This window comes from Roseofilum sp. Guam, assembly GCF_017746735.1.
GTDB lineage: Bacteria > Cyanobacteriota > Cyanobacteriia > Cyanobacteriales > Desertifilaceae > Roseofilum > Roseofilum reptotaenium.
Genome location: NZ_JAGHZN010000025.1, coordinates 1 through 57,671 on the forward strand (window position 1 = coordinate 1; position 57,671 = coordinate 57,671).

The 57,671-nt window shown below is 45.1% G+C and carries 21 protein-coding genes (1 of these 21 running past the window's edge); 7 read left to right on the plus strand and 14 right to left on the minus strand.

Translation table 11 applies throughout. The features are described from left to right. Window positions 1-484 precede the first annotated feature (484 nt). Both J7529_RS11265 and J7529_RS24690 read left to right on the plus strand, forming a co-directional pair. Window positions 485-883, plus strand: a complete 399-nt coding sequence (locus tag J7529_RS11265; RefSeq protein WP_318729037.1) for a transposase — start codon at window positions 485-487, stop codon at window positions 881-883. 53 nt (window positions 884-936) lie between these two features. Further along, window positions 937-1,179 carry a transposase gene (locus J7529_RS24690; RefSeq protein ID WP_413038870.1) on the plus strand — a complete coding sequence of 81 codons (243 nt, stop codon included), beginning with the start codon at window positions 937-939 and terminating at the stop codon, window positions 1,177-1,179. Window positions 1,180-1,579: 400 nt separating this feature from the next. Here J7529_RS24690 and J7529_RS11275 read toward each other — a convergent pair whose 3' ends face one another. Then, window positions 1,580-3,730, minus strand: a complete 2,151-nt coding sequence (locus tag J7529_RS11275) for a S8 family serine peptidase (RefSeq protein ID WP_318729038.1) — start codon at window positions 3,728-3,730, stop codon at window positions 1,580-1,582. 127 nt (window positions 3,731-3,857) lie between these two features. On the opposite strand from J7529_RS11275, the gene J7529_RS11280 reads away from it, so the two are divergent. From J7529_RS11280 to grxD, 3 genes are all read left to right on the plus strand, one after another. Continuing rightward, complete coding sequence (locus J7529_RS11280; RefSeq protein ID WP_271945094.1) at window positions 3,858-4,460, plus strand: hypothetical protein; 603 nt, start codon at window positions 3,858-3,860, stop codon at window positions 4,458-4,460. A 106-nt stretch (window positions 4,461-4,566) separates the two neighbouring features. Then, window positions 4,567-4,818: a BolA family protein gene (locus J7529_RS11285; RefSeq protein WP_318729039.1), complete on the plus strand. Its 252-nt coding sequence runs from the start codon at window positions 4,567-4,569 to the stop codon at window positions 4,816-4,818. 77 nt (window positions 4,819-4,895) lie between these two features. Beyond that, entirely contained in the window at window positions 4,896-5,219 is a 324-nt protein-coding gene (grxD, locus tag J7529_RS11290) for a Grx4 family monothiol glutaredoxin (RefSeq protein ID WP_271945087.1), read from the plus strand. A gap of 127 nt (window positions 5,220-5,346) precedes the next feature. Here grxD and J7529_RS11295 read toward each other — a convergent pair whose 3' ends face one another. Further along, entirely contained in the window at window positions 5,347-5,595 is a 249-nt protein-coding gene (locus tag J7529_RS11295) for a DUF6761 family protein (protein WP_413038871.1), read from the minus strand. Window positions 5,596-5,941: 346 nt separating this feature from the next. Between J7529_RS11295 and J7529_RS11300 the strand changes: the two genes are divergently transcribed. Next, complete coding sequence (locus tag J7529_RS11300; RefSeq protein ID WP_271945084.1) at window positions 5,942-6,709, plus strand: response regulator transcription factor; 768 nt, start codon at window positions 5,942-5,944, stop codon at window positions 6,707-6,709. 32 nt (window positions 6,710-6,741) lie between these two features. Here J7529_RS11300 and J7529_RS11305 read toward each other — a convergent pair whose 3' ends face one another. The 3 genes from J7529_RS11305 to J7529_RS11315 all read right to left on the minus strand — a co-directional run bounded on the left by J7529_RS11305 (window position 6,742) and on the right by J7529_RS11315 (window position 8,244). After that, a complete protein-coding gene (locus J7529_RS11305; RefSeq protein ID WP_318729041.1) occupies window positions 6,742-7,299 on the minus strand; it encodes a hypothetical protein in 558 nt (185 codons plus the stop codon). A gap of 16 nt (window positions 7,300-7,315) precedes the next feature. Then, window positions 7,316-7,753: a DUF4079 domain-containing protein gene (locus tag J7529_RS11310; protein WP_271945078.1), complete on the minus strand. Its 438-nt coding sequence runs from the start codon at window positions 7,751-7,753 to the stop codon at window positions 7,316-7,318. A gap of 128 nt (window positions 7,754-7,881) precedes the next feature. After that, window positions 7,882-8,244 carry a DUF1830 domain-containing protein gene (locus J7529_RS11315; RefSeq protein ID WP_271945075.1) on the minus strand — a complete coding sequence of 121 codons (363 nt, stop codon included), beginning with the start codon at window positions 8,242-8,244 and terminating at the stop codon, window positions 7,882-7,884. 322 nt (window positions 8,245-8,566) lie between these two features. On the opposite strand from J7529_RS11315, the gene J7529_RS11320 reads away from it, so the two are divergent. Next, window positions 8,567-10,168, plus strand: a complete 1,602-nt coding sequence (locus J7529_RS11320; RefSeq protein ID WP_318729042.1) for a photosystem II high light acclimation radical SAM protein — start codon at window positions 8,567-8,569, stop codon at window positions 10,166-10,168. On the opposite strand, the gene J7529_RS11325 is transcribed toward J7529_RS11320, so the two are convergent. The 9 genes in view from J7529_RS11325 to J7529_RS11365 are tightly spaced (at most 56 nt apart) and all read right to left on the minus strand, a layout consistent with a single transcriptional unit that may run on beyond the window. Further along, window positions 10,165-17,478, minus strand: a complete 7,314-nt coding sequence (locus tag J7529_RS11325) for a non-ribosomal peptide synthetase (protein ID WP_318729043.1) — start codon at window positions 17,476-17,478, stop codon at window positions 10,165-10,167. The genes J7529_RS11320 and J7529_RS11325 overlap by 4 nt on opposite strands. 56 nt (window positions 17,479-17,534) lie before the next feature. Then, window positions 17,535-18,428, minus strand: coding sequence for a phytanoyl-CoA dioxygenase family protein (locus J7529_RS11330; protein WP_318729044.1), 894 nt, complete (start codon window positions 18,426-18,428; stop codon window positions 17,535-17,537). Between the two features lie 45 nt (window positions 18,429-18,473). Next, window positions 18,474-24,413 (minus strand): SDR family NAD(P)-dependent oxidoreductase, encoded by a 5,940-nt coding sequence (locus tag J7529_RS11335; protein ID WP_318729045.1) that lies wholly within the window; start codon window positions 24,411-24,413, stop codon window positions 18,474-18,476. Next, window positions 24,410-30,133: a type I polyketide synthase gene (locus J7529_RS11340; protein ID WP_318729046.1), complete on the minus strand. Its 5,724-nt coding sequence runs from the start codon at window positions 30,131-30,133 to the stop codon at window positions 24,410-24,412. Before J7529_RS11340 ends, J7529_RS11335 begins: the two co-directional genes overlap by 4 nt. A 4-nt stretch (window positions 30,134-30,137) precedes the next feature. Beyond that, complete coding sequence (locus tag J7529_RS11345) at window positions 30,138-36,167, minus strand: type I polyketide synthase (RefSeq protein WP_318729047.1); 6,030 nt, start codon at window positions 36,165-36,167, stop codon at window positions 30,138-30,140. Between the two features lie 2 nt (window positions 36,168-36,169). After that, window positions 36,170-39,121, minus strand: a complete 2,952-nt coding sequence (locus J7529_RS11350) for an SDR family NAD(P)-dependent oxidoreductase (protein WP_318729048.1) — start codon at window positions 39,119-39,121, stop codon at window positions 36,170-36,172. Between the two features lie 54 nt (window positions 39,122-39,175). Beyond that, window positions 39,176-42,175, minus strand: a complete 3,000-nt coding sequence (locus tag J7529_RS11355; RefSeq protein ID WP_318729049.1) for a type I polyketide synthase — start codon at window positions 42,173-42,175, stop codon at window positions 39,176-39,178. After that, complete coding sequence (locus tag J7529_RS11360; RefSeq protein WP_318729050.1) at window positions 42,168-52,439, minus strand: SDR family NAD(P)-dependent oxidoreductase; 10,272 nt, start codon at window positions 52,437-52,439, stop codon at window positions 42,168-42,170. The genes J7529_RS11355 and J7529_RS11360 overlap by 8 nt, the downstream gene beginning before the upstream one ends. A gap of 14 nt (window positions 52,440-52,453) precedes the next feature. Then, on the minus strand, window positions 52,454-57,671 hold the 3' portion of the coding sequence (locus J7529_RS11365; protein ID WP_318729051.1) for a type I polyketide synthase. 743 nt of this gene lie beyond the right edge of the window; the window shows 5,218 of its 5,961 coding nt (coding positions 744-5,961); its start codon lies beyond the right edge, outside the window; its stop codon occupies window positions 52,454-52,456.

Genomic DNA, 57,671 nt, shown 5'->3' on the forward strand with positions numbered 1-57,671 from the left:
AGGGGAGTTTTAATAAAAAGTGATTGGTCTATGATGAACTGTCTACTTCTTAGATGAAATTTCATCTTTTGGGAAAAAGACTGTACGCTTCCCTCGGGTTTCACTCCCTTTAGGGTAATCTTCTTTCCCCCAATTGTCTTGAGTCCTAAACGAGTCTCCTCTCCAGCCAAGTATCTACACTTTTCTCCTTTTCCCAATAGCTTATACAATATACTTAAGGCTGGTTTGATTTTTTTTAAACGTTTCTTCTGCTTCCTTATGCTGATTTACGCTTCTCGGACGAGGTGTTTTTAATTTCCCTCCTCATTTATATCTCACCGTTTTATGAACCGTTTTATACTTAACTATCTCCCCGTGTTTTTCCGGCAACCCTTCCTGAATTTCTCCATAACTATTCAATCCTTTCGCCTCCTTTAGTCTCTCAGATACAGCGCTTTGCGCTGTAATGGTGTACAGTACGGGAATAGGTGTTATGGAGTAGGTGATGAAAGCATATAGCGTAGACTTACGAGAAAAAATCGTTAAAGCGCATCTAGTAGAAAACCACTCAATTAGACAAGTAGCCGCGAGATTGTCAGTGAGTAAAAATTTAGTTCACAAGTTGGTCAAACAACAAAAAACGGAAGGAAATGTAGATCTAAAACGCCTAGGCAAGCCCCAGTTTAGTTATCTTACAAGTGTTGAAGCTCAAGAACAAGTGAAAACCTTAGTAGAAAAAAATATAGATGCCACTCTAGGGGAACTGTGTGAATTATTTGCCGAATTGACCGGTAATTGGATAAGTCCGACAGCCATGTGTCGCTGTTTACAGAAATTAGGGTTATCTCGTAAAAAAAAACGAGGCGTAGCAGTCAAGCGGCAACACAAAGAGTACAAAAACTAAGAGTAGAATATTGGGAAAAAATCAAAGAAATAGAGCCAGAGAACCTTGTATTTATAGATGAATCTGGGATTCTCCTAGGAGGAAGCCGTGCTTATGGTCGTTCAGAAAAAGGGACAAGAGTCAGAGAACTTAAACCTTATTATCGAGAAGCGAAAATCACTCTTGTAGGAGCCATTAGTCAGCAGGAAGTTTTAGTATTAATGACTCTTAATGGCTCATTAGATGGAGAGGCATTTAAGGTTTTTATTAATGATTGTCTCCTGCCTTGCCTTATGGCCAGGTGCAGGGGTTGTTAGTGTTGAATGTTAGCTTAATGCCGAAAAAAAAGAGGATAAAACATGCTATTCTATCCTCAAATATTCAAATAATATTCTCGCCTATGGTAACTTCCTTTACCAATTTTGTCAAACCCATTCTCAAGTCATTGTCTCCTCATGATTACCCAGTTCTCAACTCTCGCCTCTTCTTTGAAATCTGGTTAAACTTCATATTTGATAGTAGTTTGACTAGCATGAGAGACTTATTCTACCGATTGAATTATACGGGTATTCAGGTGGACATATCTACCTTCTCTAAAGCCTGTAAATCGAGAGAATGCCACAAGTTCTATCGCATCAGAGGGAACTCTAGAAATTAAAATAAAAATCCCCCATAAAGATCCTCTGGTTCTTATTAGCTAGACCGTTCGAGAATAGTTCAAATCCCTAAGGTCAGTACCCAACCTCTTAATGTGCCGGTGTTGCCTAAAGCATAATCAATCACTTGTAATTTCCAAACTCCTTTAACGGAGAGATTAACTAAATCTTGCAATAAGGGACGCTCAGAAGAGGTATAAGTATGTTGAAGCCGGGTTTGTTGGCCTAATGTCCGGTTTTGGAGCAAAATGGTTTTGTTATTGGGGGCAATTAACCTAACTTGAATATCGCCTAAAAAACTGTGATCGATGTCTACAGTCACTTGGATATCTCGTAATGAATTGCTTTCCGAAATATAGATCGAGCTACTAATGCCGCGACTATCGTAATCTCGAATGGTGACGCTGGCATAATTTTGCCGTTGAATCCAGCGGCTAACCCTGGGAGGAGTAGGGCGCGATCGCACAGCAGCCGCAACAGCCTTATAGGCATTCACTTTACCATAGCCAAACCACTCGGAGTGGCCTCGACTATCATAAGAGCCTTTGCGAAAGCCAAACTGAGGATCGGGGTCTGAGTCCACAATCTTATCCGTATTCGAGATTAAAATTTGCTTCACCTGAGCCGCCGTTAAATCGGGATTCGCTGATAAGACTAAGGCTGCCACTCCAGCGACAATCGGACAAGCACTGGAAGTCCCGCCAAAAGTACCCGTAAAATCCCCTGTACCATATCCTGCTCCCCCTACCCGGTCAGTCGTAAATACACCTAATCCTGGAGTAGCTCTGGTAACCGCAGGAGGAGTTTGGATAAATCCGGTTTGCTGTAACCAAATCCCTGGAGGGGCATTATTAGAGGGCGCGCAAACGGCGATTTCTTTCCCCCAGTTACTGTAGATAGCTTTTTTGCTCAGACTCGAACAAGCAGAAACCGCAATCACATCGGGATGAACCGGAAAACCGGCTAACCATCGGGTATTTCCAGAAATGACATTGCTCGGCCATCCTTGTTCATTAACGGTATCGTTAATGGGGCGGTTGGCATTCCCAGAAGCAAAGACAATCACACAGCCTTTCCCCTGACGGCCTTGGGTGGCAGCTTTGGTCAGGGCAGCGTTTTGGCGTAGGGAGAGGGGGAAATTAACGGCGGCTGGCCCCCAACTACAGGAAATCACAGCAGCTCCACGACTGGCACACCAATCAAAGAGTTGTTCCATGGAATTATCATCTAAGAAGCCGGTGGTACGAACGGGCATTAGGGAGCATCCAGGCGCTACACCAACGATACCGGAGCCGTTTTCTTCGGCAATGGCAACTCCGGCACAGGAGGTACCATGGTTTTCCACCAGTCCTCCGGGTTGGGGGATAAAGTCTCGGTCTTTGAAGTCTTTGGGGGCAACAATTTTACCTAATCCTTGGAAGTCAGGATGGTTGAGGTCGATCGCATCATCGGCAACGGCGACGACAATGGAGCGATCGCCCCTGGTCAGATCCCAAGCACGTTCTGCATCAATATGCGACCCAGTCGCGAGATAGTTTCCCCCATTATGATTCAGATACCATTGTTGTCGATAAGACCCATCGGTGGGGCGATACATGGGTTGGCTGGGAATAATGAGATTGGGTTCAGCCGTAAGGACTACTGGAGAAGCAATTAAGCGGTTGGCAATTTTAATCGGATTTTCTGTGGATTTTTCCGTCAGTTGATAAACCCAGGTATTGGGGAGTGTTTCCACCGGTTTGACTTCCCGCAGGCCATACTTTTGAATCGGGCCCCTGCGAGTTTGGGCATTGCTCGTTGGCGACCATTGAATGGTAATCTCGTTGGACAAATAGGTGTAGGTTCCCGGTGAATTTTTGATCTGATAGACATGACTGGCAAAGGCTACATCTTGGGAATTGCGAGCTGAAGTAATTGCCGTTTCTAAGCTTTGGGGATCGACCGTTAATTCTGAGAGTTTTGGAGCAATAGGACGAGTCGCTAAGGAAGGGAGATCCTTGGCCCAGTCTGAAGACATATTCGACTTCGGGGAAACCGTCAGCCGGTCTGAAGCCTTTTCTAAAACCAATTCTTGGCCGCCCCGTTGCAGTACTAACCCGATTTCTGACTCTGGGATACCCGACTTGGCCTGAACGGGATCGGAGGACCGATCCGGGGGAGAACTCAGTTGACTCCCAAGAAAGCGCCACAACTGCTCAAAAACTTTGACCATCTTCACTACTCTATTGCGATCGTTTATCTCTTGCTTTTGATTGGAACAGATAAAAAGGGGAACTGTCTGCTAAATTATGTTTAGATTTGTTTTATATTGTTAGTCTTCACCCTAGCTCTTACAACTCATGGTATCTTTAAAACCCTCTCAACTCCTGCAAGCGACGACCCTAGCTATTTGTACTTCTGCGATCGCCTTCACAAACGTAGCCTTTGGGCAATCGACTCACCAGAACTTAGCGGCTCAAGACGCTCAACCGAATGCCGATGAATTTCGACCCCTGAATCAGGAAAACAGCCTACTGAGTAGGATTGGCGGCGATCGCCTGATGGCTGAAGCGGCTCAAGCCGTGGGCAATGAAAATTATGCCCTAGCGCAGCAAAAACTCCAAGATGCTCGTCAAGTGTTTAACCAATTATCGAATTTTTATCAGGAACTGGCAGCGAGTTTCTCTGGTATTGATAATCGTATTGCGAATAGCCAACGGGATTTAGCTGTGGAAACGGCGCAAAAACGGGATGAAGCAACCTATCAGCTTGCCCTCGTCCATCGCGCTCAAAACGAAGCTGATTTAGCGGTTCCCCTGCTGGTACAGGTGATTCGCTCTCAAAACCCCACCACCGAAATGGGTAAAAAGGCATACCAACAATTATTTGAATTAGGCTTTGTAGATTCTCCCTATCCCAAAAGGGATGAGGATAGTGAAGCTACGTCTGCGGTTCCCCAATAGAATCCATAAGAGTATCAGCGGGGTCATTCCCTTGAGTCTCTAACGGGCGATCGCTACAATAAAGAGTTGAGAACGATTATCGTAAGTAATCATTAAGGAGTCTTGTATGATTCGTCCAGCCGAAGTAGAAGCGATGATTAAAGCCAAGCTTCCTGATGCCCAAATTCAACTGAAGGATATGACGGGAGGAGGGGATCATTACGAAGCGATCGTGGTCTCCCGTGAGTTTGAAGGCAAAAGACCGGTACAACAACATCAGTTGGTTTATGCAGCCGTTCAGGAGGCCATGGCCAGTAATGCTATTCATGCCTTGGGTTTAAAGACATACACCCCAGAAGAATTTCAAGCGGTTCAGTAAAATTCTTAAAAATCAGTTAAGATCGAGACTCTGAAACCGATTTAAGGTTGCCGTTCTACTTTCCTCACTTGATAACTATGACTCCAGACTTGAAAGAACACATTGACAATACAATTAAAGCACACAAAATTCTTTTGTTTATGAAGGGGAATAAACTGATGCCCCAATGTGGATTTTCCAATAATGTGGTGCAGATGCTCAATCAGCTTGCAGTCCCCTATGAAACAATAGATGTGTTGCAAAATGATGCGATTCGCCAAGGAATTAAAGAGTATTCTAATTGGCCAACCATTCCCCAGCTTTATATTAATGGCGAGTTTGTTGGCGGCTCTGACATTGTTTTTGGGTTATACCAAAGTGGAGAACTCGCCCAGATGGTGGAAGTGGCTTTAGCGTCCTAGAATAACCTCTCTATTGATCGATAATCCCCCGGTGGTTATTTAGGGATAAAGTCTATCTGAAAACTACCAGGGGATATTTTTTGGGGTTGAAACAACCTAGAAACCAGCGATCGCCCATGACTCTGGGCTAGTAATATTTGGCTTCGGGTTCAGGTAGGGGTATTTCAAAATTAGATCGGTCGCGTAAATATCGATAGGCTTCTTCTTCTAGCCGATGGACTAAATAGGTTTCAATACAATTAGAATGTCTTAATGCCGCCAGATAGCCTTCGAGATACATACGCAAGTCGTCATAGCGGTATCCCCGGTTCCAGAGGTCTACAAGAGAATCAGTAATTTTTTGGTAAAAGCGGATGGTTTGAGTATCCTGAAGCATCATAAGAGTTGTCTCCTGATCGTCAACTGAACTTCACTTTGTTGGGTATCTTAAGGGTCGATCCTTTGGTCTGTTCGCTTCCCAATAGGCAAAATCCGGATCGGTCAATCACAGAATGGCCTAGGACCACTGATAGCTTTATTTTAACGAATCTCCAGACAGAATTGAGATAGGCAATTTGCTAGAGTTTCTTAAACTTAGCATACCCAAAGAAACAAATTCTGTACCGATCCCTAAAAAGCCCAAACCAGAATACTCGGTATCGACAACTACAAAAAAGTAAGTTAAACCTTGTTAAGGTGAACGAGTTATATGCTGCATAGTGTGGTAGGGAAATTAAACCGAAGTGGTCTTGATTGGTATTCAGATTATTGAAAGCAACCCTCATCTGCGATCGCTTCTCGGTTGGCACTTACAGCAGGCTGGCTATGGGATTTACCAATCTGCCGATAGTGCCAGCGCTCGTCATGTTTATATGGTGCGGGAACCGACTTTAGTGGTTTTAGATGGTAGTATTTCTGGAGGACAAGGTTTAGAACTTTGTCAGTGGATTTACAATCAACAAAAATCTTTGATTTTAATGCTTTCTGCTCGTAATGCAGAAACTGATGTGGTCGCTGGACTGCAAGCCGGTGCAGATGATTATCTCACCAAACCGTTTGGAATGCAGGAGTTTATGGCACGGGTACAAGCTCTGATCCGACGGCAAAACAAACTTACCCCTCCTGCCCATCTTAACTATGGTGAACTGAAGATCGATCTGGTGCAACGACAGGTCTCTCTTAAGGGAGAGGCGATTGATTTAACACCCCAAGAATTTAGCTTGCTTTATGCCCTGGCTCAAGTAGGAGGAGAACCCTTAAGTCGGTCTCAGTTACTACAACGGGCTTGGCCAGATGAGATTGATAATCCTCGTACTGTGGATACCCATGTTCTTTCTTTACGCAAGAAAATTGAGAGAGATCCTCGCCAACCCCATGTCATTCAAACGGTACGCAAGGTTGGTTATCGGTTTAATCAGGATGGACTAGCCCAGCAGAGGAGATCGCCTTCTCCTTTTCCCACCCGTTCACCTTCCCTGTCTGCCCAGCATACGTTTCCCATGAAACAATAGAAATCAGGAGAGGGAATAGGGAAAACCGAGTTTTACAAAACTTGGTTTAGGGCAGTGGAAATAGTCCAAGCATCTACACCTAGGAGCATCAGACTAAAGCCGAATAACAGGGCATACATCCAAGGTTGGGCTAGAGGTTTCACCTTGCTGGTATCAATTTGGGTTTTCTCTTGAACTTTTAGCACCAGTTGGGAAAATCCGGCAATCCGCATGGGAAGTAAGTAGGCATCTCCAGATTTAGCCAAAAAATAATAAACCAATCCTCCTTGTCCTGTTGTTCTGGGTTTTAAGGCTTGGATTTCTGACCAAGGCAAAGACCAATGACGGTGTTTTGCCCAAAAGACCCAGGAGGGATAGTTGACTTGAATCTGTTCCTCATCCAGGGTAACTCGTTCACTGAGCGCTCCCCAGAGAATCACTGCTCCTAGGGCAACAGCGACCCACAGGAGCAGTGGAGAAACTCCAGATGGGGTTACCCTCGCTAAAATCGGTAAAGGGACGGTGAGGGCACTATAGAGGGTTAATAGGGGGATACGGATAAGGGGGGAAATTTTAAACAGTGATGAGTCTTGCTGGGGGCGATCGCGCATAATCCGGTTGATCCGTCTAAGGTAGATATTTTTGTACCACACTCCATCCAGTAAGGGAAACCCAACTGAAGCCCATAAATAGGAGGGTGTTGGTGAGCAGATGTAGAGGTCTAGCCCAAGGTCTTTGGGGACTGATCTGAGTCGCACTGGTGGCAGAAATCAGGACTAAAGCAACCACCAATAGTCCCGCAAATAGGTGAGAGGAATGCCCTAAGCTGCCATAATGTCCCAGGGTTCCGACGATACCGATCGCCAGCAGCAAAAGAACCAGAAAGACTAAAATAGAACCGAGAATATAATGGAGCGATCGCCACCATCGAGGTAAGGGTTGGCGGTTTTGCCGACTCCACCAAACTCCAGTTCCTGTCATCGCTAATAAGACATAGGAAAATAGGGCCAAGCCCATTGACCAGGCCGCTATTTTCCAGAGCCATAAAAATGAAGGAAGATCCACAAATTAAAACCAGATTTATTAAACGTAACCGTCTAAAGCTAAAATTTCAATCTAGATTCAGATAAAGAAGTTTAGCCCGTCGTCTTTTACTTCCCCATCTTTCTCCTAACCAGAGATTAAAGGTTTTCTTAATCAATCGCCGTTAACGTTGGGGCTTTAAAGTTGGTTAAGGTATTAATCACTTTGGGTAAAGAGTTAGATTCCTTGAGCATTTGCCCTTCCCCTTCTATACCTAATTCTTGTAGTTTTAAGCGATCGCAAGGAATTTTATCCGATAAAATCGCACTGGCCATCATGCCACAGTGAATTTCCAATAGGGCTTCCGGAACAGATTCAAAGACTAAACGCTGTCCGGGAAACACCACCCGTTCAAAGTACCAATTTTGAATATTACAGATCCGAGCAACTTGCACTTTACTGGTCGCATTTACATAGCAGCAAAGAATGCGATAGGACTGCTCTGGTGGAAGGGGATCAAGAATTTGTGCCATATTCTTATGAAAAGATCAAAAATAACGCATATTAGCCTACATTGGCCACTCTAACACTTCTGATCCCAACGGGTTGTAAAGGCGACTACCATTAATCCTTTTTTAACCTCTTTTCTAGGCAGTCAATTGCAGTCCTAGAGACTTTTATAAGGATTTTCTCTGCACTTATCGATGATCATCTCTAATCTTGATGATTAGTAAATCTAATCTAAGTCCCAACTCCCTGGACCCAAAATTTCCTCCAACAGATCCCAAAACCAATGTTATCGTAAAGTTATGTGAAAAACTCTCATAAATCCAGGTTTAGAACAGGAAACGCCCTATGCACGCTACCTCCGTTACTGGCGATCGCCTTCTTTACGTCCGCCTTCCCTGTAACCCCATCTTTCCCATCGGTGTGGTCTATCTTGCCGATCACATCCACAAGTGTTTCCCCTCTGTGGAACAACAGATCTTCGACCTGGGAACAATTCCCCCCCTCGATTATAAACAAGCTCTAGACGAGGCGATCGATCAGTTTCGCCCCAACTTACTGATCTTCTCCTGGCGAGACATTCAAATCTATGCCCCCGTAGGCGGAAGAAGCGGCAACCCCCTACAAAACGCCTTTGAATTTTACTATAGCTTTAATCCCTTCATTAAGCTGCGAGGCGCTCTGGGCGGTTTGCGATTAGCCACTGCCTACTATGGGGAACTTTGGCGGAATATGAGCCTGATTAAGCGAGGCTTAAAGCGTGCCCAAAAATATAACCCCAACACCCGCTTAGTGGTGGGAGGCGGTGCGGTGAGCGTCTTTTATAAACAACTTGGTCGCTCCCTTCCCCCAGGAACCGTTATTTCCGTGGGTGAAGGAGAAAGCCTCTTAGAAAAACTCTTAAAGGATCAAGATATCAGTGGCGAGCGCTGTTATGTTGTCGGTCAAACAGTGGCCCGCGATCGCCTCATCCACGAACCCCCCACTCCCCTCGAAAAAACGGCCTGCAACTATACCTATATCGAAGAAATTTGGCCAGCCTTTAACTACTACCTGCAAGATCCCGACTTTTACTTAGGCGTACAAACCAAACGTGGCTGCCCCCATAATTGCTGCTACTGCATTTATACAGTCGTCGAAGGTAAAAAAGTTCGCATCAACCCCGCCGATGAAGTCGTCGAAGAAATGCGTCAACTCTATGACCGGGGGGTACGGAACTTCTGGTTTACCGATGCCCAATTTATTCCAGCACGGAAATTCATTCCCGATGCGATCGAATTGCTCCACAAAATCCTGGAAGCGGGTTTAACTGATATTCACTGGGCCTCCTATATCCGGGCGGATAATCTCACTCCTGAACTGTGCGATCTGATGGTCAAAACAGGAATGAATTACTTTGAAATCGGCATTACCAGTGGCTCCCAAGAATTAGTCCGTAAAATGCGAATGGGCTATAATCTGCGCGTAGTTTTAGAAAACTGTCGGGACTTAAAAGCAGCCGGTTTTAACGATCTCGTATCCGTCAATTATTCCTTCAACGTAATTGACGAAACCTATGACACCATTCGCCAAACCATCGCCTATCATCGGGCCTTAGAAGAAATCTTTGGAGTCGATAAAGTCGAACCCGCCATTTTCTTTATCGGTTTACAACCCCATACTCACCTCGAACAATATGCCTTTGACCAAGGCATTCTTAAACCCGACTACGATCCCATGAGTATGATGCCCTGGACAGCTCGCAAATTACTCTGGAATCCAGAACCATTAGGCTCATTTTTTGGCCAAGTCTGTTTAGCTGCATGGCAGCGCAATAGTAATGACTTTGGTCGGGAAGTCATGCAAGTTTTAGAAGAACGGCTCGGTCGAGCCAGTCTTGATGAAGCCCTCAGCGCTCCCCTTACCCCGAAAGCAGAAAGCAGCAAGCAGTTGACCCGCGTTGGTTTTTAAAAACAATTTCGCAAGGTTTCTGCTAAGACTTGGACATGAGGGGGTTTTAACATAGTTAAGTGTGTACCTGGTACAGTATAAAGTGCTACGGGTTCAGAGGAGAAACGACCCCAACCCCAGAGGCGATCGCTGGCAATCTCTGCTTTGAGAGTATGGCCAAAGCCTTTTTCTGCCATATCTTCAGAGACCGTATCTCTTGCCTTCAATAACACGATCGGAATGTGATAATTGCTTTGCGGGTAATAAGAATAGCTTGCGTCATAATCACTCATTAACACCTTCACAAACCCTCGAATCTGTTGAACCCCTGCTCCTTCGGGGAAAAAGCCCACGGTTTGTAGCTGTTCATAGATATATTGCCATTGTTCTTCTGCTTCGAGGGATTCCAAAACTTCCGCAGATACTCCGATTTCCGTGCCAAAAAACTGTTCAATTAATGCCACCACTAAAATCAGTTTCCGGGAAAGAGACCAATCGCGATCGATATTCGGTTTATTTTCTAGTGCATCTGGAACTGGACTATCCAGAATCACCAGTCGAGCCACTCTATCTCCTTGCGCTTCTAGTTGCTGACTCATCTCAAAAGCCACTAAAGCACCGAAAGAATGACCCCCTAAATAGTAAGGGCCTTCTGGTTGTACCGCTTTAATATATCCAATATAATCCCTCGCCATAGCTTCGACTGTAGTGTAGGGTTCTGATGCTCCATCCAAACCTCTGGATTGAAACCCATAGAAAGGTCGCTCTTCTCCTAAATAACAAGCCAAATTAGACAAATAAATCACATTTCCACCCGCTCCTGGAACACAAAAGAAAGGAGGTTGATTTCCTTGAGTTTGAATCGGGACTAAGGCTGACCAAGAATTAAAATCTGTTGATTCTTGCAAGCATATCGCCAGTTTTTCAATAGTCTGAGCTTGAAAGAGAGTGGATAGGGAAAGATGCCGATCAAACTCCTGCTCAATTTTAGCCATCAATTTTAGTGCTAAAAGCGAATGTCCACCCAGATTGAAAAAGCCATCTCTAATTCCTATGGGTTCAATTTGAAGAATATCTGACCAAATTTTTGCCAGCTTTCGCTCGGTAGAATTTCGCGGTAAAAGGAAGGATTCTTGACTATCCTGACTCGTAATTTCCTTGGATAAGTGATCCGGATTAACCTGTGGAACTTGATCGTCTGAAATCGCATTAGCGATCTCTGCTAAAGTTATTTCAGGATTTTTAATAATCAAATCGAAAATCATGAGAAAATGATCGAGTATTTTTTTAATTTCCGACCCCTTGAATTTAGAATGACTATAAACAGCATTAATTTTGAAATTGGAGCCAGGAATCGCAAGAATAGTTAAACTAGACTGAGTTTGTGCTCCTAGAGAATGATTTTGATTAAGGCTAATCTTAAACCCGGAAAAATCTTGGATTGAGGCATCAACTGGATAATTTTCAAAGACTAGGATACTGTCATACAACCGTGATGACATGGAGATCTCACTCCAGGAATGAATTTGGCCTTGAGAACAATATTCATAGGATTTTTGTTGAAATTGTTGTTGTTGATGTTCTTGTAACCAAGACCACAGAGGAAGATCGGGAATAACAGTACACCGAATGGGAACAGTATTAATCAATAAGCCAACCATAGACTCAATTCCAGAAATTTCTGGAGAACGACCCGAAACAGAAGCCCCAAAAACGACATCTAATTGATGACTATAGCGACTTAACAATAATCCCCAAATTCCTTGAATCAGAATATTGAAAGTAACTCGATTTTTCTTGACGAGAAGATTCAGAGCTTCTGTAGAGGACTCAGATAAACTAATGGCTCGACGACCATACGGTTGTTCTGGAAGCGCAAAGTCATCCGATGAAACTTCTTTTCCTAACGGAGTAGGTTGGGTGAATCCTCGTAATTTTTCTTGCCAAAATTCCTGAGCTTCAGTCAAATCTTGACTGTATAACCACGTGATATAGTTTCGATAGGGATAGGTAGAGGATAAGGAAAAATGAGAATCCTGAGTCAATCCTTGATAGAGTGTCAATAGGTCTTGGAATATGACTCCTAAAGACCATCCATCTACCAAAACATGGTGTACTGTGAAAACAAAATAATAGGCTTTATCTTCCCATCGAAATAGAGATAAATCCAGAAGAGGAACTTGGGTTAAGTTAAAGCCTTTCTCTTGCTTGATCCGAATATGTCGAGCTAACTTTTCTTGAACATCTTTTTCTGCTCTCCAATCCTCAACTTGTAACTCATAAGGTACACTTTGCAAAACAAACTGAGCCAGCTTATCATAATCTTTCCATAGAAAACCAGTCCTTAAAATTTCATGTCTATCTATCAAACTTTTCCAAGCTTTCTGCCACGCTTTTACATCTAAATCCCCTTCTAAATTTAGAACAATCTGTTCAATATGAACCCCAGATTCTGAAGCGGATAAGGACTCAAACAGCATTCCTTGTTGTGAGGGAGAAAGGGGATAAATTGCAGTTATCTTGGCTGGGTCGTGATTTTCTTGTTGAATATCTGAGATAATGGTATCTAACTGGATCTGTGTGAACTGAACAGCCGGAAAATCTGAAGGGGTATATCCACCAGTTTCTGGAGATTGGCAGTGATGAATGAGTGCTTTTAAGGTATTGATATAATTTTCTGCTAAAGTTTCGATGGTTGATCGTTGATGCAGATAATTACAGTACGTCCAATCAATTTGCAATTTATCCTTCAAGACAATTCCTGTAATATCTAATATATGGGGACGCTTGCCATGAGGGCTTTGAACTAAACCCATGGCTTCTGAAGCGACTTGCCAAGAATTCTTTTGAGATTCATTCGGATTAAATTGACCTAAATAGTTAAAGCTTATTTCAGGTTGTGGGAGAGCTGAAAGTCCAGACTTAATTTCTAGATCTGAGCTGAGATAACGTAAAATACCGTAGCCAATCCCACGATGGGGTATTGCTCGTAGTTGTTCTTTAATCGATTTAATATTTTCCCCTATATTATCTTCCACAGGTTGTTGGAGTATAATGGGAAAGACACTGGTAAACCAACCCACGGTTCGAGATAAATCGATGTCAGCAAACAATTCTTCGCGTCCATGTCCTTCTAAGTCTAGAAATAGAGTTGATTGTCCGCTCCAATTTTTGAACGTTTGTACTAAGGCAGTGAGTAAGATATCATTAATTTGGGTATTATAAGCGGAGGGGACTTCTTGTAAGAGAGCTTGAGTTTCTTCTGAAGTTAGCTGTACGGAAATATTATCCGTATTCCCAACTGTATTGTGAGTGGTGTTTTCTGGATAATCGATAGGTAGTTTATAGTCTTGAGATTGAGTCAACCAATAGTTTAGTTGCGATTGAAGATGGGGAGATTTGCTGTATTCTAAAAGATGAATTGACCAATCTTGAAATGCTGTGGTTTTTGGAGGAAGTTGTAGGGGTTCACCCTTCTCTAGTTGTTGGTAAACGGCTGATAAATCTTCTAATACAATACGCCAAGAAACTCCATCGATAACTAGGTGATGGGCAACAATCAGTAAACGTCCTTCTGTCTGTTTTCCAACTTGATAGAGGATACTTCTAATAAGAGGGCCTTCAGCCAGATTTAAGGTCGTCTGTTGGTGAGCAATATTGTCTTCTAAAACACGGGTTTGTTCAGAGGGAGGTACTGAGGATAAATCAACTCTCTCAAATGGAATAATTTCTTCTACGTTCTTATTGATTTGTTTCCAGCTTGTTTCATTCTTAAAAAATCGCAAACGTAGAGCATCATGGTGGTTTACAATTTTTTCTATGGCTTTGGATAGAAACTGGGGGTTAATATCAGCAGGGACTTTGAGGAGAAAAGATTGGTTAAAGTGGTGAGGTTCAGCAAGATTTTGCTCAAAGAACCAATGCTGGATGGGAGTAAGCGGAACTTCACCCGTCACACGGTTTTGTTGAGCAGAGGATGGTTGTAGTGTACTGGCAACGGTTGCGAGTTGTGCAATAGTTTGATGTTGAAACAGTTGCTTGGCAGTCAAGCCAATGCCTGCTTGTTGAGCGCGAGAAACAATTTGAATGCTGATAATTGAATCTCCCCCAATTTCAAAAAAGTTATCCTTCACGCTTACTCGCTGTAATCCTAAAACGTCTTGCCAAATTTCAGCTAAGGTCTGTTCTATTTTGTTTTGGGGAGCAATGAATTCTTCTGTTCTGGTTAATTCGATATCTGGAGCGGGTAAGGCTTTTCTATCTACTTTCCCATTGGGGGTAATGGGGAGTTTTTCGAGTATAACAAATGCAGAAGGCATCATATACTCTGGTAGTTTATCTTGCACGAATTGCCGTAGATCTAGAGGAGTAAGATCGGGATTTTCGCTCACAACATAGGCAACTAAGCGTTTGCTATTGGGTGTATCTTCTCGTGGGATGACAATACCATGCTCGACGTGGGAATGAGTGGATAAAATGGCTTCAATTTCTCCCAGTTCGATGCGAAATCCGCGAATTTTCACTTGAGTGTCTATTCTTCCGAGGAATTCAATGTTGCCATCGGGTAGATAGCGAACTAAATCGCCAGTTTTATACAGTTTACTGGTCTGGTTTCCAGAATCAAAAGGGTTGTTGATAAATTTCTCTGCTGTTAATTCAGGTCGATTGAGGTAACCTCTCGCTAAACCATCACCTCCAACATATAGTTCTCCTGGTACTCCAATAGGAACAGGAGTTAAATTAGAGTCAAGAACATAGAATTGAGTATTTGATAAGGGAGAACCAATTGGTAAATTAGTAGCATCGTCTGGAACGTTGTCCACTAAATACCAACTGGAAAATGTTGTATTTTCTGTGGGGCCATATACATGAAGTAACCGTTCTGGTCTACCCTTGTCTAAAATTTGTTTGACCCAAGTTGGATCGACAGCTTCACCACCAAACAGTAAACTCTTTAAAAATTTAAAGAGGGTGGGTACTTGTCTTGCAATTTGATTGAATAAGGCAGTTGTAATAAAAAGATGATCAATGGAGACTTCCCATAGACAAGCAGCCAATTTTTCCGGAGTCATGAGCGTGTCTTTGGGGATAATAATCAAAGTCGATCTATTTAAGAGTGCCCCCCAAATTTCAAACGTTGCGGCATCAAAAGAGGGATTAGAGGCGTGAGCGACCCGATCGCCCCCCTTCAGTTGTAAATAATTTGTCTTCATTACTAAGCGTACAACAGCTTGATGAGGAATCATTACCCCTTTAGGTTTGCCTGTGGAACCGGAGGTATAGATAATATACGCTAGAGATTGGATATTGATTTTATTGAGTAAATTTTCTTGGTTTTGTGTAGCGATCGCCTCCCAATCCCTATCTAAACACACCACTTGCGCTTGAGGTTCGGGTAACCTCTCTAAGCCATCCTGAGTGGTGACTAAGACCGGAACGTTGGCATCCGCTATCATATAACTCAAACGCTCTGCTGGATAATTGGGGTCTAGAGGTACATACGCTCCTCCCGCTTTGAGGATGGCTAAGATGCCCACAATCAGCTCTAGGGAACGTTCAACACAAATTCCCACCAGTGCTTCAGGTTGTACTCCTAAACTTTGCAGATAGCGAGCTAATTGATTAGCTTTCTGATTTAATGCTCGGTAGGTTAACTGCTCTTGTCCAAAGATAATCGCGATCGCATCAGGAGTCCGTTCAGCTTGTTCTTCAAATAACTGATGAATACACTTATCCCTAGGATAATCGGTAGCCGTATTATTCCACTCGATCAGTAACTGATGGCATTCTGCTTCTGTGAGTAGGGGGAGTTCGCCGATCTTCTGTTGGGGGTTAGCGGCGATCGCCTCTAATAGTACCTGCAAGTGACCTGCCATGCGGGCAATAGTCGCAGCATCAAACAAATCGGTAGCATACTCCCAATAGCCTAAAATTCCTTTATCGGTTTCCTCCATGGAGAGGGTGAGGTCAAATCGAGAGGTGGCGATCTGGGAGCTTAACCGTTCAAAACTCACTCCTGGTAACTCACAGGATAAGGCTCCAGCATTCTGCAATACAAACATCACTTGAAATAGGGGGGAATGGCTCAAATTACGTTCCGGTTGCAGCGCATCCACTACCTGTTCAAATGGCACATTTTGGTGAGTATAGGCTTCTAAAGTGACTTCCCGGACTTGAGTAAGCAATTGCTCAAAGGTTATATCGTCTGGAAACTGGGTTCGCAAGACTAAGGTATTGACAAAACACCCCATCAGAGGTTCAACTTCCTGGCGATCGCGATTGGCGATCGGCGAACCGATTAAAATATCATCTTGGCTACTATATCGATACAGCAGTGTGGAAAACGCTGCCAATAGGGTCATAAATAATGTTGCACCTGCCTTTTGACTGAGCTGTTGCAAGGGTTCCGTCAGATGGGGAGGCAAGGTAAATACTTGGTGTTCGCCCCGATAACTTTGCACTGCCGGTCGAGGTCTATCCGTTGGCAACTGTAATAAACCGGGAGCATCAGCCAGTTTTTGTTGCCAATATCCCAATTGAGTCTCCAGAACTTCCCCACTTAACCAAGTGCGCTGCCATTGGCTATAGTCAGCATATTGAATCGGCAGTTCAGGCAAAGGAGAGGGTTCTCCCTGAAGATACGCTTGATAGAGTGTGGATAACTCTTGGAACAAGACACCCACTGACCAACCATCACAGATAATATGGTGCAAATTAGCCAGCAACACCGACTCTGTTCTTGAAAGTCGAACTAAACTCACGCGCAATAAAGGCCCAGTTGCTAAATCAAAGGGAGCTTGAGCTTCACGGCGAATTTCTCGGTTTAACTGCTCCTGTTGTTGGGTTAGGGGGAGATGTTGCCAATCTTGGATCGAAAGTTCAAACTCAACTGGGGGGTCAATAACCTGTACTGGAGTGCCATTTAGCGATTCAAAGCGAGTCCGTAGAACTTCATGGCGGCGAATGATTTCCGCCAAAGCTGATTCTAGGATAGGAACCTGAAGATCTCCCGTAATTCGGAAGGCTCCAGGCACATTGTAGACAGAACTCTTCCCTTCCAGTTGGTCAAGAATCCAGAGTCTTTCTTGGGCCCAAGAAAGGGGGAGAGGACTGCCATCATGAGGGATGGGAGAAATGGCGGGTAGAGTCTGAACCGGAGTTAAGCTTTGATTGAGAAACCGGATAATCTCTCCTTTGCGCTCTGACAAAGTGCCTCGCATACTTGGGGTTAACACGCCTTCTGGAGCGCGACAGCGCAGTTTCTCGCCTTCAACCCACACTTTAACGCCCAATTCACGCAGTTCTGACAGAAATTGATCGATAGGTTTCATCGTAGACACTCCCTAGAATATGACTCATTGATCCAACCCTGATTCAGTTCAGGGAATTACCGATGCATCTCTCGGATAACGGGAGTGCCAACCTCTTGAATCGTGCCATCTTTCCCATTCCCTGCCATACCAAGGGGGCCCCACATTTTTAAGCCTAAAAGTTCCTTTAATTCGGGAGCATAACCCTTGACTTCTTCCCAGTCCAGAGTCAGCCAGAAATGTTCTTGCTGACGCATAAAGGGACGACAATAATAAGCCAAAATCCCATAGCGGGGTTCATCGGTTTTGTTGACTCCCGTGCCATGCCACAGTCGGCCATCAAATACCATCGCTGTCCCCGCAGGAGCAACAGCAGGGATCGGTTCGGGAGCGTCTTCTGGTACAGGAATGGCTTGTCCTTTCATCACTTGCTGAGGTTTGAGTTTATGGGAACCCGGAACCATTAGGGTGGCTCCATTCTCTTCGGTGAAGTCCGAGAGCATCCACATCATGTTAATCACCATGGGATAGGGCGTGACCGGTAAATAGCCCTGATCGAAATGTAAGGGCATGGCGGAGCCTCCTTTACAGGCAATATTGGCACTCAAGGAAGATAACAGAGCTTCACCCGCAAAGGGTTCTGGCATGGGGCCATCATTGGTAGCGGCAAATCTATCTCGAATCAGATTTAAAGGGGCCTCTTTGATGGCAATTCGGCGAAAAATTTCGCCTTTGGTAATTAAGCTCCAGACGCGTTGATTGGGGCCATTGGGGTTAAATGTTGCGCCACTATCCATCATGGCAACACCGGCTTTTCGTTCAGCTTCGGCTTGTTCAATCAGACGTTCTTTGGCTTCTTTGACTTCATCCGGGGAAAGGGCGTTAGCAATTAAGGCAAAGCCAAATTCTTCAAAGTGTTTGCGGGCTTCTTCTAGGCTGTTAGATAAGGGAGGTAAGCTCAGAGTTTTCATGGTTATTTCTCCAAAATTGAACAAGAGTTTATCATTTCAATGGGGTTATAATTCAATTTCTTCTTCACCGGGTTGTAAATCTTCAGTGGGATTGACTTGGGCATCGACGAGTAACGTGCAAATGCCATCAATTCGTTCAGCGAGTTCCAGAAGAGTGGAGCTTTGAAAGACTAGGGTTAAAGGAATATCAATTTCAAAGGTTTGGCAGATACGGGAGACTAACTGAGTTGCCAGTAGGGAATGGCCGCCTAATTCAAAGAAGTTGTCATAAATTCCGACTGGAGAAACCTTGAGGACGGCTTCAAAGATTTGCACCAGTTGATGTTCTGTGGGGGTGCGCGGTTGTTGATTTTGGGGGTCTTTGGAATTCAAGTTGCTCCCCAGCAGTTGCCGGAGATCGATATCACCGGTTTCTGTTAAGGGCATTTCTTCGAGTTGCACGCCTTCACAGTGGGTAAGGGTTCCTAGGAGATCGCGCACTTGTAGATCTTGCCATGGATTGACGGCCCATTTTTTCCCGGACGTAAAATAGGCGGTTAACTGTTGTAAATTCTGGCAGTTAGAGAGCAAATACTGGATATAGGGTTTGGTGGAGTCGAGTCCAATGAACCAATAGCCGGGAGGTTGAGATAGGGTGGCGAGCAGGGAGGTCAGTCCTTGAGAAGGGGCGATCGCACAATATCCTTTTGCCTGACTCAGCTCTTTCATCTGGTAGCCTTGACTCATACCGATTTCATCCCACATACTCCAGGCCAAGCCATAACTTTGCACGGGAGTTTGGGCATTTTGGTACTCGCTAAATGCCCCTTGAAAACTATTTGCGGCAGCATAAGCGCCTACCGTCGATCCCCCTAAAAATCCATTCACCGAAGCAAAGTGAATAAATATACTCTTTGGATGATCTTTAACCAATTGATGTAACACCCACGTTCCTAAAACTTTGGGACGCAACACCTCAGCCACACTCGCTTGAGTCTCGGATAAGACAGGCTTTTCCTGTAGGTTTCCTGCCAGATGAATTACGCCATCGAGTGGACTTCCCCATAGAGCGATCGCCGAATGAACCGCTTGGTGTACCTGTTGCTCATGAGCAATATCAACCGCCTGATAAATGACTTCTCCTGGCAAAGTTTGTAACTGTTGATAAGTGTCCTGTTTTTCCGAGGTTAGTAATGGTAAAGGGGTGCGCCCCACCAATAAGAGTCGAGCGTGATAGGTCCGTAAAAGATACTGAGCCACTTTTACCCCGATGCCACCTAATCCACCACTGAGGAGATAAGTGCCTCCAGGTTTAAAGGGCAGTTGAGGTTTATCTTCCCAGTCCCAAGGGACAACTTGCAAACCGGAAGTATATCGTTTGCCATGGCGATACGCAATTTCCACATCTGGACAAACTGTACAGAGTTCTTGCCACAAATCGGTTTTCTGCTCCTCTTCAGTGTCGGTTACCGATAGATCGATATGGCGACTAGCGAATCCAGGGATTTCTTGAGGTAGAGTTTTCAGCAACCCTAAAATGGTTGCCTTTTCAGGAGCAATGCGATCGCTCGGCTCTACCCTTTGAGTAAAACTTGTGACCCAAAACAACCGTAGGGGCTGGTCTAGATTTCCATTTTTTTCCAGAGCTTGAGAGAGAAACAAGAGGCTATATAATCCTTGCTCTTGTGCTGCTTCCAATTGCTCCGTGCTGCTAATCTCTTGGGTTTGAGTGTGATATTGCCCTAGGTGAATGATTTGAGCAATCGGACAATCCTGAACAGATACAGACTCCAGAAGTTGCTGATAATGCTCTGGGCGATCTGGAGCAATAGAATAGCACTGTTCATCGATTTGAGTAAACTCAGAACCGGCAATGACTTGGATATAGGATTGATGATGTTTCGTCAATTGCTCTGCTAACCCACGAGCTAATCCTTCACCCTCAAAAAAGATGAGTGTTAAACCCTTGTGGGGCTGAAGATGAACCCCTTCTACTGCTTTGGGTTGCCAAGTTTGCCGATAAAACCAATTGGGTAGTGTGTTCTGATTTTCAAGCAGCAAATCCACCTGTTTTAAGATCGGCTTAAACTCTCCCACTTCAAAACGCTGTTTTAACTGCGATCGCTGAATTTTACCAATAGCCGTCTTCGGAATCGTTTCTGAATGAACCGGAATCAAAAAATCTGGATTAATTCCCATCGATTGGATCACTTGAGTCCGAATTTTTTTCAGCAGTTGTATTTGCTCTAAAGCGCTCAGGTACTTAGGGCTAAAAAACACAGCCAACCGATCGGTATCATCTTGGCGTTGACGAACTCCACAAGCGGCGGTATAGGAAACTTCTACCTCTTCCAACTCTTCAACAACTGCTTCAATTTCATGACTATAATAGTTAATCCCATTAATAATAATCACATCTTTCTGTCTTCCCGTAATCGTTAACCGACCCTCTTGAAGAAAACCCAAATCTCCCGTTTTAAACCAACCGTCTGGAGTAAATGCTTCTTTTTGTTTCTCTGGATTGTTATAATACCCTTGAGTGACGGTCACCCCTTGAATTTGAATCTGACCAATTTCCCCTTCTTCAAGAAGTTTGTTCTGCTCATTGACAATTCTTAGAGAGACTCCAGAAATAGGAAGCCCTAGATCGACAAAAGGCACATCTTCTCGTTCTCCGTCCCAAGTATAATCCTTAGAAAACACGATTCCTGAACTGGTTTCTGACATTCCCCAAGCTGGTTTCATTGCTGTTTTTATCAATTGGTGTGGAGTCAGTAATTGCATAAACTGTCGTGCAGTCTTATCAACGATCGCTTCCCCCCCATTAATCATATGGCGCACAGAAGATAAATCCCAATGACCTTGCTCAATTGCTTCAGATTGTGCATTAATCAAACCATAAGCAAAATTTGGGGCCCAAGTTACGGTAACTTGATATTTCTCTAACCAATCTATCCAGGTAACAGGATGATTGAGAACCACGTTAATCTGGGCTTGAATTTGCTGACAACCGAGATATACATCTCGGATATGGAACATGACTAAACCGACCACATGATCTAAAGGAAACCAATTGAGAGAAACATCTTTTGAACTATACTCATGGCAACGTTTGGCTCCTTCACTGCGGCTCAGAATATTTCCATGGGTGAGCATAACGCCCTTGGGTTTTCCGGTGCTGCCTGATGTGAGAATGAGTAAGGCTAATTCATCGAGTTGACTGGAATAATAGTCAGTTTCGGCCTTACAAGTTCGTAGATCCTCCAAGGTGGCGACTTGAACGTTAGACAATTTTAACTCTTGCGCCCACTTTTCTAAAGTTCTGCCATGGTTTCGAGTGGTTAAGACTAAAGGGAATTCTAATAATTCCAAAGTATTTTGTAATTTACTCCAGTCAGAATTCACTGGAAATGATAAGGGAGCAGGAATAAATCCCCCTAACACACATCCCCAAAATGCTGGAATAAAGTCTTGAGCGTTTTCGAGCTGAAAAATAACTTTGTCTTGAGGCTTCAAACTCCGTTGTCTCAAGCCGGCTAAAATGCATTGTGCCTGGTGCAGCAACTGAGTATAAGATTGTCTTTCTTCCGAGCCATCCGCATTCAGGTAAATGAGTCCTGTCTCCGAAGGATTTTGTGCAGCTTGAATCAAGGCTTCAGATAAGTTTTGAGGAGCTTTTTCTGGAAACTGTAATTCTCCACCCTCACTCATTGCCGGGATATTAAGGCGGGAATGACTGTTTTTAGATGACGATACCCGATCGCTCGCAGAAGATGCGTCGGGTTCAGAAATGGATAAGTTATCTTCCGGTAGAAGATCCCATAAATGGAGGGGAGATGGAGGCGCAAATTTTTTCGGTTCTATGACAACAGCAACTTGTTCGATACTCGAAATTTTCTCTAGTTGTTCTTGCCACTGTTCAACCAACTCAGAATCGATCGCTTCTAACTGCGCTAAACGATCTGCGTCAATCTTACCCTGCTGAGTGTAAGGTAAGGCTACCACAGGAATACAGACCGAGGGTTGAAGTTCTACAGGTAGCTCAGACTTGATCTGTAACTCAATGGATGATAGGGATAGGGGATTAGAGGGCACGATATAAGCCACTAACTCTCCTTGGCGATCGCCGCACACAGAACACTGCTGAATCTCCGCGAGGGAGCGTAGGGCTGCTTCTACAGCTTGCAGGTTTACTCTTCGTCCTTTAACCGAGACGATCCGTTTCACCTCTCCCAGTCGTTCTAGAGTCCCATTCCCCGAGCGTTTTCCCCATTCTCCAGTTGAGTATAAACGACCCAATTCTGGATGGTCGAAAGACTTGGACTCCTCAGAACTCAAAGAGCGATCGCTGGTATAAAGCTCTCCTTCTATTCCTAGGGGAACTCGTTGACCAAAAGGATCTAAAATATGAATCGGGGATGAATCAAAACCTTCATTTTTAGCGGGATCGTGATTGATGTTGATCAGGTCTTGTTTTTCAGTTTCTGTAAGTAGAGGTAACTGAGACAGTTTACAATCTGGGTTCGTGATAATTCCTGCTAACAACACCTGGAAATGACCCACCATCCGCACAATAGTTTCTGGATCGAATAAATCTGTATTATATTTTTGGATGCCGATCAAAGAGGATTCTGTTTTTGTGATTTCTAAGGTTAAATCAAATTGCCCCTCAGCCATAGGAATATCAAAGGGCTTAACGGCTAATCCTCCCCAATTGTTCAAGGTTTTATCTTCTCCCAACATCAAGTTTTGAAAGGATTGAGACTGCTGAAGCTTATGTAAGGCGAACATGGTTTGAAAAATGGGAGGACGACTCGGATCGCGGGAGTCTTGTAATCGTTCGACGAGCAAAGAAAAAGGAAAATTTTGATGAGCTAGTGCTTCTAAAACCGTCTGTTTAACTTGCGCTAGAAATTGTCGAAAAGACAAATGTCCAGCACAATTTGCTTTCATCACGACTGGATTGGTAAAATAGCCAAATATGGGGGCAAATTCGGGTTGGGTTCTACCGGATGTTAGCGATCCAACTAAAATCTCATCTTGTTGGGTGTAACGATAGAGTAAGACCTGATAAGCCGCCAGCAAAACCATGTATAAGGTAGAACTTTCTTGTTGAGCGAGTTCCTGAAGTTTTGCGCTTAGGTCTTCGGAAAGGGTAAACAGATGGTATGTTCCATTGTAGGTTTGTTGAAGCGGTCGAGGCCGATCGCAAGGCAGAGGGAGTATACCGTTTGCACCGGCTAGTTTCTGATGCCAGTAGTTCCACAGTTTTTCGCCGCGATCGCTGGCTAAGAGGTTGCGTTGCCAACGTACATAATCCAAATACGAGTATTGAATCTGAGGCAGGGTTTCCTGGACTCCTTCTTGTATACTTTGATAGATTTGTGGCAATTCTTGCAGCAAAATATCAATCGACCAAATATCATTCGCAATGTGGTGAGTTGTAACTAAGAGGACATGATCGTTTTCCGCACGAGTAAATAATCGAACTCGAACAATGGGCCCTTGTTGGAGATCGAATGCTTCTTGATGGGCGGCAATGACTTGAGCTTTAAGCTGCTCTTCAGTTAACGTTGAACTCTTAATGGGTTGAAAATCGATACGCCGATCCTCTAAGACCTGTTGAATCGGTTCTTGACCTCGCTGAGGAAAAATGGTGCGCCATATCGGGTAGCGTTCAAGTAAGGTTTGAAAGGTCTGATGTAAGGCAACAACATCCACCATTGAACAGATCCGCAGGGCTAAGGATGAATTAAAGGCATGACTCTCCGGAGCTAATTGCCATAAAAACCACATGGCTTGTTGGCTGTAGGACAGGGGATAAACCTGCAAAATGCCTGGATTTTCCTGGAGTAAGCCTAGAATTTCCCCTTTGTGTTCTTTGAGTTGAGCTAATACAGCATCAATGGAGCGATCGCCAGGAGCATCATAGGACAATCCTCCATTGTCTGACCAAAGTTTCCAACCTTGAATTGAGAGATCTTGAAGAAATTCAACTAAGTTCATAGGGTTCCTTGTATACGATTAACAGAGTTATCCGCGATCGGATCGGAGAAGGGGCGATCGCCCAAGTCAGCTTCCGCAAAAATTTGCTCCTCGATCTCAACCGATAAAGTAGCAATAGTTACCCCTTCGATAAACCGAGTAATGGGGACATCAACTTTTAATTGAGTATTAAATCGATTCCGTAATTCAACTGCCATCAAAGAATCAACCCCCATCATCGTTAGAGATTGATGGATATCCATTTGAGTCACTGGCATTTCTAGAACGCGTGCCACTTGATGCTGTAGATAATCAATGAGGAGCGTTTTTTGTTCTGGTGCTGATGCAGATTTCAAGGACTCCAATAAAGAAAGTTCGGGTTCTAGAGTTGAACGTCCTGACTCAAAGTTCTGTAAGACCGGCAGGTTTACCCCAGACGGAAGGTTAGCAAAAATCTCAGACCAGTTAACAGAAAATACGGCAACTTGTCCGCTGGCTTCTGACCATAACTCAGACAGCACCTGCAAGCTTTTTTCGGGTAGCATCACGCCCATTCCGCTCATCTTAATTCGCTCTTGCTGTTCCTGGGATAAACGAGCCGCCATTCCGGATTGGCCCCATACTCCCCAATTAATACTTAATCCAGGTAATCCTAACCCTCGCCGATAGTGAGCCAATCCATCCATAAATGCATTGGCTGCTGCATAGTTACCTTGACCCAATGACCCGAATAAAGAAGCAATTGAAGAAAAGCAAATCCAGAAATCTAAGGTCATCTTTTGCGTGAGTTCATGTAAATACCAACTGCCTTGTACTTTAGGAGCCATGACTTTCGTCAATTGTGCTTTACTCATATTTTGCATGACCCCATCTTCGAGGACTCCTGCTGCATGGACAAGCCCTTTTAATGGAGGAAGAGAAGACTCGATTTGAGCCAAAATCAGAGCAATATCTTCCCGTCGGGAAATATCTCCCTGTATCACTGAAACTTGCGCTCCATTTTCTTTGAGTTGAGTGATGATTTCTTTGGCTTGAGCAGAGGGAAGATTACGCCCAGTGAGAACGAGAGATTTAGCTCCTTGTTTGACCATAGATTGAGCTACATTTAACCCTAATCCTCCCAATCCTCCCGTGATTAAATAAGTGGCATCCGAGCGTAAAGTAAGGGAGGTTTGAGCCTCAGATTCAGAGTGCTTGCGTCGGTGGACTAACCTCGGAACATAGCGGACACGGTTGCGAAAGGCAATTTGGTTTTCCTCATCTGGATGACACAATTCTGTGGCTAGAAAAGGTAAGGATTGTGATACATCTATTTTGGGGTCTAAATCAATACATTGACACTGAAGTTCTGGATGTTCCAAGGCGATCGCCTTCCCTAACCCCCAAAGGGATGCTTGTTGGGGGTTTTGCACCCAAGAGTCACGATCTACAGCTTGAGCGCCTTGGGTTACCAGGAGTAATCTTCCAGACCATTGCGTTTGGGAAACTAAGGCTTGAACCAGATAGAGAGTACTCAGACAACTGAGTTCTTGAGATGCGTCTAGCTCATCAATTGAAGTTTGCACACTCCAAAGATGAATGACTCCTTGCAGAGGAGATTCGGGTCTATTAACTGCCTTGAGTAACTGATGAAAATGATCGGGTTCTTGGGGATTAATTTGGTAATCTCGATCCTCTAATTGCTGATACGTCAGACCAGGAGAGACCCAAATACAGTTATCGCTTAAAAAGGGAGCTGATGGTTGCCTGATTTCCGGTTTATTGGCCAAGATCAACCACTTTCCTACAGGCTCTCGTTCTCCATCCCTTGGAGTAATTTCATCACGCTCCCAACTTAACCCATACACCCATTCCTCCGGTTCAACTTCCGAATAAACTACCGGATGGTTAAACGCGTCTTGGTTCAATAACCGTAATTCTTCTAGCGATCGCGTTTCACACTTTCTCGCAGTTAATAACACATAACTTCCCAACTTTCTCTCGAGTAACTTACCCAATTGATTATAAGATTGGAACGCTGCTCTGACATTATTATCTGGATTTTCTGCATAAAGTTCATTCAGGATTTCTTCAAAATCTGGAGCATAGAGAAAATTGGCAATTTCCCGACTCACATCAATAAACCCGGTAAGCTGGAGTTGATGTTGGGACAGTTCCTCAACCCAATGGTGTTTGGTAATAAAATAAGAAGAGGTTTCTTCATGATCGATATCGACTTCTCCATGGGCGATAAAATCGGCCAGGACTAACCAGCCATTTTCACACATATGCCGGCTGATATTGGAGAATAAATTGGATTTTTCTTTAATATGATGGGCGACTTCAAATCCAAAGACAAGATCGTAGTGATTGGGAAACTCGTCTTTACTGCTATCTCGATTAAAGACTTTGATTTGCTTCTCTAAACCATAGCCCTTCACTTGTTGGGTAGCAAATTTGGCTTGCTCGCTCGAAATCGTATAGCCATTTAATTGGAGATGAGGATGTTTTTGTCCCAGACTAATGATATCTGAACCATAGCCACAGCCAAAATCTAAAACGGTTTGACAGGCAGAAAAATCAACTTGGGAAAAACAGAGTTCTCTGAGTTTCTCTTGAGCCTTGAGTGCCATCGGGTACAATGGATCGCGCTCCAGATCTGGAGTAACGCAGAGCTTAACCCATGAAAAATCGGGTACAACTTCTGGGAAAATACCAAACGTCAGAAACTGTAGCGATCGCTGCTGCACTGCTCCTGTATCTCTTGCCTCTTGAGTCAGGGCGATCGCGGAATTATAATAATCATGAACAATATTTCCTTTGAACTGAAGATGGTTCTGATGCCTATCAATCAAGAGACTTAACACTTTCGGTAGAACTTCCGCTTCTTCTGCACTAAAAATAGCGGCTAAATTAAGTTCCTCGATTAAGTCTTGCACCTTCCCTCGATCGATCAGATTCAAAATGGGACTTGAAGCTAGATTGGAGCGATCGCGCTTTTCTTCTTTTACCTCAATCCAATAATTTTTTCGTTCAAAGGGATAAGTCGGCAGTGCTACTTTTTGGTGTGCAGAGTCTCGATGAACCCCCAACCAATCCACCTCTATGCCTCGGATATACAACTGAGCTAAACTGGAGAGCATTTGTTGCCCATCTTCTACTCCAGGACGTAAAGAAGGGAGCCAAATTCCCCAGTCTGGGGGCAAACATTGCCGTCCCATACCTAACAATATGGGTTTCGGGCCAATTTCGAGAAAAAGCTCATACTCTTCTTGATATAAAGTCTGCATACTGTCAGCAAATCGTACTGGTTGCCGCACGTGGTTGACCCAATATTCAGGGGTGGTTATACTAAGATCTGCCCGTTTTCCTGTGACATTGGAAATGAGAGGCAGTTGTGGTTTTTTGTACTGAATCTGACGGGCAATTCCGGCAAATTCATTTAACATTGGCTCCATCAATGGGGAATGGAAGGCATGGGAGACAACTAACGGCTTTGTTTTTATTCCCTCTGATTCTAGAGTGGTGGCGATCGCCTGTAACACTTCATTCTCACCCGAAATGACCACACTTTCCGGGCCATTAATTGCCGCAATTGCTACCTGTTCCGCATAAGGGGAAATGACCTCTCGTACCTTAGACTCCGATGTCATCACAGAAATCATACCCCCACCAGACGGTAACTGTTGCATCAACCGTCCTCGCGCAGCAATCAGCTTCAAACCCTCTGCTAAACTCAGCACTCCAGCAATCGTTGCCGCCACGTATTCGCCCACACTATGACCCATCACCCCTTGAGGTTGAACTCCCCATGACTGCCATAATTGGCACAGCGCATATTCAATGACAAATAAAGCCGGTTGAGTATAAGCCGTTTGATTTAATAATGAATCCTCCGTACCCTGGCTTGATTTTCCAGAGATGACATCCAGAATCGAATATTCCAACTCATCTCGCAGAATTTGGTCGCATTCCTCACAAGCTTGGCGAAATACGGGCTGAGTTTCATACAAGGATTGGCCCATATGCAGAGATTGAGAACCTTGACCGGTAAATAGGAAGGCAATTTTAGGTGAATTTCCCTGACTCGCACCTTCTCCGACAAACATTCCTATCCCTTCTGCATTGGGGAATTGCCGCAATTGTTCGCTTAATTCTGAGCGATTAGACGCGATCAAACTCAAACGATAATTCAAATGACTGCGACCAATATTGGTTGTATAGGCAATATCAGATAGTTCTAATTCAGGATGAGTTTCTAGATAGCTTTGATAACACCGAACCAGGTTATGAAGAGCAGGTTTAGTCTTCGCTGATAAGGTCAATAAATAATGAGGAGATTTAGCTTCTTCTTTCTGAGTATCGGTCAAGGAAACTGGCGCTTCTTCTACCACGAGATGAGCATTCGTGCCACTAAAGCCAAAGGAACTTACTCCAGCCAGACGACGCTGTTTATCCCCAACACTCCAAGGCGTGAGTTGCATCGGAACTTGCAGGGGAAAATGCTGCCAATCGATCTTAGAACTGGGTTGATGACAGTGTAAATGAGGCACAATTGTTCGGTGTTGCAGTTGTAAAACAACTTTTATTAATCCAGCAATTCCAGCGGCTGCTTCTGCGTGACCAAAATTCGTTTTTACTGAGCCAATGCGTAAGGGATTTTCTGGAGAATGGCTTGAGCCAAAAACCGCTCCTAATGCCCCTGCTTCAATCGGATCGCCTAGGGACGTTCCCGTACCATGAGTTTCGATATAACTTACTTCAGATGGATCGATCCGACCATTTTCTAACGCTTTACGAATAACGGCTTGCTGAGAGGGACCATTGGGTACCGTTAACCCACTGGTACGACCATCTTGATTGAGGGCTGTACCTCGAATAACTGCTAAAACATTATCGCGATCGCGCACGGCATCTGACAACCGCTTTAGTACCACCATTCCGCATCCCTCAGAGCGTACAAATCCATCTGCACTATCGTCAAATGCTTTGCATCGACCATCGGCAGAAAGCATCCGCGCTCTGGAGTGATTAATATGAGTTAAAGGAGAAATCAACCGGTTGACTCCTCCAGCCAGAGCTAAATTACACTCTTGATTTCTCAAGCTCATACAAGCCAAGTGAACCGTGACCAAAGAAGAAGAACATGCCGTATCCACGGCCACATTCGGCCCCGTTAATCCTAAAATATAAGATAGCCGTCCCGATGCACTACTATGGGCATTTCCACTAGCCAGATAGGGATTAATCTCTTCAATATTCGATCCAGCAATTTGGGTATAGTCATTACCAGAAATGCCCACAAACACTCCAGTTAAACTTTTTTCTAGATGTTCCGGATTAATGGCTGCCTGTTCTAACGATTCCCAAGCCACTTCTAAGAGCAATCTTTGCTGAGGGTCAAGGAACGTTGCTTCCTTACCCGATATGCCAAAAAAGCCTGGATCGAATCCCTTTAATTCCTCGATAAATCCACCATAGCGAGTGTACATTTTTCCTGGAGCTTCCGGGTCAGGATCGTAATACTCGTCGATATTCCATCGGTCTTGGGGAATCTCAGTAATGGCATCTGTTCCTTCTGATAACAGATGCCAGAATGTTTCCGGACTAGAGACCCCTCCAGGAAAACGGCAACCCATCCCAATAATCGCGATCGCCTCTCGACGAGCATAATCCATTGCTTCTAACTTCGACTGCATATCTTCCACAGCTCGAAGCGCTCGTTTTAAGGCAGATTCGCTTTTTCCTGAATTGATACTCATCGTTCTAATACCCCAATTTATCTAATTTATTTAGTAAAGAAAGTTCAACATCTTCATCAGAATATTCCTCTAAATCTGGATCGCCTCGATTCCCTGTTTCACCCCAAGGCGGTGCAAATTTATCCGTCGTCGGGACTTCATCGCGATCGCCCTCTGAGTCTAGAACGTGCCCTGCCAAGTAATTCACCAACTCAGATACCGTTGGATAATCAAACATCAAAGAAGAAGGTAGGGAACAGCCCAAACTGGTTTGTAATTTATTCTTCAATTCCACAGAGGTGAGCGAATCCATGCCCAAATCAAAAAAGCCTTCCTTCAAACTAATGGACTCAACCTTCTCAATCCCTAAAACTTGGGCAACTTGATGGCGAATATGGGCGATTAAGAGATCTGGTCGCTCACTAGGCAATGCCATTTCCAACTGTTGTAGAATGCTAGCTTTTGAAGGCGTAGAAATTAAAGAGTCAGTCTTTTGCCAATCGGATAAAAAGGGCCAAGTTCTCACCTGCTCTTCCCAAGTTGCCCACTCCATGGAAACGACTCCCACCTCCGCTTGTGCAGAACCCATCCAATGCTCTAGCGCTTTTAGCACTTCATCTGGACTCAGAGCCTCCATACCTTTCTGTTTGACGCGCACATCTGCACCTCGCTCTGCGGCTTCTCCTACTTGAGAAACTGCTCCCCAATGGATACTCAATCCAGGTAATCCTATCCCTTGTCGATAATGGGCTAAAGCATCTAGAAAGGCATTGGCAGCCGAATGGTTACCTTGTCCAGGGGAACCAAATAAAGAACCAACTGAGGAAAATAGGACCAAAAAGTCGAGGGATTGATGTTGGGTGAGTTGATGTAAGATCCAAGCCCCTTGAACTTTAGGAGCCATAACAGCTTCAAAACTAGACCAGGTTTGGTTTTTGAGTACGCCATCCGAGAGCATTCCTGCTGCATGAATAATGCCAGCAAGGGGATAGGATGATTCAGTAATTGTATTGAAGACTGCTTGGATGGCCTCGAAGTTGGCCACATCAGCAATTTCGACACGGATAGAGCATCCTTTTTGCTCAAGTTGGGTTAATTTAGCTTGTGTTGCGGGATCGGCAGGACGGCGAGTGACCAACACTAAGTGTTGAGCACCTCTTTCAATCATCCAGTCGGCTACGAGCAAGCCTAATCCTCCTAAGCCTCCGGTAATCAGATACGTGGCATCCGATCGCAGTTTTACCCGTCCAGATGTGGACTCACTCGAGGTTTTCACTAACCGAGGGACATAGCGTAGTTGTTCTCGCCACACCACTTGGTCTTCTGAGTCAGATGAGCCAAGTTCTTGCAGGAGGCTTGTCGCTTGCTCTTCTAGGGAAGTTTGAGGGTCTAGATCCAAAACCCGACAGGAGAGTTCGGGATGTTCTAAGCGGATGGCTTTAGCCATACCCCAAACGGAGGATTGGGCAATTCCAGGAGGTTGTCCCCCATAGTGCAATACAGATTGAGAGCCTTGGGTGACGATCTGTAATTGGGGTGAAAATCGTTCTTGCTCGATGATGGCTTGTACTAAGGACAAGGTTGTACCACAGCCCAGCTCGGATAAGCGGTTTAAATCTTCAAGGCTGAGGTTGGAGTTGGTGGGGAGTTCTAATGTCCAACATTGGATAATGCCTGATAATTGTGGAAATTCGATCGCCACTTCTGCCATCAGTTTCCTAAAGTCTTGGGGGTTATGGGGATTTATCTGCCATTGTTTGGGGGCAATCTGTTGATAGTCTTCTCCCATCCCCACTAAGATACAGGTAGCGGCGATCTCTTCTAACTGAGCTGCTAGGCTTTGCGCCACTCCAGCGCGATCGGCAAATATCAACCAACTCTGGGATGTTGCGTTTGGTTTTCTCGACTCAGAGTCAGCTTGGGCGAGGATGAGAGCTTGTTTAGATAAAACCTCATCAACCTTTGCTGCTTCGGGAATGGAGGAAACCGGAGTAAAGCCCGTTTCTTGTAGCAGGTGTTGCCACTGATTTCTGTTCAACAGGGGATGATCTCGTCGGTATTCCGTATCGCTAAATTTCCACCATCCCTCTAATAACCCAAAGATCAGATCCACCCACTGTTGAGGTTCGGTTGCTTCGAGTAACAGGAGGAGTCCACCGGGGGCTAAGAGTTGGCGCACATGGGTGAGAGTGTGACGAATATTTGAGGTGGCATGGAGAACGTTGGCAGCGATAATCAGGTCATAGTGATGATTGGGGAATCCTTGGGATGCTGGGTTTTGTTCAATATCAAGGGTTTGATAGGTAATGAAGGGATAGTCGGAAAATTTTTCTTTGGCTTTGGTGAGAAATAGGGGGCCTAAATCTGTAAAGGTATATTGGATTTGGCTGGGAGGGAGAGTGGGGAGAATGGCGCTGGTTGTGCCTCCAGTTCCCGCACCGATTTCTAGGATGCGTATGCCTTGACTGGGAGGGAGGGTTTCCAGGATGTTGGCGATCGCCTGTTGCACTAAGCTATTCATCGCCTGAGATACGGGAGAGTTTTGGTACAGTTGGGTTGCAGGGGTCAGATCTCCCTCTGGAAACACCAGTTGTACGGGGTCTTGAGTCCCTTGTAAAACGGAGCTGAGTTGGGAGGCACAGCGATGGAGTAAAGTTAATTCAGCGACGGCTTGAGGATAGCGATCACGCAACGTTTGATAGGTTGAGCTAGGATTAACGGGTGGCAAGGATTGCTGAGTTTCCCATTCTTCTGCTTTTTTATGCAGGATTTTGGCTTCTTCTAACGACACCAACAAGCGCTTAACCAGTCGATGATGTGCTGGGATAATCCCCAACTGTGCCGTGAGCTGTTCTAGAGAGAACGATTCTCCTGATTTATAACACCAGCCTAGGGTTTGCAAAGCCTGAATAATATACTCCCTAGATAAGAGTTCTAACTGCACGGGAATTTCGTCATAACCTTGTAAAGCTGGGCGATTTGCCAGTTCAGAAAGCTGAGGAACTAACTGGGCTTGTAGGGTTGGGGGAGACTGGAGACTTTCCCCAGAAAATCGGGAGCCAAAGCACGCCCTAGAGCGCCATTGCACACCATAACATTCTTCTAAAATGGGGTCTTGATGGCTGGTTTCGTTTGCCTCTTGCGCCAGAAGTTCTAGCAGTTTGGGAATCAGTTTCGACTCACTTTCGGAAAGAGACCCCCTTTTCTGCAATCGTTCGGTCAAGGCAGAAATTTCTTGGGGGGAACCCAGAGATCCCCAAGAGGGCTTGTGAGTAGCTGGTTTCGGCTTTTCTAACCAATAGCGCTGTCTCTGAAAGGGATAGGTGGGTAAGAACACTTTGTGGCGTTTCTGTTGGCGGTGAAACCCCGACCAGTCGATCTCGACTCCTTGGGTGTACAGTTGCCCTAAACTGGATAACATTTGTTGCCAGTCCCCTATCCCCGGACGCAGGGAGAGCAACCAAATTCCTCGATCGTCAGACACACACGATCGCCCCATTCCTAAGAGGATGGGTTTGGGCCCAAGTTCTAGGAAGATGGGATAATCTTGTACTGCGGTCATGGCGGATGCAAACTTCACGGGTTGGCGCAGATGATCGACCCAGTAGTTGGCTGTGGCGATCGCCTCTCCGGCTTGTTCTCCAGTCATATTAGATACGATTGGAATTTGGGGCGGATGGTATGTGATGTGTTGGGCAACTGCTCTAAACTCAGCCAAAATGGGTTCTATAAGAGGAGAATGGAAGGCATGGGAGATGGGCAAAGTTTGGGTCTTTATACCTTCAGATTCCAGTTTCTCCACGATGTCTTGTAAGACGGTTTTTTCCCCAGAAATAACCACACTTTCTGGACCATTAATGGCGGCAATGGCTGCTTGTTTCTCGTAAGGAAGTAGTCGAGGACGCAGGTCAGATTCAGAGGCTTTAACCGCCACCATTGAGCCATTTTGCGGTAAGTTTTGAATCAATCGACCCCGGGCAGCCATTAACCTTAAGCCGTCTTCTAAACTGAAGACTCCAGCAACACAAGCGGCGACGTATTCTCCCACACTGTGACCCATGACAACCCTGGGCTGAATTCCCCAGGATTGCCACAGTTTAAATAGAGCGTATTCTAGAGCAAAGAGGGCGGGTTGAGTATAGGCGGTTTGATCAAGGAGTCGGGAGGAGTCTGCCTCTGAATCTGGATAAAGGATTTCCAGGAGAGAGCGGTCTAATTCATGACTGAGTATGGTATTGCAGTGGGCGATCGCCTCCCGAAAAACGGGCGAACTCTCGTACAATTCCCGACCCATGTTGACATATTGGGAACCTTGACCCGTAAATAAAAAGGCGATTTCAGGGGGTTCTGTGCTGGTTGATACCTCTGCACCATAGACCGCGATCGCTTCTGCCGGGTCTAAGAGATAGCTGTGCAATTGCTGCTGCAAGGCTGAATGACTTGATGTAATCAGCGCTAATCGATGATTAAAATGACTTCTACCTAAATGAGTGGTATAAGCCAAATTTGCCAGATCGAGTTCTGGATAAGTGGACAGATAATCTTGATAAGAATGGACTAATTCACCCAGTGCCTTTGGTGTTTTTGCTGAAAGAGTTAAGAGCTGAACAGGCGGTTCTGAACTATCTTCAGCTTCCGATTTTTCCGGCTTTTTAACGGGCGCTTCTTCTACGAGAATATGGGCATTTGTACCACTCGCTCCAAAGGAACTAATGCCTGCAATTCGCGGTTCACTTTCAGTTTCCCAATCCAGAAGAGACTGGGGAATTTTCAACGGTAAACGATCCCAATCTAGATGAGGATTAGGTTTTTGGACATGGAGGTGAGGTGGAATTTGGCGGTGCTGAAGAGATAAAATAACCTTAATTAATGCAGCAACTCCGGCGGCAGCTTCTAAATGGCCAAAATTAGTTTTCACTGAACCGATCATCAAGGGGTTTTCTTGAGGGCGATTTTTACCATAAATCGCCGATAACGCTTCAATTTCAATCGGGTCGCCCAAGGAAGTTCCCGTACCATGGGTTTCTACATAACTGACTTGATGGGGGTTTAATTTTGCGCTCTTGAGAGCTTCTTGAATGACTTTCTTTTGCGCCATACGACTGGGAACCGTCATCCCGCTACTCGGACCATCATGATTAATGGCCGAGCCTCGAATTAACCCCCAGATAAAGTCTCCATCAGCGAGGGCATCTGAGAGCCGTTTTAAGACGACCACTCCACAGCCTTCGCCCTGTCCATAGCCATCGGCAGACGCATCAAAGGTTTTGCAGCGTCCGTCGCGAGAGAGCATGTTCAGTTGGCAGCGACCTATGGTACTGGTGGGAGATAAAATGAGGTTGACCCCACCGGCTAAGGCTAAATTCGATTCTCGCGATCGCAAACTTTGGCACGCTAGATGAATGGCAACTAAAGAGGTAGAACAGGCCGTATCGAGTTGGATATTGGGCCCTTGCAGCCCTAAAAAATGGGAAATTCGCCCCACTCCAATACTGCGTCCCATCCCCAAACCCGATGATTCATCGGTGCCTCCTTGCTCTTGGTATTGAATTCTCAAGCTGGCATAATCATCGGTGCAGATGCCCATGTACACACCCGTTTGGCTATGTCGCAGGTGTTCTAGGGTCACTCCAGCATTTTCTAGGCTCTCCCAGGTCACTTCTAAAAGGATGCGTTGCTGAGGGTCTAAGCCCACCGCGTCTCTAGGGGAAATACGGAAAAAGTGGGGATCAAATTGATCGACATTTTCAATAAACCCGCCCTCTTTCGTGTAGGTTTTTCCTGGTTTACCGCCCTCTGGATCGTAGTAATTTTCAAAGTTCCAGCGATCGCCGGGCACTTCGGAAATGGCATCAATTCCTTGTTCCAAAAGATGCCAATAGGTGGCACTATCCTTGGCTCCTCCCGGAAACCGACAACCGAGACCAATAATAGCAATGGGTTCCGTTTGCGCCTGAGTTAATGCTTCAAGTTTGCCCCGCATTTGCTTGAGCGCTTGCAGCATCTTCCGAGAAGAATCAGTTGTCGGTTGAGAGGAAGGTGAGGTCTGATTCATGATTACTCTCCTTCGGCTAACAAGGTTTCAATCCCTTCGAGTTCTTGGGAAATTTCATCTTCTAACTGCTCATCCGATAAGTCACCGAGTTCTGCACTCCATGGAGTCGAGGGGGTTGGATTTTGCTCCCCAGAAGCGGGTTCAGTAAAGAACTCCGTGAGGATAAATTCGGCTAAATCCCGGATATTCGAGCAATCAAATAAAGTGGCAGCACTCAGGGCACAGGATAAGCCGGAACTGAGTTCATTTCTTAGCTCAACGGCGGTGAGGGAATCGATACCCATCTCAAAGAATCCTAGCTGTAAATCGGGAAGTTGGTTGGCTGGATATTTGAGCAGTTTACCGATTTCTTGTTGGATATATTGAGTTAAGCGTTTTTTACGCTCTGGCAAAGATGCTCTTTGCAGTTGGGTAAGCATTTCAGATTGGGGTGCTGTGGAGGGCGTTTCGTCTTCTTCGGGCGATCGCAATCCCATGTGTTCTAAGAATAGGCGATCCTTACCCACGGTGTAAATCTCTTTGAACCGACTCCAATTGACCTCAGCCACAGTAGTTTGCACCTGGGTGCTATTCCAAAGTTGCTCTAAGGCTCCCATCCCTTGGGCTGGAGAAATGGAGTACACGCCTCGCTTACTCAGCTCTTCTAAATCTTCTGCATTGGCCATACCACCTCCAGACCAAGCCCCCCAATTAATACTCACCCCTGGTAAGCCCAGAGAGCACCGATAATGGACTAAGCTATCAAGAAAGGCATTGGCTCCGCCGTAGTGAGATTGGCCAAAAGAACCCCAAACTGCAGCAATGGACGAAAAGCACACAAAACACTCTAGGTCTAGAGTTTGAGTCAGTTGATGGAGATTCCATCCTCCCATCACTTTGGCCGCGAGAACGGACTCCAAGTCTGCATGGGTAATGTTTTCTACCGGTTCAATCCCTCCAGAAACCCCAGCTAGATGAATCACGCCTTTGAGAGGGGGCATGGAGTTGGGGATTTTCTCTATTACAGATTCTAAGGCTTGGCGATCGCACACATCGACTTGTACCGCCCTCACCTTAGCGCCTTGTTCCTGCAAACGAGCAATTTGATTCTGTTTCTCTGGAGACGGTTGACTTCGACTGATTAAAATCAGAGATTTTGCTCCTTTCTCAATCATCCATTCAGCCGTTCGCAAACCCAGCGCTCCCAGTCCCCCAGTAATCAAATACGTGCCTTCTTCTGTAAAGGATACCGCTTCCGACTCAGCCACTAGGGTTTTGGCTAAACGGGCAACATAGGCTTGTCCAGAACGAAACGCAATTCGGTCTTCAGCCGTGGGATTCAGCAGTTCGGCGAGCAATAATTCCATCCTATCTGTTTCTGGGTCTAAGTCCACTAAAGCTCCCCATAAGTGAGGATGTTCTAAAGACACCACCTGTCCAAATCCCCATAAACTCGATTGAGCAACGGCTAAGTTTTTGGGATTTTCCCCTACGGGTTGACTCCCTTGAGTCACGAGCCAAAGTTTCGGCCAGTTCCTCTTTAAGCCCGATTTGAGCAGACCTTGCAGGAGATGCAGGGCACTGCCACAGCCCAAGTTTTGGGCATTTCTTAACTGCTCTTCACTTAAGTTTTCTGGAGTAGGACTCTCCAAACTCCAGAGATGAATCATTCCTCGCCAATCTTCAGGATGAGTCGCTCCTAATTTCTGGCAGAGGTCTGTAAACTCTTGGGGGTTTAAGGGGTTAACTTCCCAATCTTCTGGTTCCTTGTGTTGAGTCTGACCTTTTGGATAAACTAATGTACACTGTTGCCCCTGTTTTTCCAGCAACCCTTTTAAACGTTTCCCGAACCCATTTCCATCAGCTAGAATCAGCCAATGTCCAGGGTTTTGTCCTGTAGAAACTTTGGAGTTTTTCTCCCGCAGTTGCCATTCAATGCCATAGAAAAGCTGTTGTAGGGAGACCTCGGGATACGTGAGAGAAACTTCGAGCTGTTTCTGGTTTAAGTCATACAGTTCTTGAACGGATAGGTTCTCCCGTTTTTGTGCCGTGACCAGGACATAGCTCAATAATCCCTTACGCAATAACTTGTATAAGTTCATGTAGGACTCAATCCCAGTTTTGGCATTTTCGTTTAAGTTCTTGAGCTGGCAAATATAATCAATATTTTCTTGTACGTTGGGGTCATAGAGTCCATTGCCGACTTCATGGCTGATATCCACATAACTGACCACTTGCAGATGATGGTTAGAGAGCAATTCAATCCATTCCGCTTTGGTAATTAGATAGGAAGAGTGCGCTTCGTAGTCAATGGAGAAAGACGCATTGGAGAAAAAGTCAGCAAAGACGAGATGTCCGTTCTCATTCAGGTGGCGATCGATGTTATCAAAGAGTCCTTTTTTATCGGGAATATGACAAATAACTTCAAATCCATAGACTAAATCGTAGGAACCTGGAAAGTCATCTTTAGAACTGTCTCGACGTAAAATTTGGGCACGGTCTTGTAACTTAAATTTCTCGATTTTACCGCTTCCAATTTCTACTTGCTTGCTGGATAAGGTATATCCAGTTACGGATAAATGGGGATACTTGCGAGTGAGTTCAACGACATCTGTTCCATGACCACAGCCCACATCCAAGGCATTTTGACAGGCTGAGAAGTCGATGACTCTCCAGGACATTCTCCTCATTTCCTGTCGAGCGGCTCGTGCTATTTCGTAAGATTGGGTAGATTTTTCACCAATAAATACCCAGGAAAAGTCATTAATGATCTGGGGAAGTGCTGGGTAGTTAATGATCGCGTCTTCATCTTCAATGGCCGATAATTCATCATAGTAATCGCCCAGAAGCGTTTTCGATTCATTAGGGAGATTTTGACCCTTTTTCAACAACAGGATTTCTAAGGCTTGCAATCTTTCTGGAGAGAGTCGAGACAGTCGTTGACATATTTCAGCCAAATCTTCAAACTGATGCATAATGCATTCCCCTGTTTTTTGGTGATTTTCTTATGTTTTTTTAGGATTCTATTTTTAGTGAATTGTAGATTGTATTTCCTCCTCAGACATCTGTTCAACTTCAGTTAAAATCTCAGATACCTTTTCCCAACTACCAGCCAATAGGGAAGCAAAGATGGGGGATTGACTTTGGGTATTTAGAAACGCTTTCAGTTCGAGATTAGACATATTTTCAACCTGTTCTAAGTAATGTTGAAATTCCTGCAACTGACCACGTTCAAAAGCATGGATTGCTAATCTGGCATAATAATTAGGCATGATATCAGAAGAGGGCTTTTCTGCCAATTCCGATATTTCCACCCAATAAGGTTGGTGTTGAAAGGGATAGGTGGGTAAGATGGATTTTTGACGAGTATAAGGGCGATCGCAGCCGTTCCAATCGACTTTAATCCCTGTTATATATAACTGGCTTAAACTTGATAGGATTTGTTGCCAGTCCTGGATGGCGGGATGTAAGGATGGTAACCACAAAATTTCAGGCTCAGAAATGCAGTATCGTCCCATGCCTAATAAGATGGGTTTGGGGCCAATTTCGAGGAAAATTTTACATCCTTCTTGATGTAAGGTTTCCATGCTGGGGGCAAATCGGACGGGTTGACGAATATGATTGACCCAGTAACGAGCCGTAGCGATACTAGAGTCGGCGCGAGTTCCACTGAGATTGGAGATGAGGGGAATTTTGGGTACGTGGTAGGTGATGGAATTGGCGATCGCCTCAAACTCCGCTAATATGGGTTCCATTAACTGAGAGTGAAATCCATGGGAAACGTTGAGCGACTTGGTCTTAATCCCCTGGGACTCTAGCTGGTTACACCAATGGGTGATGGCGTTTCTGGCTCCAGAAATCACGACACTGGTCGGGCCATTAATGGCGGCAAGAGATACACTAGGGTCGGAGGCGATCGCCGCTTTAACGGTTTCTTCGGATGCCATAACCGCTGCCATTGAACCATCTCCGGGTAAGTTCTGCATCAACTTGCCCCGTGCAGCAATCAGTTTTAAACCGTCTTCTAAGCTAAACACCCCAGCGACGGTAGCGGCTACATATTCTCCCACACTATGACCCATCACCCAATTGGGTTTAATCCCCCAAGATTTCCACAGTTGAAAGAGGGCATATTCTAAGGCAAACAACGTGGGTTGAGTATAGGCAGTTTGATCTAAGAGAGCATCTGAATCACCCGTCTGAGGATAGAGAAGGTCTAGTAAAGACCAATCCAGTTCGGAACGTAAAATGGACTCGCACTGCTCTAAAGCTTGGCGAAAAATGGGTTGAGTTTCATACAACTCCTTGCCCATATTTAAATACTGAGAACCTTGTCCGGTAAAGAGGAAGGCCAGTTTAGGAGGTTTGGCCTCATTGTGCAGGTGTCCCGACCATCGATTTTGTTCAGAACCTCGCAGTTGATCGAGTAACTCTTGTCGATCCTGAGCCAAAAGTGCCAGACGATGATTAAAATGCGATCGCCCTGTATTAGCGGTAAAGCAAATATCAGCGAGTTTTAATTCTTTATGGGTTTCCAGATGGGTTGAGTAGCGCTCAATTAACTCAGATAGGGCTTTTTCAGTTTTTGCAGATAGAGTGAAGAGATGATAAGGACGCTCGAATTCCGCTTCACTTGGACTCGCTAGAGGCGCTTCTTCCAAGAGAATATGGGCATTGGTTCCACTTGCACCAAAAGAACTCACTCCTGCAATTCTCGTGCCTTCTTTAACTTCCCAAGGGGTGAGTTGGGTGGGAATATAGAAGGAAGTCTCTTGCCAATTAAATTTAGAGGTGGGTTGTTTCAAGTGCAGATGAGGCGCAATCTGTTGATGTTGCAACTGTAAGATCGCTTTCATCACGCCAGAAATGCCTGCGGCGGAAGCCAAATGACCGATATTCGTTTTCACTGAGGCGATCGCCAAAGGCTCCTTTCTCGCCCCGTCTTGTGCAAACACTTCTGCCAAAGATCTTAATTCAATGGGGTCTCCGAGGGGCGTTCCTGTTCCATGAGCCTCAATATAACTCACCTGAGAGGGATTCAGTTGGGCATTTCTCAAGGCTTGACGAATCACTTGTTGCTGGGAAGCACTATTGGGAACCGTAAAGCCACTGGTTGGCCCATCTTGATTGACAGCAGAGCCTCGAATAGTTGCTAAAATATTGTCCCGTGAGTCTAAAGCATCCGATAGACGTTTGAGGACTAACATCCCACAACCCGATCCCCAACCCGCACCATCGGCACGCTCGTCGAAGGTTTTACACCGACCATCGGGGGAGGACATTTGGGCTTGAGAGAGCCAAATAAAGCCATTAGGCAAGAGAAATAGGTTCACCCCACCGGCTAAAGCCATATCACATTCTTTTTGGCGCAAGCTATTACAGGCTTGATGGAGCGCCACTAGAGAAGAAGAACAGGCCGTATCGATCGCCATGGAAGGGCCAGTTAAGCCAAAGGTATAGGATAAGCGACCGGCTGCACCATACAAGGGTAAACCGGTTACTGCATAGGCTCCCATACTCAGGTCAGCGTTGGATTGTTTGGCAATCCAACTATATTCTGTGGCACTGATGCCCACAAAAACTCCGGTGGGACTCCCTTGTACTCTGTCGGGAATATTACCGCTCTGTTCTAAGGCTTCCCAACTGACCTCTAGCAGTAAACGATGTTGGGGGTCAATGGTCATCGCTTCTCGCGGTGAAATATTGAAAAATTGAGGGTCAAATTGGTCAATATTGTCCACGCATCCTGCCTCACGGGTGTACATTTTCCCCGGAGTTCCTGGTTTGGGGTCATAGTAGTCATTGACTTTCCAGCGATCGCCCTTGAGTTCGCTAATGCCATCGACTCCCTCAGATAAAAGATGCCAAAATGCTTCCGGAGTACTCGCGCCTCCCGGAAAACGACAGGCCATACCGACAATGGAGATCGCTTCCGTTTGGGCATTTTCCAGAGTTTTGATTTTATTTTTTAATCCTTCAATCACCAACACAGAGCGTTGCAAGGGGGAAAGTTCACTAGATTTACTCATCGTTTTCAAGTCCTAATTCTGCCCATTCTTGATTAATCAAATCTTCCATCTCCTGTTCAGAAAGCTGACCAACATCAACCGTTGATTCTTCAATCTCTCGTTCAAGAGACTGATTCGATCCCGATTCACTGATTTCTGCCTCCTCTCTATCCCAACCCATAACTTTTCGCCCGATATACTCCGCTAAACTCAAGATATTAGGAAATTCAAAAACCAACGTCGTCGGTAAAGCACAGTGGAAATCGGCTTCCAGACGAGTCTTGAACTCCACCGAGGTTAAAGAATCCATCCCCATTTCAAAAAAGCCTTGTTCAGCCCTAGGCATTTGAGTTTCTTTCAATCCCAAGACCCTCATCGTCTGCTGTTGAATATGACTAATGACTAAATCCATCCGTTCGCTCTCTGAAGCTTGATTCACCTGTTCCAGAATTTGACCCGTCTGCTCTTGACCTTCATGACTTAAAGATTGACTCTCTATCTCCTCTAGCAGTAATCTTTGTCTCCCCATCTCATAAAGCGGTTTAAAGATGCTCCAGTCAATATCGGCCACCATCGCTTGGCCCTGCTTCCTCTGTAACATCCGGGTTAACGTTAATTTCGCTGTATCAGTAGACAACGCACACACCCCTCGTTTTTTAAATTCTGTCAACTCTGTTTCACCCCTTAAATTGTCTACGGATAAAACTCCCCAATTCAGGGTTACACCCGATAATCCTTGGATTTGTCTGTAGCGGACAACACTATCGGCAAAATAATCCGATGCGCCTTGCTGTATCTGACCCGATAAACCCACTACAGAAGCCAAAGAAGAACAATTCACGAAGCAATCCAACTCGCGATTCTGAGTAATTTGGTGTAAATTCCATAGCCCTAACATACCACGATGGACTTCCCTTTTTAACTCAGAAAAGAGTTTTTCTGTTATGTTGGTCATATTACTTAAATTTAAGGTATAAATAATTCCCTTCAAGGAAGACCTATCCCTATCCAGTTCAGCAAAAACCCTTTGTACTTCCTCCCAACCCGTCAAGTCAGCTTGAATCAACCTAATTAGCGTACCCTGGTTTTGTAACTGATTAATTTGAGTGTTTTGATCCGGTGACGGTTGCTCAGGACTGATTAAGACCAAATCTCGAAACCCTTGAACTACCATCCACTCCGTTATGGGTAAACTCAAACCGCCTAATTCTCCAGCAACGATATAAGTAGCACTCCTGTCCAGAGTTTGAGATCTAGAGAATTGGCGATCGGGTTTAATCAATCGCTGAACATAACGAGATTGCCCTCGAAATGCAATGCGGTCTTCTCCTTCTGGAGTGTCAATTTCTGTGCGTAAAATTTGACTCGATTCATCCCAAGAAACCCGAGGATCTAAATCAATGAGTCCGCCCCAGAATTCTGGATGTTCCAGAGAAATCGTCAACCCCATTCCCCAGAGGAAAGATTGAGCTAATCCAGATAAAGATGAATCAGGAACAACCGGTTGTGAATCTTGTGTGGCGATCCATAAGCGGCAAGACGAGATCCGTTTAAGTCGAGAGAGACTTTGGACTAAATATAAAAGACTTTGAGTGTGCCAGCTTAGATTTTCTTTAATCGCTTCTGGACTCATTTGCTCTAAACCAGGACTATCTAATCCCCAGAGATAAACGACATGGGTTTGAGTGGATGACGATAAAGATAAAGAGGTCAATAGATCTTCAAATTCTTGAGGATTTTGGGGATTTATTCCCTCTCCCGGAACAACCAATCGATAGTTTTCTTGCCTAGAATCCAGGGTTTTAGCCAAAGCTTGACCTAATCCTTGTCGATCGGCAAAAATTAACCAGTTTTTATCGAGGGACGGATGAGAGCATTCGCTCGTTTTATCCGCTTGTCCAACGACTACTGCTTGCTGAGATAAGACCAAGGGCATCTGGTCAAATTCAGGAACAGTAATCGCTTGACTAAATCCCGTCTCTTGTAGCAGTTTTTTCCATTGTTCGCGACTCAATAACGGATAGTCAGGTCGCAGTTCTGTATCTTCAAATCTCCACCATCCTTCTAAGAGTCCAAAAATCAAATCCACCCATCTAATCCGAATATTCGCTTCTAATAAGATCAACAGTCCGCCAGGTGCTAAGAGTTGCCGCACATGGGATAAGGTTTCCTGTAAACTACGGGTAGCATGAAGGACATTAGCCGCAATAATAATATCGTAGTGATGGGACTCAACGCCTTGAGTATTGGGGTTAACTTCGATGTCGAGAGTTTGATAAGTAACAAACTTGTGATCTTTGAATTTTTGTTGGGCTTTAGTGGTGAATAAACTGCCCACATCTGTGAAAAGATATTGGGTTTGTTCGGGCGCAAAATGGGGGAGGACTGAGCGGGTTGTTCCTCCGGTTCCGGCTCCAATTTCGAGAATTTTTATGCCTTGGCGATCGGGAATGGTTTTCAAGCTGTTAACCACTACATTTTCGATCAACTCATTCATCACTTTAGCTGCTGGAGAGCCTTGATACATTTCAATGGCATCGGTAAAATCTCCTTGCGGAAAAACCAACTGCACCGGATCTACTGTGCCTCGTAAAACTTGGCTCAGTTGACTCGCACAACGCCCAAGCAAGGTTAATTCAGCTTTAGCCGTGGGATATTGATTGAGAAGGTTTTGATGCTGCCTCTTCGGATTCACTTCTGGCAAAGATTGGAGGACTTTCCAGTGGTGATTTTCCCGGTTTAAAATTCCCTCTTCTGCCAGGATTTGTAGCATCCGATTGAATAACCGAGAGGTGCTGGGAAGGATACCGAATCGATCGATGAGAGTTGCTGTTTCTAATTGCTCTCCTACGGGGTAAGACCAACCGATTTCCTGTAAGCATTGAATGATATAGTCTACACTCAAGGATTCTAAATGGGCAGAAATTTCGGTATAGTTCTGTAGGTCATTCTCAGCTAAAAGACGTTGAGACGTTGTATTGAGGGTTGAATATAAGTCCTGAGGAGAAGGCAAAAAATTAGCGGCTCGATCGCCAGAAAAATTGGCTTTTGGTTTCCAGTGTAGTTCGTAGAGCCAAGGGGCAAGCGGATCGGGTTCAACTGGACGATCTTGTGGATTGTTTTGATACTGTTTGAGGAAGTCTAGGAGTTTTGGCAGTAAGGCTACTTCGCTGGGGGATAGGTCACCGAACTGTTGCAAGTTTTGAGCTAAGATTTCAGGGGTTTCGGGAAGGGGAGGATTGGGGTTAACGGAACTCTGATGTTGAGTCAGAACTGAGGGAGCTGTTTGAAGCCAATATCGTTCTCTTTGGAACGGGTAGGTTGGTAAAGTGAGGGGTTTACGGTTCGGGAGGTAAGGGCGATCGAATCCTAACCAATCACCATTTACTCCTCGCACATATAACTGAGCTAAACTTGATAAGAGTTGTTGCCATTCTTGACCTTGAGAAGATAAGGATAGGAAGTAATTTTCTGGCTTTTGAGGAGTCGAGTGTTGTTCTGTTGTCGATAAACTTGGGGTTGGCCCGAGTTCGAGGAAGAGATGTTCTGCTTGTTCTTGTAATGCTTGGATTTTTTCCGCCCATGGATAAGGGAGTTGGCGGGGGGTTATCCAGTAATCTGGTGTGGAGATAGGGGGGTGGGATTGGGCGATCGCGAGGAGGGGAATATGAGGGGGCGAGTAGACGATCTCCTGAGCAATTGAGGTTAACTTAGTTGAGTCTGCTGTGATTAAACGTAATGCGTCTTCTAGACTGAAGACTCCAGCGACGCAAGCGGCGACATATTCTCCCACATCATGACCGAAGAGCAGATCGGGTTCAATTCCCCAAGACATCCATAACTGACAGAGGGCATATTCTAGGGCAAATAGAGCCGATCGCCGGATCGGTTGATGTTCGGGTTGGCTTTCTTCGGAGGGGGAGTAGAGGAATTGTGCGATCGAGCTGGGGAACTGAGAACTCAAGAGGCGATCGCATTCATCAATCGCTGCTTTGAAGACGGGGGACTGTTTATACAAGTTCTCTCCCCAGTTGCCAGACTCTAAAGGTTCCCCAGGAAAGAGAAAAGCGACTTTAGGGGATGACATTAGACTGGGAAGATTTCCGCTCCAAAGCTCAGGGGTTTGTTGTCCGGTTTGCCAGCGATACAGTTTTTCTTGTAGGTCTTGGAGACTGAAGGCGATCGGAGCGAGTCGATGTTCGAGGTGAGCGCGACCAGTGTTCAGACTGTAAGCCAGGTCTGCAAGCTTCATGTGAGGATGGGATTCGAGATGACGCTGCACTCGACTGACTAATTCTTGAAGTGCCGTTTCGGTTTTTGCCGATAGGGTGACGAGATGATAGGGACGGTCTGAGGGATGTATGGAGTAGTCTTGGGGATCTGGGGGAGGTGCTTCTTCCAGAATGACATGGGCATTGACTCCGGTAAATCCAAATGAACTCACGCCAGCATAGCGCTTTCCGGAAACGATCCAAGGGGTGAGTTGGGTCGGGACGGCGATCGCCGAATTGTCCCAATCGATTTTGGGATTCGGCTGATTAAAATTCAAATGGGGAGGAAGGGTCTGATGTTGCATCGCTAACACCACCTTCACGACTCCCGATATTCCGGCGGCGGCTTCTAAGTGGCCGATATTGGTTTTCACTGAGCCAACCCACAAGGGAGAGTCCTGGGAACGTCCTTCACCTAACACCGCAGCCGCAGCATTGAGTTCGATTGGATCGCCCAAGGAGGTTCCGGTTCCGTGAGCTTCTAAGTAACTGATCTCTTGGGGGTCGATCTCCGCTTGGCGTAACGCTTGGCGAATCAACCGCTGTTGAGCTTGACCGTTGGGAACGGTGAACCCGCTACTGGGCCCGTCTTGATTGACTGCACTGCCTCGGATGACAGCCAGCACTGAGTCACCATCTTTTTGGGCATCTGACCATCGCTTCAGGATCACGATCGCGCAGCCTTCCCCGCGACTGTAGCCATCTGCTGTTGCATCGAAGGTTTTGCACAGACCGTCAGCCGAGAGCATGTTAGCTTGGGAAGCGAGCAGATAGGAGGTGGGGGTCAGATGGAGCTTCACTCCTCCGGTGATCGCCATCTCACATTCTCCCAAACGTAAACTATTGCACGCTTGGTGAAGGGCAACTAAGGAAGAAGAGCAAGCGGTATCAATGGCTATGGCGGGCCCTGTTAATCCCAAGGTATAAGACAGACGACCAGCCATGCCCGAAAAGGTATTGCCTACCCCAGCATGGAGAGCGATCGGACTGTCTGGCTCTTGGGCTAAATGTTGATGGACTAATTCGGCATAATCTTGTCCATCATTGCCAATAAATACACCAACAGACTGTTGAGCTAACCGTTGAGGCACTGCACAGGCCCGTTCGAGAGCCTCCCAGGTGACTTCTAGAAGCAAGCGCTGTTGGGGATCGAGGGCCGTCGCTTCCCTGGGGGCAATGCCGAAAAACGTGGGATCGAAGCGATCGACTTCTGAGAGAAAGTTGCCGTAGGGAGTGGCAAGCCGATCGCCTACGGAGTCTAAATTCCAACGATCTGGAGGAATTTCTTGGCGCGTATTCGTTCCTGTGGCCAGCACTTGCCAAAATTGATCGAGGTCTGTCGCGCCTCCAGGAAATCGACAACCGATGCCAATAATGGCGATCGGCTCTTTGAGGAAGGAGGATGGAGGAGCCGATTGAGCGATGGTTGGCGCTGGATCGACGGTTAATTGTTCTGTCGCCAGATAGTGACTCAGTTGCTCAATGTTGGGAAAATCGAAGGTGAGCGTAGAGGGTAATCGAACGCCCAACAGACGAGTCAGATTTGTTCCTAAGTCAACGGCCATCAGGGAATCCATCCCTAATTCAAAAAAGCCTTGTTCTCGGTTCGGCAGTTGGTTGGAGGATAATCCTAAGACTTTGGCTACTTCCTGTTGAACGCAGGTGAGCAATAATTCTTTTTGTTGATGTTTGGGTGCAGCTTGAATCTGTTGTAGGATTTCTGACGTTTGTTCTGGGCTTGAGGATTGAGGCAAATCAACGGGGATCTCATCTAATAGCCGTCGTTGCCGTCCCGTTTGATACAGTGGGGCCAATATCGTCCAGTCTACATTGGCGATTGTTGTTTGGGGATTCCCCCTGTGCCAAATCTGTTCTAAAGCGGCGATCGCCTGTTGGGGAGATAAGGGATTGACTCCTCGTTTGCTTAACTCCTGTAAGTCTTTTTCCCCAGCCATTCCGCCTCCTGACCAAGGCCCCCAGTTCACCGATAAACCGGGTAATCCTTGAGCTTGACGGTAGTGAACTAAACCATTTAAAAATGCATTGGCCGCACTATAGTGAGCTTGACCGATTGAACCCCATACCGCCGCAATGGAAGAGAAGGTAACAAAACAGTCTAAGTCTAGGTCTTGACTCAATTGGTGCAAATTCCAGCCACCGAGTACTTTAGCCGCCATCATCTCTTGCAATTGACCCAGGGATATCTCTTCTATGGGTTCAATGGCGACGACTCCAGCGGCATGAATGATACCTTTGAGGGGGCGATCGCGACTCTGATGTTGTAGGATGAGCGAGAGTTGTTGGCGATCGCGCACATCTGCTAAAACAACCTGTACTTCAACTCCACCCTCTTCTAATTCCCGAATTTTAGCCTGTTTCTGGCCAGAAGGTTCGCGACGGCTGACTAATAGGAGATGTTTCGCGCCTTGATTGACCATCCATTGGGCCGTATGCCATCCTAACGCTCCTGTTCCTCCTGTAATTAAATAAAGACCATCTGGATCTAGAGCCACCGGTTTTGACTCAGACACCGGCAATTGAAGTAAACGAGAACAATAGATCTGTTCTCCTCGCACAGCCAAACGATCTTCCTTCTCCAGATTATCAATTAAATGCCATAATTTCTGCCCTTCATCCTCTTGTTTTTCCCCATTTAAATCCACTAATCCTCCCCACAATTGAGGATGTTCTAACGACAGCACTGTGCCCAATCCCCACAAAGGCGATGTTGCCACATTCACCCTTTCCGGAATCGGTAAAACAGACTGCGCTCCACGAGTAACTATCCATAATTTTCCTAAACTCGTGCCTTTCAGCAATGCTTGCACTAAATGTAAAACTCCACCACAGCCAAAATCCTGAGCTACTTTTAAACGCTCTAAGTTCAACTGCTCTGTTTGCGGAGCATCCAAGCTCCACAAATAAAGGATGGTTTCAAAATGCTGTCGCCCAGCTAATTGTAGATTTTCTAATAAGTCTGCAAAATCTTGCGGATGTTCCGGATTAACTTTGTATTCATTTTCTTCGATTTGTTCATAACCGCTTCCCTTATAAATCCAACTGACGTTCTTATTTTTTTCTCGCAGCAGAGTCCTTAATGAATCGCTCAAGCTTTGACGGTCGTCAACAAAAATCAACCAATTCCCTGGAGGACATTCGACTTTTTTTTCAAAAGGAGCAACCGGTTGCCATTGCAGATGATAAAAATATTGTTCCAAATCCAGACCTCGATCTTTCTGGATCGTTTTATCCGGCTGATCGGATTCAATCCAATAGGTTCTTCGTTGGAAAGGATAGGTCGGTAAATCAACTTTTTTTCGCTTATAGTCTTGCCAAAAGTGCAACCAATCGATATTCACTCCTTGACTATAGAGTTGCCCCAGACTCGATAAAATCTGCATAGAGTCTTCTATCCCAGGACGCAAAGAGGGCAGCCAAATTCCTTTAGTTTCGGGCAAACATTGACTCCCCATTCCCAGTAAAATCGGTTGCGGGCCAATTTCCACAAATACTCCATAACCCGTCTTATCTAACGTCTCCATACTTTGGGCAAAACGCACCGGCTCTCGAATATGATTCACCCAATAGGAGGCAGTGGCGATATCCCGATCGACTTTTGTCCCAGTTACATTAGAAATAATAGGAATACTGGGTTGATGATAGTTGACTTGACGAGCAATGCTGGCAAACTCCTCTAAAATGGGTTCCATTAACGGAGAATGGAACCCATGGGAGACCTGTAAAAATTTGGTTTTAATATTTCCTTTTGCTAAAGCTTGGGCGATTTTTTCGAGACTAAGCAATTCTCCTGAAATCACCACATTACTCTGTCCATTAATAGCCGCAATACTGACTTGATTTCCATAGGCTCTAATCCAATCTCTCACCCGATATTCTGCGGCTCTGACTGCCAGCATTCCTCCTCCTTCTGGCAACTTCTGCATCAACCGTCCCCGTGCGGCAATCAGTTTGAGTCCTTCTGCTAAATTAAAGACTCCTGCCACACAAGCAGCCACATATTCACCGACACTATGACCCATCACACTATCGGGTTCAACTCCCCAAGCTTTCCACAGTTGAACTAAAGCATATTCTAAGGAAAATAAGACCGGTTGCGTATACTGAGTTTGATGGAGGAGATCCGAAAGGTTCGGGTCTACTTCATCAGGATAAAGCACATCAATCAGGGAATAATCTAGCTCAGTCTTCAGGATGCGATCGCACTCTTGTATCGCGTTCTGAAATACTGGCTCAGTTTCGTACAACTGCCTTCCCATATTCAGGTACTGGGAGCCTTGTCCAGTAAACAAAAAAGCCAGTTTAGGTGCTTCTCCACTGCTGAGTATTTTCCCGACGCTGCTCTCTTCTTTCTCCTGTTCAACATCATGGAGTTTTTGTATCAGCTCTTGCTTGCTAGAAGCTAGAATGGCTAACCGATACTTGAAATGGGCACGTCCTGTATTAGCGCTATAACAAATATCATTCAGTTCTAAATCAGGACGATCTTGGATATGGTTTCTATATCGATTCACCCAGTCAGATAATGCGGGTTTTGTTTTCGCAGCAAGAGTCAGTAAATGATACGATCGCTCCGACTCTTGCCGGGGAGACTTCGCCTTGATCTGGGAGGCTTCTTCCACAATTACATGAGCATTACTGCCACTAAAACCAAAGGAGCTAACTCCAGCAATTCTGGATTTATTTTCAGTCGTCCATGGCATGACTTGAGTCGGCACTTGTACCGGTGTTTCTGACCACTCAATATAAGGATTGGGGTTTTGAAAATGCAAGTGAGGCGCAATTGTTTTATGTTGAAGCTGTAAAACAACCTTAATTAAACCCGCAATTCCTGAAGCCGCTTCTGCATGACCAATATTCGTTTTTACCGAGCCAATGAAGACCGGATTTTCTGGGGAGTGACTGTCTTTAAAAATCGCTCTTAAAGCCCCGACTTCAATCGGGTCACCTAAAGCCGTTCCTGTACCATGAGCTTCGATATAGCTGACTTCTTTTGGGTCTAGTTGGCTATTCTTGAGAGCTTGAGCAATTACCGCTTGCTGTGAGATGCCGTTGGGAACGGTTAATCCACTGGTCTGACCATCTTGATTGATGGCTGTTCCTCGAATCACTGCTAATACCTGATCGCCGTCAGCTTGGGCATCAGATAAACGTTTGAGGACAACTATTCCACAGCCTTCACTGCGCACAAATCCATCGGCTTTAGCATCAAATGTTTTACATCTGCCGTCAGCCGATAACATTCTGGCTCTAGAATGGTTAATATGAATTAAGGGTGAAATCAGACAATTCACACCGCCGGCTAGGGCGACATGACTTTCTCTATTTCTTAAGCTGGCACAAGCTAAATGTAGGCTAACGAGTGAGGATGAACAGGCGGTATCTACAGCAAAGTTTGGCCCGACTAATCCTAAACTATAGGACAGTCTTCCTGATGCGGTACTATTGGCATTCCCGCTAATCATATAGGCATCAATTTCTTTGAGGTCCCGACTCGCCAATTTTTGCAGATAGTCATGGGTACTAATGCCAATGAAAACCCCTGTTTTCGTTCCCATTAAATGTTGGGGATTAATGGTGGCATGTTCTAAGGCTTCCCACGTGACTTCTAAAAGCAATCGTTGCTGAGGATCGAGAGAGGTTGCTTCTTTAGCTGAAAGGTTGAAAAATTCTGCATCAAATTCTTTTAATGAGTTGACAAATCCCCCGGATTGTGTGTAGATTGTGCCGGGGGTTTCTGGGTTAGGATCATAGTAGTCTTTGAGATTCCAGCGATTTTGAGGAATTTCTGTAATCGCATCGGTTCCTTCAGATAAAAGGTTCCAGAAGGATTCTGGACTATTGACTCCTCCTGGAAATCGACAGCCTAGACCGACGATCGCAATTGGCTCTTGACGAGAGTTTTCTAGTTTCTTGAGTTTAGATTCTAATTTTTCGATCGCTAAGAGCGATCGCTGTAGAGGAGTTAATTGTCCTAGCTTGTTGGCTTTGTCCATGATGTACCCCCTAATCAATCGTCAAGTAGTGCATTCAATTTTTGATTAATCAACGCTTCGACTTCTTCTTCTGACAGGTCTTGTATTGGAGCATGTCGTTCTTCAAGATCCTCCTCTAGGGTATCCTCCTGTTGTTCGGCAATGGAAGATGGGCGATTGGCTATGGGTGAATTGGATAATTGTTCGAGCAGGTATTCGACTAACTTGTCAATTGTCGGATAGTCAAATGCAAGAGTCGAAGGCAGAGTGATTTCCAAACTTCTTTGTAGTTTATTACGTAATTCAACGGAAGTCAAAGAATCCATTCCTAGTTCAAAAAACTTATCTTCTAATCCAATTTCGCTAACGTTCTTAAGTCCCAGTACTGGGCCCATCTGATTCCGCAGATGAGAGATGAGCAGCGATCGCCGCTCTTTGGGCGTAGAATAGCTTAACTGTTGTACAATATTGGATTCAACAGTGGGTGTCACCTCAGTCACTGTGGCTTTCTGTTGCCAATCTTCCAAGAAGGGAGAATGGGCAATCCGATCTTCCCAGACAGACCAATCCACATTGACAACGCCCACTTCCGTTAACTCTCCAGTCAAGAGAATTGCTAAAGCCTCTAAAACTTCGTCAGGGGAAATAGCATTTAACCCCTGTTGTTGGAGACGAATATCTGCACCCCGTTCTGCTGCTTCTCCGACTTTCGATACGGTTCCCCAATGAATGCTTAATGCTGGTAGCCCCATACTGCGTCGATAATGAGCTAAATGATCGAGAAAAGCATTAGCGGCGGCATGGTTACTCTGTCCAGAAGAACCAAACAGAGAAGCAACGGACGAGAACAAAATGAAGAAATCTAAAGGTTGGTTTTTAGTAAGCTGGTGCAAATTCCAAGCCCCTTCTATTTTGGCTTTCATAACGGGTTCAAAACTTGACCAAGTTTGATTTTGCAAGACGGCATCCGAGAGCATCCCCGCCGAATGAATCACTCCTGCTAGGGGGTATGGGGAGCTATTAATGCGATCGCACACTTGGGTCATTGCGTCTAAATCGGATACATCCGCCCTTTCCACCGTCACGGAACACCCCGATTTCCTCAGTTGAGCTAATTTTTCTGCGGTTAACGCATCAGGAGAACGGCGACTGAGCAACACCAAATGTTGAGCGCCTTGCTCAATCATCCAACCCGCTACCAGCAAACCTAATCCCCCTAAACCTCCTGCAATCAGATAAGTCACCTCTTTACCGAAGCTGGGAGGAATCGATGGTGTAGCCACATCGTTCGGGACTAACCGAGAAACATAACGGCGTTGTCCTCGAAAAGCCACTTGATTTTCCCTCTCCCCTGAGTGGAGTTCATCAAATAAGTGTAATGCCTGATTCTCCACCGGTTCTGTTGGGTCAAGATCCACTCGAACGCAGTTCAATTCTGGGTGTTCTAAGTCAATCACTTTTGCCATCCCCCAGACTGGAGATTGGGCGAGTCCAGATAATAGAGGTTCAGACTCCGGAAGGGGTTGTACTCCTTGAGTTACGACCCATAATTTTGGCGGTTGGCTGTTCTCAAGTTTGACTAATTCTTGCACTAAGGATAAGGTCGCGCCACATCCTAATTTCAACCATTCATTTAACGGTTCTCTCTGAAGGATATCTCCCCTTTCCAGAGTCCAGCATTGCACCACTCCATATAAACTTGACTGTTGGACAACTTCAGTCATCATTTGTCCAAACTCTAAAGGGTGGTGAGGATTAATGGTAAATTCTGCTGCTGCGATCTTTTGATAGTTTTCTCCAGGAAAGACCAGTGTGCAAGAGTGTCCGACTGAACGTAAATGGGTCGCTAGGTGCTGACCAATTCCCTCTGGATCTGCCAAAATCAACCAATGCCGAGAGTCTGCTCGATCTTCGAGTCTAGCGGTTTCTTCTGCTTGTGCAATCAGCACCACTTGGTCAGAAGAGAGTTCTAATTGCCCAGATTGTTCAGGGAGTATGACCTGCTCACTAAATCCCGTTTCCTTCAACAGTTGCTGCCATTGCAGCCGATTGAGCAATGGATAATCAGGACGCAATTCATAATCTTGAAATCTCCACCATCCTTCTAACAGTCCAAAAACCAAATCTAGCCATAGGTTCTGAGTCGCAACTTCTAATAAGACAATGAGTCCTCCTGGAGCGAGTAACTGATGTACGTTGTTTAAGGTCTGTTTGAGGTTTTCAGTGGCATGAAGTACATTAGCCGCGATCGCGATATCGTATTGATGTAAATCAACATTCTGTTGTTCGAGATCGCGTTCAATATCTAACGTTTGGTACGAAACAAAGGAATAGTCCTGAAATTTTTTTTGTGCTTTCCGGAGAAATAGGGACCCTAGATCGGTAAAAACATATTGGGTTCGACTCGGTTGAAGGTGGGGGAGAAGGTAAGCGGTTGTTCCTCCTGTTCCTGCACCAATTTCTAAGATTCTGACCCCTTGGCTTTGAGGTAACTTTTCTATCACTTGGCTGACTGCCCGTTGGACAATCGTATTCATAGCCTGAGCAGTGGGAGACTCTTGATAGAGGTGTGTTGCTGCGGTCAAATCCCCTTCTGGAAAGACTAGCTGTACGGGGTCTATCGCTCCTCGCAATACAGCACTCAACTGAGAGGCACAACGGTGAAGAAGCGTTAATTCGGCAACGATATCTGGATATTTCTGTAATCTCGACTGATAAATTTGACTGGGATTTACGGGGGGTAGCTCTTGTACAACTTCCCATTGTTGCGATCTCTTTTTAAGTATCCCTTCTTGCACGAGAACTTGTAAAATCCGATTAAACAGTTGTTTTTGGCTATTGACGATCCCTAATTTTTGAGTAATTCTCTCTAGTGAAAACAGCTCTGTAGGCTGATAAGACCAGCCCATTTCATCCAAGGCTTGTATGATATACTCTATCCCGATTTTTTCTAATAGAGTCAGAATATTTCCTGGCTTTTCTTGCTTGAGTGCTAACTCACCCAAAATGGATTGACGTTCCATTTCTACCGGTTTGATTAACCGGGTTTGACCAAAACCTACTTTTTCTCGCCAATCTATAGAATAAAAATAATCATGAATGCCAGCTTTTCCTAACTCTTGTCGATGTTGCTTGACCAAACACTTCAGTAATTTGGGAAGTAAATCAACTTCATGAGGACTAAACTCTTCAACGGTTCTCAATCGTTCAGTTAAATGCGAGACATCGCCCTGATTCAATAAGTTAATAATTGACGTTCCTTCGTTAACCTCAGAATCTTCTATCCAATATTTTTCTCCTTGAAATGGATAAGTCGGTAAAGAAATTTTCTGTCCGGAGAAACCCCAACTGTCGTAAAATCCTAACCAATTTACCTTCGCGCCCTTTACATAGAATTCCCCTAAACTAGAGAGCATTTGTTGCCATTCTGGTATTCCTGGACGTAAGGAAGGTAAGCATAAACTGCCTTCCTCGGATACATACTCTCTTCCCATACCCAACAATATGGGTTTTGGCCCAATTTCCAAGAAAGTTTCATATCCTTGCTCACATAAGGTCACCATGCTTTGTGCAAATCTAACTGGTTCTTTGATATGATTAACCCAATATTGAGCAGTGCTGACTTCTTCTCCAGCTTTTCTACCTGTCACATTAGAAACCAAGGGGACTTTGGGCTGACGATAAGTTACTCCTTGAGCTATTGCTTCAAATTCAGCTATCATGGATTCCATTAATGGGGAATGAAAGGCATGGGAGACTTGTAGCGTTTTAGTTTTAATTCCGAGACTTTCTAATTGACTACAAATTGCTGCTAAAGCGTCTATTTCCCCTGAGATGACAATACTTCGTTGCCCATTGAAAGCGGCGATACTAACTTGTGTAGAATAGTTCTTTATGACTGCTTTGACTTGAGTTTCCGATGCTAATACAGAGACCATTTTGCCACCGGGAGGCAAGCGTTGCATTAATTGTCCCCGCATGGCAATTAATTTCAAACCCTCTTCTAAGGTGAAGACTCCGGAAATACAAGCAGCGACATATTCCCCAACACTATGACCCATCACAATACTGGGTTTTATTCCCCAAGATTCCCATAGTTTAGCCAAAGCATACTCTACAGCAAAGAGAGCGGGTTGGGTATAAGCAGTTTGGTCGAGGAGAGAGGCCTCTTGAGGCTGAGATTCATCAGGATATAAAACTTTTAAGAGAGGGACTTCTAGATAGGATTTCAGAATTGCGTCACATTCGTCTAAAACCTGGCGAAAAGTGGGGTGTCTTTCATATAACTGTCGTCCCATATTGAGATATTGAGACCCTTGACCTGTAAATAGAAAAGCCACGTCTTGAGATTGTGGGGACTGTGCGGTTCCTCGAATGACCCCGTAGGTGTAAGGTTGCTTTGCAAATTCTAAGAGTTTTTCCTCTAACTCTTGCTTAGACTCAGCCACGATTGCTAGTCTTTCTTCAAAATGCGCCCGTCCTAGGGTACTGGTATAGCAAATGTCTGCTATTTCAGATTCATCCTGAGATTGCAAATAAGGGATATAATTCTGGGCTAAGTCTTGCAGCGCGGGTTTGGTTTTAGCACTAAGCGTTAATAGATTGGATGAAGGAGCGAGTTCTATTTTTAGTTTGTCTTGTTCCGGCGGCTCTTCCAACACGATATGAGCGTTGACTCCTCCAAACCCGAAGGAACTTACTCCGGCTCGCCTAGGAACTATTTCTCCATTGTTTGTAATTAAGGGTTTCCATTCTTGAGTTTCTCTAACTAGATAAAATGGAGTCTGGTTTAAGTCTATTCGAGTATTGAGTTTCTGAAAGTTGATGGTTTTAGGGATTTGTTTATTTTTTATCGATAATAAAACTTTGATTAATCCCGCAATCCCGGCGGCTGCTTCTGTATGCCCAATATTCGTTTTTACTGCTCCTAGACCACAGTAGGGATTTTGTGGTGCTGGGATTCCATAGTGTTGATGGAGTTGTTTGAAACTCCGTTTGAGACTATTGATTTCTATGGGATCTCCCAAGGGTGTTCCTGTACCATGAGTTTCTATATAAGCAACGGTGTTGGGAGCAATATTAGCTTGGGTATAGGCAGCTCGCAAAACTTGAGTTTGAGCATAAATATTAGGAGAGGTTAAAGTTCTTGCTCTGCCCCCATGATTGACGGCACTTCCTTTGATGACACCATAAATTTGATCTCGGTCTAATCGGGCTTGTTCTAGAGGTTTTAATAGGATTATTCCGGCTCCT

Excerpts from the sequence above, each read along its gene's own strand:
- J7529_RS11265 (WP_318729037.1), top strand. The coding sequence starts at position 485 with ATGAAAGCATATAGCGTAGACTTACGAGAAAAAATCGTTAAAGCGCAT.
- J7529_RS11275 (WP_318729038.1), bottom strand. The coding sequence starts at position 3,730 with ATGGTCAAAGTTTTTGAGCAGTTGTGGCGCTTTCTTGGGAGTCAACTG.
- J7529_RS11280 (WP_271945094.1), top strand. The coding sequence starts at position 3,858 with ATGGTATCTTTAAAACCCTCTCAACTCCTGCAAGCGACGACCCTAGCT.
- J7529_RS11285 (WP_318729039.1), top strand. The coding sequence starts at position 4,567 with ATGATTCGTCCAGCCGAAGTAGAAGCGATGATTAAAGCCAAGCTTCCT.
- grxD (WP_271945087.1), top strand. The coding sequence starts at position 4,896 with ATGACTCCAGACTTGAAAGAACACATTGACAATACAATTAAAGCACAC.
- J7529_RS11295 (WP_413038871.1), bottom strand. The coding sequence starts at position 5,595 with ATGCTTCAGGATACTCAAACCATCCGCTTTTACCAAAAAATTACTGAT.
- J7529_RS11305 (WP_318729041.1), bottom strand. The coding sequence starts at position 7,299 with ATGCGCGATCGCCCCCAGCAAGACTCATCACTGTTTAAAATTTCCCCC.
- J7529_RS11315 (WP_271945075.1), bottom strand. The coding sequence starts at position 8,244 with ATGGCACAAATTCTTGATCCCCTTCCACCAGAGCAGTCCTATCGCATT.
- J7529_RS11320 (WP_318729042.1), top strand. The coding sequence starts at position 8,567 with ATGCACGCTACCTCCGTTACTGGCGATCGCCTTCTTTACGTCCGCCTT.
- J7529_RS11325 (WP_318729043.1), bottom strand. The coding sequence starts at position 17,478 with ATGAAACCTATCGATCAATTTCTGTCAGAACTGCGTGAATTGGGCGTT.
- J7529_RS11330 (WP_318729044.1), bottom strand. The coding sequence starts at position 18,428 with ATGAAAACTCTGAGCTTACCTCCCTTATCTAACAGCCTAGAAGAAGCC.
- J7529_RS11335 (WP_318729045.1), bottom strand. The coding sequence starts at position 24,413 with ATGAACTTAGTTGAATTTCTTCAAGATCTCTCAATTCAAGGTTGGAAA.
- J7529_RS11340 (WP_318729046.1), bottom strand. The coding sequence starts at position 30,133 with ATGAGTATCAATTCAGGAAAAAGCGAATCTGCCTTAAAACGAGCGCTT.
- J7529_RS11345 (WP_318729047.1), bottom strand. The coding sequence starts at position 36,167 with ATGAATCAGACCTCACCTTCCTCTCAACCGACAACTGATTCTTCTCGG.
- J7529_RS11350 (WP_318729048.1), bottom strand. The coding sequence starts at position 39,121 with ATGCATCAGTTTGAAGATTTGGCTGAAATATGTCAACGACTGTCTCGA.
- J7529_RS11355 (WP_318729049.1), bottom strand. The coding sequence starts at position 42,175 with ATGAGTAAATCTAGTGAACTTTCCCCCTTGCAACGCTCTGTGTTGGTG.
- J7529_RS11360 (WP_318729050.1), bottom strand. The coding sequence starts at position 52,439 with ATGGACAAAGCCAACAAGCTAGGACAATTAACTCCTCTACAGCGATCG.